Below are 57,671 nucleotides of genomic sequence, written 5' to 3' on the forward strand. Positions count from 1 at the left end.
TATGCAAAATCTGCTGCAAATTTTTTAACATCAAAAATATCTGCTCCACGCCCCACTTCTTCATCCGGTGTAAATCCAATACGAATTTTTCCATGTAGGAACTTAGGATTTTCCATTATATACTCTACAGCAGCCATTATTTCAGAAATCCCTGCTTTATCATCAGCTCCCAGTAAGGTAGTTCCATCTGTAGTTATAAGAGTTTTTCCTATGTAATCCTTGAGCTCTGGAAAATCCTTTGGAGATAGTATTATTTTGTTTTCCTCATTTAAAATTATGTCTTCTCCATCATAGTTGTAAACAAATTTAGGATTAACATTATTTCCAGACATATCTGGAGCAGTATCCATATGGGCTATAAATCCTATTGTTGGTACTTCTTTTTCTACATTTGAAGGAATCGTTGCCATTATATATCCATTTTCATCTATACTTGCATCTTGTATACCCATTTCCTTTAATTCTTTAACTAATTCCATGCCCAGTATTCTCTGACCTTTTGTACTTGGAACAGTAGTTGATTCCTCATCAGATTTAGTATCGTAGCTTACATATTTCAATAATTTTTCTACAACTTTTGACATTTGCCCATCTCCTTATTTTTTATGCATCTATTAAAATTTCTTTGTTGTACCGTTTACATTATACTACAATAAGTTAAAATCTTAAACATTGGTTACAATACATTTTCACATTCCATCGATGAAACTCAATTAATGAAATGTTGAAAAATGTACTATTTCTTATTCAAAAAGTTATCAATTAATTTTTCTGCCATTCTCTTTTGCAAATTGGCCTTATTAATAAGTTGTAATACCATTAATACTAATTCTATTAACTCTCCATCTTTTTTTCCCATTTCTTTGATTCTACCTTTTATAAATTCAGAGTCCTTTTCTATATCACTTACAAAATTCTGATTTTGAACTTCTTTGATGTCTAAAAAATTATTGTACAAATTTTCTAATGAAAGACTTGTGCCCTTTGGGGCTTTTATATCAATAATAGAATCAAATATTATATTAATATCACTAATTGATATAGTCTGCTTTAAATTATAAATAAGCATCAGTAGTATCATATGCTCATTAGTATATTTTTTATTTTTTGCTGGCATCAATACTTTGCCTTTAGTATAGTTATTAATCATAGTTTTTGTAAGAATCTTATCATCTTCATTTCTTTTAAGACCTTCAAGCTTTTCATTAAAGAAAGTTGTAACTTGATCCATATATAAATCTACGCAAGGTATTTCCATTAAAGTAATATCTTTTGTTCCTATAATCTCTTCTACTAATTTATCTAAACTTTCCTTGTTATAATCCATTTATTTCACCTCTCCTTCATTATATAGTATTAATTACTAGTAATCCACACTAAAAATTATGAGTAATCTATAAGTTGTAGTAGTTGTGGATTATTCAAATTATCCAATTGTATTTGTAGCATTCTTAAGCTATCGGTTGCAATTTAATTATAATTTAAATTATTGACCAAATTCAGTATAAATATGAATAATACCATTATTGATATTTGCCACTTTGTATAGTAGTATTAATATATATCGAACATAGTTATAAAAACTACGTATACAATTCTCATAACTGGATATCCTATGTTTAGTCAGTTCATATCACAAAGAATATTATCTTTGTTTTTCATATTATAAACTATTAAAGAAAAATCATAAATTTGAAGGAGTGATCAATTTGTTATCAAGATTTAGAGAGCCTGTAAGTAGCCTTACGCATCTAGTTGGTGCCTTTTTATCCGTAATAGGATTAATACTATTAATTAAATATTCTATGAACACAACAAACGCATATAATACTATTATCCTTTCAGTGTTTGGAATAAGCTCAATACTACTTTACTGCGCAAGTTCAATCTACCATAAATCCACATCTTCAAAAAAGGTCATAAAAGTACTTAGAAGAGTAGACCATTCTATGATATACGTTCTAATTGCAGGGACTTATACTCCTATATGTCTAATTGCTTTGAAGGGCACCATAGGAACCTTACTTTTCTTAGCTATTTGGATACTGGCCATTATAGGAATTGTCTTGAAAATAGTTTGGTTTGATGCCCCTAGATGGTTATCCACTGGATTTTATATTCTAATGGGTTGGATTTCTATTTTCGTTGTCGTACCCCTCATAAAAGCTGTATCCTTAGGTGGCTTTATATGGCTACTAGCAGGTGGCCTTTTTTACACTATAGGTGGTGTTATATATGCCACTAAATGGCCTAAAATAAACCTTAAGTTTTTTGGATTTCACGAAATATTTCATATTTTTATAATGCTGGGCAGTCTTTGTCTTTATGTACTTATGTTTAAGTACATAATGTACATCAAATAGTTTTGTACTATGTAGGCACGTGAAAATAAATACGAAGTCAGTAGAAAGTATTTGACTTGTTATTTGCTTTCATGTGCCTTATTATTAAATTATAGAACTAAAACTAATAATTTCAGTGAAAGTAGGGATGTTAATTATGATAAACTTATCAAAAGGTATAACTTTTGAAGAGTATTTGGAAAAATCAAAACTAGAATATGGTGACATACAGCTTACAACTTATAATTCTACTAATTTGTCTTCGAGCGCTAAGCAGTCTCTGCAGAACTTAACTTCCATTGTTAATGTAGCAGTTTTTTCTGAGGGGTATTGCCCTGATTGCATTGTTACGCTCCCCTTCCTTAAAAGAATGGCACAGGAAAATAAAAACATAAACTTATATTGCTTTCCCAAAACTGGTTACGAAAACTTTTTAGAAGAATACACAGGTGCTAATCGTATTCCAACTATTATAACTTTTGATGGTGAAATGAATCCAAAGGGTGCTTATGTAGAGTTTCCAAAAGAACTATTGGAAAAAATGATTCCATTAAAAATTGAAGAAAAGAAAAATCTAGTTAATGATTATAGGCTAGGAAAATATAATTCTATTATTGAACAAGAACTTTTAGATATAATTTTATAAATCCTATAAAATTAAACTCCCCCTGCCATTAGGGGGAGTTTAATTTTTAACTCTCATTTCTTAGTTAAACTCTATTTATTCCCATTTTCTTTGCTACCCTCATAACTTCGCTTGCTACTGATTCACAAACTCGAAGATCAAAAGCATCTGGAATTATATAATCTGCAGATAATTCCTCATCGCTAATTAAATTAGCAATTCCCCTAGCTGCTCCAAGTTTCATTTCATCATTAATTTCCTTTGATCTAACAGTTAAAGCACCCTTGAATATTCCCGGAAAAACCAGAACATTATTTATTTGATTAGGAAAGTCTGATCTTCCCGTAGCCACTACAATGGCCCCTGCTTCTTTAGCAAGACCCGGCATAATTTCTGGGGTTGGATTGGCCATAGCGAAGACTATACTATCACTATTCATAGTTGAAACCATTTCACCAGTTAAGACTCCTGGTGCAGATACTCCTATAAAAACATCTTTACCTATAAGTACTTGTTTTAAGGTTCCTCTTTCAAAATCACGGTTTGTATTTTTAGCAATTTCAGCTTGAGCTGGATTTAAAATAGCATCGCCTTCCACTAACGCTCCATGTTTATCACAGAGTAATATATTTACAGCACCAGCACTTAGTAATAACTTGCATACTGCAATCCCAGCTGAACCCGCTCCATTAATTACTATATTTGCAGTTTCTAGTTTCTTGTTAACTAGTTTTAAAGCATTATAAAGCCCCGCTAAAACCACTATTGCAGTGCCATGTTGATCATCATGGAATACAGGTATATCCAATTCCTCTTTTAATCTTTTTTCTATGTAAAAACACTCTGGCGCTTTTATATCTTCAAGATTTATCCCCCCAAATACAGGCGAAATCAACTTAACAGTTCTTATAATTTCTTCTGGATCTTCAGTATCCAAACATATAGGGAAAGCATCTATACCTCCAAATTTTTTGAATAATAATGCTTTACCTTCCATTACAGGTAGTCCTGCCTCTGGTCCAATATTACCAAGTCCAAGAACTGCTGTACCGTTAGTAACTATAGCTACTGTATTTCCCTTTATAGTATAATCATAAACTTTATTTTTGTCTTTTGCGATTTCTAAACAAGGCTCCGCTACCCCCGGGGTATAAGCTATAGCCAAATCATGTTTATTTTCAAGTTTTACTTTTCCTATTATTTCTAATACTCCTCTATTCTCTTTATGCATTTTTAATGATTCTTCTTGTATTGACATTTATAAGCCTCCTTGCTTTCTCGGGTATCTATATTGATTGCTAATTTAATATTTATACTTTTATAAAATAAGCATATAAATATCTACTTTCCATTTAAAAATTCACAATAGGGTGCTATAGGACACATCTCACAATTAGGCTTCCTTGCTTTACATATTTTTCGGCCATGCCATATAATATAATGATGGGCATCACTCCACATTTTTCTAGGAATATTTTTCATAAGTTGCTGCTCTACCTCTTCTACGTTTTTTCCTGAGGCAAGCCCTATTCTTTTTGAAACTCTAAAAACATGGGTATCAACAGCAATTGCCGGAATACCAAAAGCATTGGATAATACCACATTAGCAGTTTTCCTACCTACACCACTCAGTTCTATTAGTTCTTCCATAGTGCTTGGCACCTCACCATCATGTTTTTCTAATATAAGCTTTGTAGCACCTAAAATATTTTTACTCTTATTATTATAAAACCCACAGCTTTTAATTTTCTCTCCTAGTTCTTCTTGTGATAGTGTAATCATAGCGACCGGTGTATTATATTCCTTATATAGCTCTTTTGTAACAATATTTACTCGCTGGTCAGTACATTGCGCTGATAATATAGTTGAAACTAAAAGTTCATAATGATTAGTGAAATCAAGGCCACACTTTGCTCCTGCATATGTTTCATTAAGAATTTCAAGCACTGCTTTAATTGTTTTCTTATTCATATAAATCACCCACTTTTTACTATCTAACTATTTCCTTAGGATTATTTTATCACACTCTATGCCAAAATAATTTAATTCTAAATTTTTTAATTATAAATTGATTAATAAAAATACGCTGTTTACCCCTACATGAGGAAAACAGCGTATAAATTATAACTATTACTTTGCGCCAATTCCTTTAGCACGTAGCTTTTGAAGCATATCAGTAGTCATTTTTGCTAAATCATATTCAGCTACAAATCCCCACTCATTTTTAGCACAAGTTGAATCCATTGAATTTGGCCATGAATCAGCGATTCCTTGTCTTATTGGATCTACATTATAATCCATAATAAAACCAGGCATATGTTTTTTGATTTCAGCCGCTATTTCTTCTGGCTCAAAACTCATAGCTGCAATATTAAATGCATTTCTATGTATTAATTTTGATGCATCAGCTTCCAATAAATTAATTATTGCATTTATTGCATCTGGCATATACATCATATCCATCTTTGTACCACTCGCAATGAATGAGGTGTACTTGCCTGATTTTAATGCTTCATAGTATATGTCAACTGCATAATCAGTTGTACCGCCTCCTGGAAGAACTTCATAAGAAATTAGTCCTGGGAACCGAACTCCTCTTGTATCAACACCAAATTTTTTATAGTAATAATCACATAATAATTCTCCTGCAACTTTATTTACACCATACATAGTTGTTGGTCTTTGAATTGTATCTTGTGGAGTATTATCTTTAGGCGTAGATGGTCCAAATGCACCTATAGAACTTGGTGTAAAGAACTTGCACTTTACTTCTCTTGCAACTTCTAAAGCGTTTACAAGTCCACCCATGTTTATATTCCAAGCCAGCAGTGGTTTTGCTTCTGCTGTTGCTGATAATAAAGCTGCTAAATGAACTAATGTATCTATTTCATATTTTTTAGCAAGTTCCAGCATAGCTTTATGATCAGTTACATCCAATAGTTCAAAAGGACCGGTCGTAACTACAGGGCTACCCTCTAGCTTTCTTAAATCTGTTGCGATTACATTTTCACTACCATAAATTTCTCTCATTTTCATTACAAGTTCTGAACCTATTTGTCCTAAGGCTCCTGTTACTAATATTTTTTTCATTATATTCCCTCCATATTTAGCTAATTAATGCATAATATTGTAAACGTTTAAATTCATAGATATAACACCTATTTATTAGGCGTTATATCTAATTGTTATTTATTTTATTATCTTCATTTCTTTACCAACTTTTTCATAAATAGCTAATGCATTATCTAACATTTCTTTTGTATGTGCTGCTGTAGGCATATTTCTTACCCTTCCAGTTCCTTTTCTAACAGTTGGGAAAACTATTGATTTTGCGTAAACGCCCTCTTCAAATAGTTTCTTACTGAATTCTTGAGTTTTAAGTTCATCTCCTATTATACATGGAGTAATTGGAGTTTCACTATTTCCAATATCAAATCCAAGGTCTTTTAACCCCTTCTTTAAATAATTTGCATTCTCCCAAAGTTTATCATGAAGCTCAGTACTTTCTGTAAGAATGTTAATAGCTTCAATTGCAGCACCTGCTGCTCCTGGTGTTAGTGATGTTGAGAAAAGGAATGGTCTAGCGCGAACCATAAGCCAATCAATTAAGTCCCTTGTTCCAGCTACATATCCACCTACAACGCCAATAGCCTTAGATAATGTACCAATTTGAAAGTCTATCTTATCTGACAACCCAAAATGATGTACAGTACCTGCACCTTTTCCCATTACTCCTGAACCGTGAGCATCATCTACGTACGTTATTAAATCAAACTCTTCTGCTATTTTTACAATTTCAGGAAGTTTGGCAACATCACCATCCATAGAGAATACACCATCAGTGATAACCATAATTTTCTCATATAAGCCTGACTCTACTGCTTCTTTTGCCTTATTTCTTAAATCTACCATATCTGAATGTTCTACTCTTATGATTTTGGCTCCAGATAATCTACACCCATCTATTATTGATGCATGATTTAGTGAATCTGAAAGAATAGCATCTTTTTTATTCATTACTGCTGAAATTGCTCCCATATTACAATTGAATCCTGATTGGAAAGCAATAGATGCCTCTGTATGTTTAAATTCAGCAAGTTTTTGTTCCAATTTAGTATGAATCTCTAAAGTACCATTTATTGTTCTAACTGCACCTGCTCCTGTACCATATTCCTTAGTTGCTTCAATAGTAGCTTCAATCATTCTAGGATTTGTTGCAAGACCTAAGTAGTTATTTGAAGATAAGTTAATTAACTCCTTATCCCCTATTGTAATAACAGGTCCATTTGAACTTTTTAATATATTAATTACGTTATACAAACCTTTACTTTTCAAATCATCTAAATTCTCTTTTAAAAATTTTCCTAATACTTTACTTCCCATGATAACATGCCTCCAAACTTTTTTTTTGTATATTCCTATAAAAATATATAAGAATTTCATATTTAATCACAAGTCCATTATATATCTTTTATCTCGAAATGCCAAATCAAATTATAAATTCTCTATCCTAAAAGCAATATTTCTTTTATTTTTTTAAATTTATGATTTTTTTTCACCATTAATACTCATTATACCACTAATAAGCTCGTTTATATAAGATATATTTAAAAAAACAAGATTTCAGTTCTTAAACAGAATTTCTTGTTTTTATTACTTATTATTAATTATTACCTAATTGGAATCGGAATATACTCCTCTATATTGCTCTGGAAGTAACACTGCTATACTCACCATAATTTCATGCATGGCCCTATCATGATACTGATTTTTATCTTCCTCGACATTTTTGCTTGGAAGCATAATAGGTTCACCAATATTAATATTTACATCTGCATAATTAAATTTTTCCGATGCCATGTTTGTTTCATTAATTGGTAATAACTTTTCTGTGCCCCATATGCCCATGGGAATAATTGTTGCCTTTGATAATTTAGCCATTAATAAAAGACCCTTCTTAGCTTCTGCCATTTTCCCATTTCTACTTCTGGTCCCTTCTGGAAAAATCATAATATTATTTCCTTGTTTTAACGTATTAACAATTTTAGATATAGCTTCCTTATCTGCAGAATTAGGTTTTATATTTATAGTCTTAGCCACGTGGAATCCTAGTTTAGTAAGCTTATTATCTGTTAGCTTTATACCAGCAACAAAAGTTACATTTTGATCCTTTAATAGCCTGTTCATAATTATACCATCAGCATTACTTAGATGATTACATATAAAAATCATTGGAGACTTTATATCCGCAATTTTTTCCATTCCATGGGTTTTTATATTTGCATATTTATTAATATATGTATCCAGCAATTTATTTGCTATAAATGATACCACTTTATCTGGTAAAATATCTATTATTCGGAGCATTATTGGAGAAATCATTAAAATTCCACCTTTCATAAAAAAGTATTTATATAATTATTATAAATTGAAAAACTTTAAAAGTCTATAATAATAATCCCTTATATAAGGTGATGTTTCCTTCCCTATATTTATAATCTTAATTTTTTCAGTTAAAACCGCATTAATAATCGCATTCCTTTTAAGTATATTTTTCCCTCTCCACCCACAAGAAGTTATCTTATACTTGTCTTTAAATAAGTCATTGTCCATATTCATTAAAGCTTTTAAGTCCATATTTTCCATATATTCATAGGGTTTGAATTCACTAATAGTGCTAAACTGGATTTCACTGTTGTATGGGCAAGCCCTCTGACAGGTATCACAACCAAATAGTCTCCCATCTAATTTTTCAAACCAAGAATCCTCTATATGTTTTTTCTGAGTTATGTAGGAAAGGCATATATTGGCATCATTGTTTATTCCTGAGACTCCCTTCACTATAGAATTTGTAGGGCATGCTTGTAAACACATCTCACACTTACCACATTTTTGTACAAGTGGTTTATCAGGTAAGATTATCAAATCTGTTATAATTTCTCCTAAAAAAACATATGATCCGTATTTTTCCGTTATAAGTGTATTATTTTTTCCTATGAATCCCACTCCACTATTGCAGGCAATATATCTCTCTGGTAGCGCATTGCTATCAACAAAAGACATAGCTTTTCCTCCCACACCCTCAATGAATTTACAAACCTTCTCCATATACTCAGTCGTAACTGCATGATAATCTCGTCCCAGGGTATATTTAGAAAAATATGCGCTTTGGCTAAAATCTAAATCATATATATATGGAAATGCAATAGAAATTATAGTTTTTCCCTCTGGCATATACAAAAATGGATTTATTCTCTTATCTACACTATGCTCCTCAAACTCATTTTCTAGTCCACGCTTTTTTCTTGCGTCAAAATAAGGATTTAGCTCATGAAAAATCCTACATTCGCTAAATCCTATTGTGTCTATTCCTTGTTTTTTACAAAACCCTATTATTTCTTCCTTAATATTCATATTGTCAGTCCTTCTTTATATCACCATATCATTATACATTCTTTTAGTTTTCCCTAAATAATCCTTAATCTCTATTATAGGGATAGCTTTCATAAAAATTACTCTAGCTGGAATCCCAACAGCAGTGGCCTTAGCTAATACATCTTTTAAAACCACAGCATTGGCACCGATCTTACTGCCAGACCCTATTTTAATTGGCCCCAAAATTTTTGCGCCAGCACCCACCACCACATCATCCCCTAAAGTAGGATGTCTTTTACCTTTATCCTTACCCGTTCCGCCAAGTGTAACTCCTTGGTACAAGGTTACATTATCTCCTATTTCCGTGGTTTCTCCTATTACTACTCCCATTCCATGATCTATAAATAATCCTTTACCTATTTGAGCTCCTGGATGAATTTCTATCCCAGTAAAAAATCTTGCAATCTGAGATATAGCTCTAGATATAAAATAGACTTTATGATTATATAGAAAATGAGCTATTCTATATAATATTATAGCATGGGTAGAAGGATATAGAAATATTACTTCCACCCAATTCTTAGCTGCTGGATCCTTTTCTAATACATTCTTAATTTCATATTTTAACATTTTAAGCATATAATTCTTCACCCCTATAAAACTTCAATATAAATTTAGTCATAAATGCCCATGGAAATATATTTTTCTCCTCCATCAGGTGCAACCGTAACAATTTTTTTACCCTTGCCTATCTTTTTGGCAATTTTTATAGCTGCTGCAATATTAGCACCTGTTGAAATTCCTACTAATATGCCTTCTTCACTGGCCATTAGTTTTGTTATCTTGAAGGCTTCTTCATCAGATATTTTTATTATTTCATCAACAACATTAGCATCATAAATATCTGGTGTGAAACCTGCTCCTATTCCTTGTATTTTATGTGGTCCAGGTTCTCCCCCTGATAATACAGGAGATTTTTCTGGTTCAACCGCAACTACTTTAATACCTTGTTTAATTTCTTTTAATCTTTTTCCTACTCCAGCAATTGTTCCGCCGGTGCCTACTCCCGCTACAAAAATATCTATATCCACCACGTCTTCCATTATTTCTTCTGCGGTTGTGGCATAATGCTTTTCTGGATTTGCTAAATTAGTAAATTGCTGAGGTATAAAGAAACTAGGTTTCCCCTCCGCTATCTCCTTAGCCTTATTTATAGCACCCTTCATACCTTTGGTACCATCAGTAAGCACAAGTTGTGCTCCATATGCCTTAATTAAATTCCGTCTTTCAACGCTCATAGTATCTGGCATAACAATAATTACCTCATAACCTTTAATTCTTCCGATCATTGCTAGTGCTATTCCCATATTTCCACTAGATGGCTCAACTATGGTGAATCCTTCTTTTAATAGTCCTAATTTCTCAGCTTTTTCTATCATTCCAAGAGCTGCTCTATCTTTTATGCTTCCAGCTGGATTAAACTTTTCCAGTTTCACATAAATATCAGCCATATCACCCTCCACTAATTTATTTAATTTTAAAACCGGTGTTGCTCCTATCATATCTAAAACGTTGTTATACATCATAATAATATCCCTCCAAATTTAAAATAATTAATTTTTCATCAACAACTATCTATATTTCTTCATTCATATATTTCTACATTCATATAATTCGCTAAAAACAACAATTATATTTTTATCAGTGTATTTTCTAGGAAGTTTTTAAATACAAAAAAAACTCCCTCTAAATCTAGAGACGAAGTTTTGCTTCGTGGTCCCACTCTAAGTTATAATCACCATAGTAATTATAAAGCCACTTTTTCAAGCACAGCGCTATGCTCTATCCCTATAACGGGGGAATCCCGATGCAGCCTACCAAAGGTATATTAAAATACCTAATTCGGTGCACAACTCCAAAGGGCACTTCATATAAGCTTCCCATAAGAATCTTCTCAGCTTTAGACTCTCTCTCTGTACATTCTTCTTATATTACTTTCCTTTTTCTCAGTATTTCCTAGTATTTTAGTATGAATTACTTTTCTTTATTATATTATATTCTTAACATTTAAATATGTCAATACTATTTCATTTTTTATTCATATATTTTTTCATTGTAAATATTCTTTATAATAAAAAAACTGTTAGAATAAACTAACAGTTTTTGCCTAAATCTTATTATTCTTTAAGTATTGAGTCGTAGCAATACCTATCTTCCGGCTTTGCTTTATAATACTTTCTGAAAAATCATACCCGAGAGTTACATTTCCGCAAGCAAAAATACCAGCTATATTAGTTTGTGATTTTTCATTTAATTGAATTTGCCCCGTTGATGAATCAATTTCTATTTTTGCTTGTTTTGCGAGTTCATTGTCTGGATATAACTTTACAGATAAAAGTAATGCATCACAAGAAATATATTCATCGCTACCTTTAATAACCTCATTATTATTATCTAACTTTACTAAAGTAACGCCTTCAATTCTACTTTTGCCTGCAATGGCAATGACCTTTTGCTTTGTTCTCAATGGTATATTAAAATCATTAAGGAAAGTACCTAGTTTTTTATCAACTGCATCAATATAATCTTTACTTTCAACTACAGCTTTAACATTAGCTCCCTCAATGGAGAGTCTACTTGCCATTTTTAATGCAATATCTCCTGTACCTAATATGATTATTTGTTTTCCTGGCATATATCCCTCTATATTTACAAATTTCTGCGCGGCCCCAACAGTGTATATGCCTGCACAGGTACTACCCGCAAGATTAGAAAAGCCCCTTGGTCTCTCTCTGCACCCGGTGGCAATTATTATAACTTTAGCTCTTATTTTAAAGACTCCATCATAAGTATTCACTGCATTAATTTCTTTAGTATCACTTAAATTTAACACCGTAGTGTCTACTTTGTATGAAATACCCAGTTTATTAACTTTATCTATAAATTTCTGCACATATTCTGGTCCAGTCAAATCTTCGCCAAAGGTGCTTAGTCCAAATCCATTATGGATACACTGATTTATTGTTCCGCCCAATTGATTTTCCCTTTCCAAAATTAAAATTTTCCCTTCATAGTTTTCTTTAGCTGAAATAGCAGCTGCAAGACCTGCCGGACCTCCTCCGATTACTACTATGTCATATTGCTGCATTACATACCCTCCTATTTCAATGCATCCCAAAAAATAACTAGTCAATATGCTAGTCTATTTTTGGAATGTCTAATATTAAAATTTGATAATCCATTATAAATAAACGCAAAAACCCGTGAAAATAATTTCACAGGTTTTATTTGGCAGGGGTAGTAGGACTCGAACCTACAACCAATGGTTTTGGAGACCACTACTCTACCAATTGAGCCATACCCCTTTATTGCGTATAAAATTTTTAAAAATGGCAGGGGTAGTAGGGCTCGAACCTACAACCAATGGTTTTGGAGACCACTACTCTACCAACTGAGCTATACCCCTAAAATACATTCAAATTGTATCATGTATTTTTAATAAATGCAAGCATTTTATATTTTAATGACATTTTAAGAAACACAGAAAACTATCGCATATACACTCTGTGCTTCTTAATGCTTACTTTAGTACTAACGAATTATTCTACTTTAAAACCAGCGGCCTTTACTTTTGAAACGATGTCATCGAAATTTTCAGTTTCAAGTCTTACAACAATTTCTTTAACCTCAGTAAGACTTTTTGGATCAATAACTACAAAGCTAATTATATCGCCTTTGTTTTCAGTTATTATTTTTGAAAGCTTAGAAATCTGCCCTTGAATATCATAAGCTATAACTGCTAAACGTTTTCCTTTGTTAAGCCCAAATAGCTCAGTAAATTGATGAAATATAGCATGATGTGTAACTATGCCCTTAAAATCACCATTGTTATCTACTACTGCAACAAATGAAACACTTCTTGTCTCTAAAAAATGTGCCGCTTCTTCTGCTTGTTGCATTGGATTAATAACAGGTACATCAGTCCTCATAACGTTTTCAACTACAAAATCAGATAACAAGCATTTCTTATCAAGACAATTTTCATAATAATAAGTATATATTCTTTCTTTTGAAATTGATCCAATGAATTTATTACCCTCAGTTACAGGAATTGATAAAAAATTGTTTTCATCCATAATTTCTAAAGCTTTACCTATTGTCACCTTTGGTGTTACCGTAATTAATTTTTCTTTTAATAGCATCAAATTATTAACAAACATTATTTTCCCCTCCTTAATAAGGTATATAAGCTATTATACATTATTTTATAATTTAAGTATAAACAATTGTTTTTTATTTTAGAAATATATTTAGTAGAAATAAAAGTATATATTATGGTCAATCTCCTATATTACCTTTTCTTTTTTTATATTTTAGGATAAAATATCTAGTGAGGTGAAACTTATGGAATTTGTAGTAACTACAGTAGAAGAAACTTATAAAATAGGAGAACTAATAGGTTCGCTTGTTAATCCAGGTGATATAATATGTTTAATTGGTGATCTCGGCACTGGCAAAACTCATTTAACAAAGGGAATTGCAAAAGGTTTAGGTATTGAAGATCATGTTACAAGCCCTACTTTTACGATTGTAAATGAATATTCAGGTCGTTTAAAATTATTTCATTTTGATGTATACAGGGTAAATGATCCGGATGAAATAGAAGCTATAGGCTTTGATGAATATATATTTAGTGATGCCGTTAGTATTATTGAATGGGCTAATTATATTGAGGAATTGATTCCGCCAAATAACTTAACCATTAACATAGAAAAGCTCCCTGAATTTGGAGATAATTACAGAAAAATTAATATGAAATATTTAGATAGAAGATACGATTATATAAAGGAGCTGAAAATATGAAGATTCTAAGTATAGATTCTGCAACTGCATCCGCAACTTGTGCCATCCTTGAGGATGACAATGTGCTTTCTGAGATAACTTTTAACTATAAAAAGCAACATTCACTAATACTTATGCCTATAATTGATGAATTACTTAATAATACAGGAATGTGTATAAGTGATATAGATGCCTTTGTAGCCTCAAAGGGACCAGGTTCCTTTACAGGGCTTAGAATAGGCCTGTCTACCATTAAAGGTCTTAGCCAGGGTACAGGAAAGCCCTTTGTAACTGTATCTACTTTAGATTCTTTAGCATATAACTTAGCATATACGGATGGCATTGTCTGCCCCATACTAGATGCACTACGGGATAATGTTTATACAGCCTTATATACTTTTAACAATTGCCAGCTTAACCGCATTACTGACTATATAAATATTTCTATAGATGAATTAATTAATATGCTTAAAGAGAAAAACTGCAATATTTCTTTTGTAGGCGATGGAGTTCCTAAATTCAAAGATAAGCTTATAGCACATTTGCCTAATATAAGCTTTGCGCCAGCGCATTTAAATTTGGCTAAGGCCTCATCTCTGGGAGAATTAGGTCTTAAGCTATTATCTAAGGGAACCTTCGATGATTTATACGCATCGGTACCTATTTACCTTAGAAAACCCCAAGCAGAGCGGGAGTACGAAGAAAAAATGAGGCAAAATAAAAATGAATAGCGATTTTAAAATTTGCCCAATGGATAGTTCTTCTATAAAACCTATCCTCAATATTAGTGAACTAAGCTTCCCTATTTCCTGGAGTTTTGAATCCCTCCAAAGTGAATTAGATAATAAATTTGCTAAATATGTAATATTAAAGAAGGGCGATTCTATAGTAGGCTATGGCGGCATGTGGATAATTATAGATGAAGCACATATTACTAATGTTGCAATTCACCCTAATGCCCGTGGCTATGGTGGTGGAGATCTAATTGTAGAAGCCTTATTCAGAATTTGTAGAAAACAAAAGGTTACGGCTATAACCTTAGAAGTTAGAAGTTCTAATTTTCAGGCTATAAACTTATATGAAAAACATGGTTTTGAAAAGGTAAGCATTAGACCTCATTATTATGAAGACAATAATGAGGATGCTGTAATTATGTGGAATCGCAACCTATAGATTAAAATAAAAAAACTAACGTAAAGGGGTACCTATAGAATAGGTACCCCTTTACGTTATGCAATTGTTTTATATTTTTGACTAATAATTACCTTGTCGGTTTTTGTATTTGCTCTCCATATTTTCTTTATGAAGTATAGGAGACACACTTTTATATAGTGCTAGTGTTACTGAGGATACTAATATTCCTTTAATAAAATTGAAAGGAATAATTGACCAAATAATAAAGGAATTTAAATTTACAATTTTAGGATTTATTTTTGTTCCCATTCCTACAACAGCAGCTACTGGAAATCCTAATACACTTTCATATAGCGGTAGAATAACAAAATAGTTTAATATTCCTGCAAAAATAGACATACAAACTACTCCAATTAGTAATGCAACAATAGCTCCGCCTTTACTTTTACGAGCCTTATATATATATCCAGATACTAATACTAAACTTGAGCCTACCAGAAAATTTGCAAATTCTCCCACAAAGGCCGTTTTTCCTGCTAGCATTCCATGCAATATATTTTTAAAGAGTTCAATAACAACTCCTGCTATTGGCCCTAATGCAAAGGCACCTAGAAGAGCTGGCAGGTCGCTGATATCAAATTTTAAGAATTCTGGAAATATAGGTACTGGTAATTCAATGTACATCAAAAGAAAAGCCATAACAGATAAAAGTGAAATTTTAATAAGTTTAACAAGTTTTTCGTCTCTCATTTTTATACCCCCTAATTAATATGTCTTCTAGGGATGGATATAATAAAAACCCTGACATAGAACTATGTCAGGGCGAATTCGCATATATCTCATCTTCTTTTATCCAGACTTTACTGTCGGCTTCGGAGTTAAACCGAATCTGCCTTTCGGCTCGCGGGCTTTACCGCCGGTGGGGAAATTCGCCCCGCCCTGAAGATTATCAAATTTTATTTTATAACTTAATTATATATACATTAAATAGAAAAAGCAATATATAAATTATATATTTTTCATAGATAATGATATCCTTTTCCTTTTCTCATCAACTTCTAGCACACTAACCTCCACTATATCTCCAACCGTAACTACGTCCAATGGATGCTTTACAAATTTATCTGACAACTGGCTTATATGCACTAACCCATCTTGATGAACTCCAATATCAACAAAAGCTCCAAAATCAGATACGTTTCTAACTGTTCCCATAAGTTTCATGCCTGGTTTAAGATGGGACATTTGAACTACTCCTGTTTTTAATAGTGGCTTAGGTAATTCCTCTCTTGGATCCCTACCTGGCTTTTTAATCTCTTTAATGATATCTCTAAGAGTTGGAACACCTATTTCTAATTTTTCAGCCAGTTCATTTAGATTAATAGTTTTAACTCGCTCATCCATATCTTTAAAATTTAGTGATTTAAGATCTTCTTTTGAATACTCTAATAAATCCAATAACTGTTTTGTAGCATTATATGACTCAGGATGAACTGAAGTATTATCTAAAAACTCTTTGCTCTCCATAACCCTTAAAAATCCTGCACATTGCTCATATGCCTTTGCACCTAATCTTTTAACTTTTAATAATTGTTTTCTAGCTACAAATTTACCATTCTCTTCTCTATATGCAACAATATTTTGAGCTATAGCAGCATTTATCCCTGATATATAAGAGAGTAAAGATGGTGTTGCAATATTAAGATCTACCCCAACAGCATTAACACAGTCTTCAACTACTCCTTTTAAGGATTCATCAAGTTTTTTAGGAGTTACATCATGTTGGTATTGTCCAACGCCAATAGCTTTAGGATCAATTTTTACAAGCTCCACCAAGGGATCTTGAAGTCTTCGTCCTATTGAGATAGCTCCTCTAATAGATACATCTATATCTGGATATTCTTTTGATGCAAGCTCGGAAGCTGAATACACTGAAGCACCTGCTTCTGAAACTATAACGTAGTAAAGGTCTTTTGAGCATTCCTCTTTAAGTTCTTTAATTATCTGCGCTAAAATTTCTTCTGACTCACGACTAGCGGTTCCATTACCCAAGGATATTACTTCTACGTTATGCTTATTTACTAATCCTTTAATAATAGCTATGGATTTTTGAACACCGTCTTTACTCCCCGCGGTAGCATATACTGTAGCTATATCTAGAACTTTACCAGTATCATCAAGCACCGCTATTTTGCACCCCGTTCTAAATCCAGGATCAAACCCAAGTACTACCTTCCCTTTTATAGGGGATTGCATTAAAAGAGCCTTTAAATTAGCTTTAAATATCTCAATAGCGCCTATTTCACCTTTTTCTGTGAGCTCCGACCTTATTTCTCTTTCAATTGAAGGGAATATAAGCCTTTTTACAGAATCAACTATACTTAGCTCTATATATTTATCAGTTTCATTATTCCCCTTTAAGCATCTAGATCTTAAGTATTCAATAATTTTATCATTATCAGCTTTAATTTTCACAGAAAGTATCTTGCTATTTTCGCCTCTATTTATGGCAAGAATTCTATGTGGTGGAATAGATCTAACGCCTTCTTTATACTCATAATACATTTCAAATGGTGTAGTGTCTTCGCTTCCACCCTTAGTTTCTACCATTCCTTGATTGTGCACCAGCGCCCTAATCCACTTTCGGAAATCAGCTTCGTCTGAAATCATCTCACTGATAATATCACCCGCACCTTGAAGTGCTTCCATCGATGTATTAACTCCCTTTTCTTCGCTTATGAATTTTTCAGCATACTGATTTATGTCCTCTTTAAAATCACCTTGAAAAATAATTTCAGCAAGAGGCTTTAGACCCTTTTCTATTGCAATGATTGCTCTGGTTCTTTTCTTAGGTTTAAACGGTCTATAAATATCCTCTATTTCTGTCAAGGTTTCACATTTTTTTATTGAATTTTCAATTTCCTCTGTTAGGTTTTCTTGTTCTCCAATAAGACGTAGTACATCTGTTTTTCTTTCTTCTAAATTTCTAAGATATATTAGTCTCTCGGTGAAATTTCTGAGTACTATATCATCAAGACCCCCAGTTCTCTCTTTTCGATATCTAGCTATAAAAGGAACCGTATTCCCTTCATCCAATAACTGGATTACACTTTCCGACTGCTCTTTGCTTATTCCAAATTCACTAATTAATCTACTTTCTATATTTCCCATATTTTCCTAACTATTTTTGTAAGAAACAATCAAATAAATAACAATTCAATACAATATATAATTTATTTAAATGTACCTAAATAGTCAGTCCTCCTCTTGTAATTTATTTTTTAAATCTAATGGACCAAAATTAACTTATTTAATCATACCCTAAGTTCTATCTTCATATCTATATAAAGATAAAATTTTTTAGGAGAAATATATGAAAAAATTAATATGTTCTTGTTTTTTAACCCTTTGTCTTTTATTATTATTTTATAGTTCACATACATATTATACCCTATATAGATTCAATCCTACAAATGTGTACCAAAATATAAAATATATCTCTTCAAACCATTTTAAAGGTAGACTGCCTGGCACTTTGGAAAACGCAGAAATCGCTACATATATTAACTCTGAATTTAAAAATAACGGGTTGAAGCCTTATAGAGGTATCGAAATTCAAAACTTTAAAGTGCTATATCCTAAGAGGATTAATGGTAGTCCATATTTAAAAGTATTAGACAGCCATGGCAAGGTAGTAAAAGACTTCGTTTATAGTGTGGATTTTAAAGAAGATATGATAAACTTCAAAAGCAATAATTTAACCTTCTGTAAAAGTAATTTAAGTATAATAAAAGAAGACTATCTCAGAGTTAATACTACTAATGGAACCTTCATATTTTTTGTTCCGCGCGCTAATGACTTATCATTTAGAAGTTCTTTTATGTATAATTCAAATTATAACATGTATATTATGATTACTAAAGAAACCCTTGCATCACTTAAAGATTTATTAGATAGGGATTGCAAGGTTGATTGTTTTATCCCCTATGAGGTATCACAAACCAATGTTAATAACGTTATGGGGTATTTAGAAGGCAAAGATTCATCTGCAGCACCAATAATCGTTTCGGCACACTTTGATCATCTAGGCACGGATTTAAATGGCACTATATATAACGGTGCTCTAGATAATGCATCAGGTCTTTCCTTTATGCTCGAAATGAGTAAGTATTTAACTTCGCTTGGCAAACCAGATAGGAGCATTCTTTTCTTAGGCTTTAACGCAGAAGAGTTCGGTTGCTTAGGTTCAAACGCTTTTATTTCAGAATATAAGGATGATATACAAGATAGTAAAGTATTTAATTTTGACATGATTGGAAGTAATAATGCTGTTCCCCTATGCATCATGGGCGGAAGAAAAGACACGGATAAAACGCCTTTCATAAAATCAGTTTCGGCTACTTTCAAAACCGAAAAAATATTTTTTAATTACCTTTTTGAAGATGCTAGTGACCATGAAGGCTTTAGGAAAGAAAATATTGATGCTATAACCTTTTGTGACAATGATACGACGCGAATACACACTCCAAAAGACACCTTCGAAAATATAAGTTTAGATTCTATAGAAAGATGCTATAACGTAGCCGCGAAAGAGATTGTTAAATATACTTTTAAGGACAATTTCATCATTATCTATTATAAAGAATGCACTATATTTTCTATAATTGGAATTCTAATATTTGGATACTTTATAAGAAGAAATCAAATTAAAAGCAAAAAAAAGAATTAGACAATATTTGATCTCCTATATTACAATTAATATAAAAAAGATGATTCCTGTAATAATACAGAAATCATCTTTATTTTTTATAATATTTACATATTTAGTTATATTTTATGCTTTTTGTTCAACTGGCTTTAAATAAGATTTAAACATCATAGCTGATGTATAAAAAATAACTACTACAACAAGCCATTTCAATATGTCAAGTGGTAAGGATTTAACAATAAATGCTGCAATAATTACTCCTATTACTCCACCTACAGTTATTGCCATAGAAGCTTTTCTATCATAAGCGCCCTCTTTAACAAATTTAACTGAGGCTGCTGGCATTAAGAATGCACAAGAACCCATCATAATCGGAAAAGAAATTGCTGGGCTTAATCCAAGTGCAAATACAAGTGCCATACATGGAGCATAAAGTCCTATTCCAAGTGTCATTAATGCACCAAGTACAAAGTTAGCTATAATTGCGAATATTAGTTTTCCTCCAGTAAGACCAAGTGCATCTCCCCCAGAAGGAAATATTTTTAATTGTTGCAATATCATAATACCTGCAACAACAAGTAATGCTACTCCCATTGCCAATTGAATTTTCTTTACATCCAGCTTAGCAACAAATCCTGCTCCAAGAATTGCTCCTACTGTTGCTGCTGCAAGCATAGTAACAAGTGTCAATGTATCAACTTTTATAACTGTAATAAAAATAAATGCTTCTAATACTACTGGAATTGTGCAAGATACATTTAATGTTCCTGGCATTGTTCTGTCATTTGTAAGCTTAAATTGTTTTAGAAGTGCAGTTGTAGGTGCAAAACTTCCAATACCTAGTGTGTCAAAGAAATTAGTAGCAAATCCTACAGCTCCTGTAGATAAAAAGCTTGGTTTTTCAAGTCTACCTTCCTTTGAAGCTAGCATGTAATCCTTAATAAAAACTATTGTAAAATAAAGGGTTAAAAGACCTAATACTGATAATACGGCAGTTAACATTTTAAATTCCCCCTTGTTTAATTAATATATTATTAGCATGCACTATTATAATAGTGCATGTTAATTGATACCATAAAATATACATTACTTGTTAAATTTTTAATGATTTAGTTAAAAAAATCACATATTTGACCTTATATATAGAATAATATTGTACTACATTATACTATAGCTGTCTACAAATTATTCATTTATCAGATTATTCAGTTTATTCCACTATTGGGTTATACTAGCAACTAATGCTACCTGTTATTTATAACCTAAACCCATATTTTAAAGGGTCTTCTTCATCAATGACAAATTGATTGAATCCAGTGATATACGCACTGCCTGTTATTTCAGGAATGACACCTTTGAACTCGCCTACTTGCACTTCTGAAAGTACTTTCCCTTTAAACATAGTTCCAACAATACTTTCATATACAAACTCTTCATCTTTTTTCAAATGTCCCTTTGCATACAAATATGCAAGTTTAGCACTTGTTCCAGTTCCACAAGGGGATCTATCTACTTGACCTTCTCCGAATATTACTACATTTTGAAGAGTAGCCTTTGGATTTTTAGCAGGTCCATATATTTCAACCAAATCCACTGTGTTTATATGAGGAAGCAATGGATGCTGTACAGAAATAGATGCATTAATTGCATGTAAAATTTTCATACCTACTTCGCATAATTTTTGTGCATTTTCAGGACAAATATCAATATCTAAGTCGGTAGATTTAACAAGTGCAAAAAAACTTCCTCCAAAAGAAATATCAAAAGTTATTTTTCCAAGTTCTGGAACATCCACTTGTACATTTTCTTTATAAAGAAAAGAAGGAACATTCTGGATAGAAACTTCTTTTACCTTTTGATTTTCTACTTTTACTTTTGCTTTAACTAGTCCCGCTGGTGCTTCTAAAGTTAGGTAAGTGTAAGGTTCTACCATAGGAATAATCCCAGTTTCTACAACTACTGTTGCAGCTCCAATTGAACCATGACCACACATGTTTAAATATCCGCCACCATCCATAAAAATAATACCTAAATCAGCTTCTGGCATTGTTGGAGCAGTTATAATAGATCCAAACATGTCATTATGACCTCTTGGTTCAAGCATAATTGCTGTTCTCAAATAATCTAAATGTTTTTCCAAGTATTCTTTCTTTTCAGGCATAGTATTTCCTGGAATTACCGGGACCCCGCCAGTTATAATTCTTGTTGGTTCTCCCATTGTATGTGAATCTACTGCATTAATCATTCTCATTGCTTTCATAATTTATCCCCTCATCTTCCTATTCATTTTAAGTTTTAATAGCGCTACTGCTTTTTTTGCATCTATTTCGCAGACTGTATTTTCTCCTACTACTTCTGTTTCAATACCCTCTACTGATTTGTTGAAATCAACAATTGTATCCATATATTTGTTGGTAACCACAAACTGTGCTTGTGTTCCCACAAAGCTAAGCCCTACTACTGGAATATTTCTCTTTCCGATTTCTTCAATAGTATTGGCATAGTCTACATGGCTATTACCCCAGCCGTCTACAGATATAATAACACCATCAGCTCTCATAGCTTCCGTCCATGCCGCTGCCCTTTGCCCAACAAATAATTTATCTTCATTAGATTGAGGGGTACCAACAATGATTATACCTAATAAATCAATATCTGAATCTTTAGATATAACATCCAGCAGTGGGTCTCTAAAATGATGTAATGTTGTTTCCTTTGTAGATGGACCAACTCCCATAGTAATCCTCCTCGTCTGGATTATGAAGTTTAACGACACCAAAGGTGACGATTACGACACTAAAGGTGACAATTAATGGCACTGGAAGTGACAATTAATGCATAGCTCTTAAAGCACCATCTCTATACTCATTCGGGCTTAATATTATTGGTACATTCCCTAAATCTATAATGGATCTACCACTTTCAAACCCACCTGGTTCTTTTCCTAGTAATTGTGTATCATACATAGCGCCTTGACCAGCAACTTGTTTTATAACAACTACTTTCTTTTTACCTAGTTTAATTTTATCGAAATATTCAAACTTTTCATCACATGTTTTTCCATTTATTTTCTTTAGTGATTCTCTTATTTCCTGAACTAATCTATCACAAGCCTTATGCGCTGCTGTAGGTCCTATCCTTACAGCACCCATACCATCTTTGAGCATTACATCTACATGGATTATAATATCTGTTGCATTCGGAGTACCTGCACGACCAAACACTACTTGCTGCGCTAGTATACCTTCTGAAGATCCAAATTCAGCTACTTGAATTCCCATTTCATCTACACCTGTGAGCATAACATAGACGCCTGTAAGAGTATGTGTTATCCCATCACCAATTTTGCCTAAAACCTTTGTCGCTATTGGTGAAAAATCCATAATGCTATTTACAAAAAAATCATGTTGTTTTGCATTTATTATTTTTACATCAATACACTTTATAATATCCACATCTTCTTGTATTAAATCCATTTTTAAATTTTCTCTTAAATACAATGTTTTATCTTGTATGAAAGTTCTTTTAGCAAATTCTACATTTTGAATATGGAATGTTTTAATCAATAATTTTCTAATTTCAATCTCATTTTCCATACACTCACCACAATCCATTTTTTTATATAGGAGTGTCTCAAAATTTAAATTGAGACACTCCTAATTCTTAATTAAACTTTTGCTGCGTACTCAAAAGGTAATGAAACAATTTTTCCAGCTGATGGAATAGCTATAAGCTGTTCCAAAGTAGCTTTTAATATGCCTGTTTGCATTTCTTTATCATTTGGTGCTCCAGCATTTGCTCCCATTGGAACAAGTGGTGCAACCGCTCTTGGTGTTCCGGATTGTCTAACTACTGGTGGTAATGCTGCAATAACTATCGTAGGAATCCCTGATTCCTCTATCGCTCTCTGTACAAGTACAGCAGAACGATGACAAGTTCCTCAGCCAGCGGTTAAGACTACTGCGTCTACGCCTTCATCTTTTAGTAGCTTTGCAATAGCAGGACCAGTTTCATTTTTAAACTTATCTTGGTTTCCGCCGCCGCCCATAAATCCATAATGCATTGGAGCAACTTCTTTTATAAAGCCTTCAGCTGCAAGTTCTCTTAATCTATCAATAGGGAACATACAATTTATATCTTTATTAACGTCTCCATTGTCATATCCACCATGAGATACCATTAAATCATTAGAATTTACATCTCCTGGAACTGCTCTAAATGTAAAGTCTCCTGCTAAATTAAATCTCTTATCTGTTTTTAAGTGAACTCCTGCAGCAGTTGCAAAAGCAATTCTCATTTCATTTAATGGTTTTGTTACCGGTGTCCAAACTGGTGGTGGTGTAATTGGTACAAATATTTCTGATTGTAAGCCTTTAACGGTTGTTAAACTCATTATACTTTCCCTTCCTTTCTACTTCTTGTCTCTATGTTACTAACATATTTTTCATTAGGTTCCTCAAAAAGAACCTCAATAAAACTCATTCTAAAACCAACTTCTTGACCTACCTGCAAAGGATAATCTGTAATTAGCATCCTCATTGGTATCTTCATAAAGCCTAATCTTCCTTTTAGATCTATTGAAACACTTCCATCATGCACTTCTACTATAACTCCGTACATTTCTATTATCTTATCTCCGTATTTCATTGTATCTCCTTACTTGGTTGAATATTTTTCTAATCTTTTTTTACTTTCTGGAATTGAAGTTTCATTTTCTACTCTTTCAATAGAAACTGCATAGGATTTTTCAACAGCTTCAAGATTGTTTTCCTTAACATTTGGATTCCATTTTCTTTCTGCTGCCACTACTTCTTCTCCTGCAATTGCAGTTTTAAGCATTGCAAGTGCTCTTATTGCATCTTCTTTGCAAAGAGTATTACACCCTAAAACTTCATTTTCAATTCCTGCTTCTGATTTATTGTTGTCAACCATGTACTTAGTGTACTTATTTCCAACAACTAGAGCACCTTGTACTCCACAGAATGACATTCCTACAACACCAATTCCACGCATACCTATTTGTTCAATGTGACTTGCAAAGTCGATATGGTTATTTCCAAATCCTTCTGTTGTAACAATTGCACCTGCAACATCCATTGTCTCAATAGTCATTCCAAGTCTTTCAGATACGTAAAACTTTTCACTATTAATTTGTGGACTTCCTACAAATACAACTCCACAAAGGTCAACTTCAGGATCATTCATTGCTGCTATAACAAGTGGTTCTCTCCAGTAATGTCTTGAACACTCTTTAGATGCTGGTCCTATACAAGTTAATGCATGAATTCCGCCATCTAATACTTCTAGTGGTGAAAGTACAACTGGTAAATTTCCAAGATCAACGTTTGGTTTTCCACCAAGTATTCCAACTGGCTCTACAGGAAGAATTAAGTTATCATGCATTGCGCCTTGACCCATGATTTCTTTTACTACTACTATTTTCTTTCTACCAGTTCTTCTATATTGAACAAATTCTTCACTATTTACAACTAAGTCCTCTTCTAGTTTCTTTAGTGCTTCTCTAATTTCTTGTGTTATAACATCTGATGCTTTATGAGCAGCAAAAGGACCTGGTCTTTCCATGTTTGTTCCTGCGAGTATTGTAACTTGAGTTTTAATGAAAATCTCACCTTTATCTGGTGCCCCTGGTCTTCCCCACATAATATTTTCTTCTAAAATACCTTCTGAAGAACCAAATTCTCCAATTTGAACGCCATTTTCATCTGTTCCAGTAACCATAACGATAACACCATCTAGTACTCTTGTTACCCCTTGACCTAATTTATGATCTCCTTCTTTTGTAGCAATTGGCTGTACATCCATAATTGTTTCACTATATGTGTTGTACTTATCAGGTGTAATTATATCAATTTTAATATCTGTAACAAGTTCGCTTATTTTTACAGCGTCTGTGCAGATATTTTCTCTAATATAAAGTGTAGTTCCCTCAATTTTAGTTTCAGGACCAAATTTAACTTCTTCTATTTTGAAGTGTTTTTTAGTGAGTGTTCTTACAATTTTGTCCTCAAGCTTTACTTCTGGAGTCTTATTTTCTTTAATAACTTCTTTAGCTACAGCCATTCCAGCAGTTGCTGTTTTTACTGTTTGTAATCCTTGAACTGCATTTTGATTAAATGAATTAAGAGGAATTTCTATATCAATGCCCTTTCCCTCTGCAATTTTAATCTTTAATATTCCACCATTTATAACTGATGACATTACTGGTGTTTCAGCTTTCATAGAAACTTCCTCCTCAAATCCTTCTAGCATGTTTGAAGTTATAGGAGTTAATGCTACGGCATCTACTTTTAAAGTTGCCCCTATTACTTCACTTCTACTTAAAACACTTTCATTCAATTTAATAAGTAGAGAGTCTTGTAATTTATCAAAATGCATTGGATTTTCTAAATCCGCAGCTGTAATAACATCTCCTGCACTTTTATTATCTTTTAATACTGCCTTTTCATTACCATCAGTTAATTCTACTTCCTTCTTTTCCTGCGTAGATGCAATAGCACCCTCTACTATTTCTGGTGTTAGCGGTGATAAAGAATCAATTGTCTTAGTAAGTTTTGCCCCTATAACCTGACCTATTTTCAAACAGTTTCCAGGTATTGTTAAAAGTCCTGAATCCACTAAATCTGGAAATATTGATGGATCTTCTAAATTAGCTGCAGTAAGAATTGTTCCTGCTTCTGTTCTACAACATACAACTGCGACTTCATTTTTAAACTCCTCTGCGTGCTCATCAGTCATTGACATAAAAATAACCTCCTTATTTTTTACTTTTTCTCCATTGGTAATCTTCTTGTAAGTGGATAATCTATTGTTCTAAATACATGATCTGTGTGGTGGTATACTGGAATTCCCATTTTAGGGGCTATACACATTACTGTATTTGAGCAGTCACTGCAATTAGCTATTAATACTCTTTTAGCACCTTGTTTTTTAAGGTAAAGGATAGCTTCTGCTTGACCTGGACAATGTCCTGGGGTTAAGCATTTGTTTAAAGATCTTACTTGAACTACATTTTTGCAGGTTGCTACTCCAACTACTTTTGAATGCATTTTTTCTGCTACATCTCTTAGTCTCGCTTCATCCGCAGCACAAGCGCATACTAATAGTCCTATTGGTCCTTCATATTTCGGAAGTGGCATGGTAACAATTGCACCACCTGAAGTCTTTGTAACAACTGCACTTTCTATATCTTCAGATTTACCAGTATAGGGTCCACCAATTATGATTTCGCCATATGCGCCATCAATACCGCCAGCTTTTTCAATTAAATCTTTAACTGAAGTTCCTACAGGTACCTGTAAGAAAACATGACTTTCATTTCCGCCCTTTAGTTTTCCAACTATTGTAACATCTTTATCTATTACTGGTTTTCCTTCTTCAACTGCTCTTGTTAAATTAGCCAAAGTTTCTCCATTTAAAACTACACATTTTGCTTCAAAAGGTAATTGGTCAGGGTTAAGCCATACTTCGAATATTTCATGAATCATCGCTCTTTCCTCGCCCATTGGATACATGTCTCTTAACGCTTTCACTTCAATATCTGATGCTGTAGAGAGTGCTTTTTCAAGTGCTGCAATGGCTTTTTTGTTTTTTGCTTTAACCGCAATATAGCCCTTTGGAGCTCCTATTGCACTCATAGCATATCTTAGTCCACTAATGACAATTTCCGGGTTATTTTCTAAAACTTTTATATTATGATGTAATGCAGGTTCGCATTCAACACAATTTGCAATTACATATCCGTCTGTCATTTGAGTTTTTAATTTAATATGAGTAGGAAATCCAGCTCCACCGGCACCAACAATACCTGCTTCATAGGCAGTATCTTCTATTTTTCCACATTTTTTAATTTTTATGTATTCCGTACTTTGAATGTCGTCCGCTAAAATAAAAATTTCATTTTTTGTAATTTTAGTTACTTTTCCAGTGACACTAGAATGAATTTTAGCACCACAGCCCTCTGGGTTTGCAATACATTCCCCTCTTTTAACAATCTGTCCTTCTTTTACAATTGTAGTAGAAGGTGCACCTACATGCATTTTAAGAGGAAATTTATAGGTTATTGGCATAAAACCACCTCCATATTCTTTCACTTAAATATATACGCAATTAGTGTGCCAACTTTCGAAGGATTTTATCCTCTACCTATAGCTGTTGCAAATACTCATTTGTCAGTCTATAGAGTTTTCCAATACACATTCTTACTTTTAAAGCAAAAAAAATAATGTCTATTTTCTGACACTATTTTCTCACTTTATTCCTCTAAATCATGTTTGTAATGATTTGTAGCGGTTTTTCCGTGTCAGAAAACAGACACACTGTTCAATTTTCTGACACCTTGCCTTTTATTTTTCTAAAAGACCATATTGATTTAATTTGTAATATAATGTACTTCTCTTCAAATTCAATATCTTTGCAGCCTTCTGTTTGTTTCCTCCCACCAATAGCAGTACTTCTACTATTGTATTTTTTTCTATACACTCCACAATTTTCACCAAATCATATTTGTTTTGCTCCTGATCCAAATTTTCACTTTCATTAGTATATGGGATAAACTTTTTTTCATCTTCTCCATTGTCTAAAATGTATTCCGGAAGGGTATCCAAGGTTATTTTTCCTTCAGTAGAAAGTACGATCATTCTTTGTATTACATTTTTCAGTTCTCTAATATTTCCTTCCCATTTACAATGAACAAGCAGTGGGTATATCCTTTCATCTATGATATTTATATCTATATTTTCTTTATTAGCTATTTGATTTATAAATAAATCTACCAATTCTTTTATATCTTCTTTTCGCTCTCTAAGTGGTGGCAATTCAATTTGAACAACTGCAAACCTATAATATAAATCATCTCTAAATTTTTTTTCTTTCATTAAATCATTCAAGTTCCTATTTGTGGCTGCTATAATCCTCGTATCTGTAACAATTCCCTTTTCACTCCCCAATCGATATACTATACCATCTTGCAGCACCCTTAAAAATTTCACCTGCATTTCCATTGGCATATCACCAATTTCATCTAAAAACAAAGTCCCGTTACTGGCAAATTCAAATTTACCTATTTTTCCTTTTCGAATGGCGCCAGTAAAGGCCCCTTCTACATATCCAAAAACTTCACTTTCAATTAAGTGCTCAGGAATTGCACTACAATTCACCGCTACAAAATTCCCCACTCTACCGCTAGCCTCATGAATTGATCTTGCAAACACTTCTTTTCCTGTGCCGCTTTCTCCAGTAATTAGTATACTTGCAGAACTTTGTGCTACTTTTTGTGAGATTGCTATAGCTTCAATTATTTTTTTGTTTTTCCCTACAATTGAAGAAAAGTTATAGTTTGCTGCAATTTCTTTCTTATAAGCAATCTGTAATAACTCAACTTTCCTTTTTTCTTTTTCTAACTGCTTTGATAATGTTACGACTTCCGTCACATCTCGATCTGTAGATACTACCGCCACCAATTCCCCCTTATTATTGTAGATAGGGACTGTACTTAAAACAACAAATTTACCTTTAACAGGCTCATTCCCCTCATTATCTCTTCGCTTTCCATCTTTTAAGGTTTTCATAATCAATGCATTAGGAAAAAAAGAGCCAATATATTGACCAACTATATTTTCAGCCTTTACACCATATAGTTGTTCCGAACTTTTATTCCAGTAGTTTACTATTCCTTTATCAGTACAAATGCATACCGCTTCGTGTAAATTGTCAATAATATTATTTTGAAGATCAAACATTTCATCAATCTTAAGGTAAAACGTGTCTCTTATATTGTTGCTGGTAATTACACCTTTAATTATTTCATTTTCAATTACTGGTAATCTTCCTATTCCACTCTCTATCATTAAATTTCTTGCAACTCTAGCAGACGCGTTCATATCTATGGTGACCACATTTTTATTCGTATATTCTACAACCTTTTCATCAAAGGATATATGTTTATTTTTTTTTATTTTAGCTATATCTTTTCTTGTAAAAACTCCAATGAGTAGCCCCAATTGGTCTACTACTAAGACTTCATCTTTATTGGCCTCAATCATTTTATTTAAAGCCTCTTTTATGCTTTCATCCGCCTTTACTTTTATGAATTTTTTATTCATAATTTCCTTTACAGTATAAAACATCTCTGCAATTACCAATTTCTCACCTTCTTTATTATTTCCCTATTCATTTCATTATACTAACTTTATTTAAAATAACAAAGTAAACCCTTGAATAATGTAAAAAATATTTTAATTTCTACACTTTCTAAATACTTTGCTCTATTATTAAATATGCATACCTCTCATTAAGCATATTTAATAAAATTACATGTAAAATGTTAAAACCACTAATTTAAGGCAAAATAGTCTTGACATATTATTATTTTTATTCTATGATAGATTTTAAAGTACAATGTCATTAAAAGTGAATATACCCAATACAAAGAAAAGGATTAGTAAAAATGGAGTCTTTTTACAGCGAGAAAATCATTGGTGTAAGATTTTTAAAAGATCATTTTGAACCCACCTTGGAGTTCTGTACGAAATGCTTTTTTTGCAATAAGCTACAGCGGATTTCTACCGTTATCTAGAATCTGAGTGGATATTTTATATATCAACTAGGGTGGTACCACCGATAATTCTCGGTCCCTTTTTGGGATGGAGTTTTTTTTGTATTCATTTTTATATATTTTATAAAATGAGAGGAGATTAATTATGGAAAAAAATAAGAAATTAGTAGAATCTATTACCGCTATGGATGAGGATTTTGCGAAGTGGTATACAGATATCGTAAAAAAAGCAGAGCTTGCTGATTATGCAAGCGTAAGAGGTTGTATGGTAATTCGCCCTTACGGTTATGCGATTTGGGAAAATATCCAAAAAATACTAGATCAGATGTTTAAAGATACAGACCACGAAAACGTATATATGCCAATGTTCATTCCTGAAAGTCTATTACAGAAGGAAGCAGATCACGTTAAAGGCTTTGCACCAGAAGTTGCCTGGGTAACACATGGTGGTAACGAAAAATTAGAAGAACGACTTTGCGTGAGACCTACATCTGAAACATTATTTTGTGATCACTACGCAAAAATAATTCAATCTTACAACGATCTCCCAAAATTATATAATCAATGGTGCTCTGTAGTAAGATGGGAAAAAACCACAAGGCCTTTCCTTAGAAGCTCAGAGTTCTTATGGCAAGAAGGCCATACTGCTCATGCAACAGCAGAAGGGTCACAAGAAGAAACTATTAAGATGCTGAATGTATACGCAACATTTTGTGAAGAAGCTCTTGCCATTCCAGTTATAAAAGGCCAAAAGACAGAAAAAGAAAAATTTGCAGGAGCAAAGGATACCTACACAATTGAAAGCTTAATGCATGATGGTAAAGCACTACAATGTGGTACTTCCCATAACTTTGGAGATGGTTTTGCCAAGGCTTTTAACATTCAGTATACAGATAAAACAGGTAAACTTGCTTATGTTCACCAAACCTCTTGGGGAATGTCTACAAGACTTATAGGTGCAATAATTATGGTTCATGGTGATGATAGCGGTTTAGTACTACCACCAGCAGTAGCTCCTATTCAACTTATTATAATTCCAGTTGCGCAGCATAAAGAAGGCGTAATTGAAAAAGCTACAGAGCTTAAAAACACATTGTCAAAAGTAGCTAGAGTAAAAATGGATACCAGCGACAAAATGGCTGGCTGGAAATTTAGTCAATACGAAATGAAAGGTGTTCCACTAAGGCTTGAAGTTGGACCAAAAGATATAGAAAAGAATCAGGTAGTATTAGTTAGGCGAGATACCAGAGAAAAAATCATTGTTCCAATTCCTGAACTAGAAACAAAAGTACCAGAAATTTTAAAGGATATTCAAAAATCACTACTTGAGAAAGCTAGAAATATTCAAAATAAAAGAAGCTTTAGTGTAAACACCGTAGAAGAATTAAAAGAGCTTCTTGATAAAACATTAGGATTTGTTGACGCTCCATGGTGTGGAGAACTCACTTGTGAAGAAAAAGTAAAAGAAGTAGCCGGTGCTTCTTCTAGATGCATGCCACTCGATCAACCAAAGGAAAAAGGTGTTTGCTTATGCTGTGGAAAACCAGCTAAATCTATGGTTACTTGGGGAAGAGCTTATTAAAACTTGTTAAAGGAGCCGCTCCGATGCTATTTATAAAAAGGCAAGAATCTTTGGAATTGGTTCAAAAATTAAGTTTTAAATATAAAAAAATCGTCTCACTTTTTTATAAAGTGAGACGATTTTTATTTGCATTTTTGTATTAATCCCCTATACAAATATCAGCCATGACAACTCCATTTATATTACCATCATGTCCTTTAAAAGGCACAGAAATAGCAATGCAATAATTATAAGAAACATTAGATATATATGGCTCGCTACTAAATTCTTTTCCTGATACTGCCTCCCTAAAATAAGGTCTAAAGGCGTAATTATCACTGCCTTTAATTATAGTTTCTGTTGCAAATTTCATATTTCCGTCTAAATCTATAACTCCAATATATTCAAATTGCATATGTGCGGTTTTTCTGTGTTTTAATTGCTCAGACGTGCGCTCCATTGAATATCCCTTTGAACTTAATTCTATTGCAATTGACTTCAATATTTCTAGTCCTTCTTTTATAATATTCTTCTCTTTTTCTCCTAAATTTATTTTATTTGTAAAATTCTTTAATTGACCATCTATTTCATCTGCAGTCTTGTTCATCTTCTCTACAATAATGGACATATTGTGCATTGTTTCTGTTTGTTCTTGTGCTGCTGCTGAAACCTCCTCAGTAATAGCCAATGACTGTTGTGTTATTGAACTTATTTTATCCATAAGTTCATTTACATATTCTGCTTCACTCGCAGTTTCCACTGCTAGTGAAGAAATTTCATCTACAGCATCATAAGTTAATTTCGTTGAATCGATTACTTTATTAAAAGATTCCTTTGCTCCTTCTACAAATCCAACATTTTCCTCGATTTTTTTTACTTCCTCTTTTGCTTCTATACTTATTACAGAAATTTTTTCTATAATAGTTGTGGTTATTTTGCCTATGTCCCCTACTGAACTTGAGGATTGCTCAGCAAGTTTTCTCACTTCATCAGCTACCACCGCAAACCCTCTACCTTGTTCTCCCGCTCTTGCCGCTTCTATTGCAGCATTTAGTGCAAGTAAGTTTGTTCTTTCACTAATATCTGTAACAACTTGAATAATAGTATTAATCTTATGAACCTCATCTTGCAATGATTGAATTGTATGAGCTAGTTTGGAATTAGATAAGGCTGTGTCTTCCATTTTACTAGTAAATTTAGCGAACATTTCAGTATTGATCTGGATTGCCAAAATCATATTTTTCGCAATATCTTTTGCATTCTCTGCAGACTTAGCAATCTTATCTGCATTTTTCCACATCTGCTGCGTATTTTCTTTTGTTGAAATCGAAGCTTCTGATTGAGTGGTGGCACCCACTGCTACTTCCGCAATAGCATTGGATATTTCACTGGCTGTTATTACTGTTTGTTCTGAACTATTGTGAAGTGTGTCCGCCAGGTCTCTATTTATCTGTGAGACTTCCATAACTTCACACAATACCTTTCTTATATTTTTCACTATTTCATTAATATTTGTAGAAATGGCTTCACCCACTCCATCTGCCTTTACTCTAACGGTAAATTGCCCTTCTGCTAATTTTTTCGTTTGCTTATTTATGGTTTTCATTGAATGAGCCATATTTCTAATAAATATTAAAATAATGCAAAATAGCACAATACCAAAAATCAGACTAAGCCCAATATTATATTTTGCATAAATGTTGTTTATGCCCAATGAAATAATTTCCAATTCCTTAGTTGGTAAATTTGCCTGAGAAAGAACTCTTTTAAAGGCTCTGGATGCTAAACTTAAAAATAGCATATTAAAAATTGTTGCAGAAACCATAAAAAATAGTAAGCTTATTCCTACTGTTTTTCTTTTCATTATTAATCCCCCCATTGTATATTTTGCTTTTTAAATTACTATTGTACAAATCTAATATCATAATAAAAAAAACAACTTTCTTCCTTTCTCTTTCTTCTACATAATAGTATATAATTCCTCTTTAACATAACTAATTTTCTAATAATACCGCTAAATAGACATACCTAAATAAATATTAGCAATTAAAACAAAAATCCATAAACTCCTTAATAAAAGCTTCTTCATATAAATAAACAAAATTAAATTCTCTGTTTATAGGTAACCCTTTAATGGCAACTTCTTTTATAGTTCCAATTTCAAGTTCTTTCCTTATGGTCTCTCTTGAGATAATTGTGTAACCAAGATTTAACTCAACTAAAGATTTAATTGCACTAATACTTCCTATTTCCATATAACCCTTTAAATTATTTAAATCATAACCAAGTCCAATAAGACTATTTTCAAATATATCCCTGGTTCCTGATCCCTTTTCTCTCAATATAAGATTACCACTAATTACATCTTCTATATTCACTTCCTTTGCTTTTGCAAAGGCATGCTCTTTAGAAACAGCTAAAACAACCTCATCATCTTTAAATTTTTTAAACCTAAATTTATTTTTATCGAATATTCCTTCAATCATCACAAAATCAAGCTTTCCGCTTACTAGCTTTCCTAATATTTCTTCTGTATTATTTACTTGAAGTAGAATATCTACGTTTTCATATAATTTCTTATGTTTCCCTAATAAATAGGGTAAAACATAGCCACCAATGGTCATACTTGCACCTATGTTATATGTTTTCGCAATTGAAGCACTGTTCTTTAGGTTCATTTCTAAAGTTCTATATAAAGCGTCTATTTCTTCAGCGTATTTTAATAAGATTAAACCCTCCTCCGTTAAATGGAGGCTATTGCACTGCTTTGCAATAAGATTAACTTCATATTTTTCCTCTAAAAATTTTATATGTTGTGATACAGCTGGTTGAGTAATATTTAATAATGCTGCTGACTTTGTGAAACTTTTAGTGCTCGCAAGGGTTATGAATGTTTTAAGCCTAGTATCTAACAAATTTATCACTCCCATCATAATAAATGTTTATACCTCATTATAATATATAATTATTGCTTATACTTTCATAAGTATTTATAATTTGATTTTATTTTAAACAGGTATTATTATTAGTAAGTGACAATGATAAAAGATGAGGAGACGTTATTATGGATTGGTTTAAACAAAATATTCAAGGAATACTATTTGCATTTATTATAGCCCTTATTGCAACTTGGCTGGGAAGCGTTTTACCAATAGTTGGTGGTCCTGTATTTGGTATTATTATAGGAATTAGTATAAACAACGTATTTGGAAAACCAGAAAACACTTTAAAAGGAATAGCCTTTACTTCTAAAAAAATACTTCAATGGGCTATAATTGTGCTGGGTGCAGGATTAAGTTTTACTAAGGTATTGCAAACAGGTATGGATTCATTATCTGTTACGATTTTCACCTTACTCGCAGCCTTTATATCAGCTTATGGCTTTGGGAAGTTACTAGGTATTCCTTCTAAGCTAAAAACCTTAATCGGCGTGGGTACCGCCATCTGCGGAGGATCAGCCATTGCTGCAATTGCTCCTATAATAGAGGCTGATGAAATGGAAATCGCCTACTCAATTTCTACTATATTTTTATTTAATATTATTGCTGTTCTTATTTTTCCACCTCTTGGCCATTTACTCCATTTTTCCGATAAAGCCTTTGGACTGTGGGCCGGTACTGCTATCAATGACACTTCATCAGTGGTGGCTGCTGGTTATGCTTATAGTAATGTGGCTGGAAGCTATGCTACTATAGTTAAACTTACAAGAGCTACATTGATCATACCCATTTCAATTATATTTAGTATTGTGGTCGCACTAAAAAAGAAGAAAGAAGCAAAAACTGATAATACTGTTAACTTTAGCATGAGTAAAATATTCCCTTGGTTTATATTATGGTTTTTAGTAGCCTCTGTATTAAATACTCTGGGACTATTTAAAGGAAATAGCATATCTTACATAAATACTTTGGGCAAATTTATGATAGTAATGGCTCTCTCAGCTATTGGCCTCTGTTCAGATTTTAAAAAAATGATGAAAAATGGCGTTAAACCTATCTTGCTTGGTCTTATAGTGTGGTTTACCGTTGCGATTGTTAGCATAGCTGTGCAAGTTATAACAAAACAAATATAAGATAATCAAAGTGGCTATAATATTTTATAACCACTTTGATTCTAATTGCTTCCATAATCTCATCCATAGATATTTTAGATTTATTTACATTTTTCATGTTGATTTCACCATTATAAATTAAAAGTAAGGGCTCTCCTTGTATTAACTTATTTAATTTAGGAAAGCGATACATTATGCGCTTAAACAAGTAATTTACAACAAATAATGAAGTTGCTGCTACCAGCCCCCCTCCTAATGAAGAATCAGTACCCACCATTGCATTCTGAACAGCATTACTTATAAGCAAAATAAAAACTAAATCAATTACAGACAATTGAGCTAATTCATTTTTACCAAAAAATCTTATAGCAACAACAATAAAAATATATACAGCTACAGAACTTAAAACAATTTGACCATATGCAAATATTAGTGCTATCATAATTCACCTCAACTTAATAGATTGTTATTATTCCAACCATTATATAATAATATCTATTAAATTACATTATTAGTTTTAATAATCACACCTATCTTTAATAAAAAAATCCAATAGAATAATTAAATATTCTATTGGATTTTTTATTTAGAGTTATTTATTCATTCTAAGATACTCCTCAATGAAAATATCAATATCTCCATCCATAACCGCATCTACATTTCCCATTTCTGTATTAGTCCTATGGTCCTTAACCAAATTATATGGATGAAATACATAAGACCTAATTTGACTTCCCCAGCCATTATCTTTTAGATCTCCAGTTAAGTCTTCAATTCTATCCTTATGGGCTCTTTCCTTTAAATCTAAAAGTTTTGCCATAAGCATCTTCATTGCAGTTTGTTTATTACTATGCTGGCTTCTTTCATTTTGACACTGAACTACTATACCAGTAGGTATATGGGTAATCCTTATCGCTGACTCAGTTTTATTTACATGTTGACCTCCAGCACCTCCTGATCTAAAAGTGTCTATCCTAAGGTCATCTGGTCTTATATCGATATCTTGACTTTCAGTTAGCTCTGGAAGCACTTCGCAAGAAGCAAAGGAAGTTTGCCTTTTACCATTTGCATTAAAGGGTGAAATTCTTACAAGTCTATGCACTCCTTTTTCAGCTTTTAAATATCCATAGGCGAACTCACCAGTTATTTTTAACGTAACTGCTTTAATGCCTGCTTCATCAGAAGGCTGATAATCTAAAACTTCTACTTTATAGCCCTTCTTTTCACACCATCTTGAGTACATCCTATAAAGCATTTCAGTCCAATCTTGAGCATCATTTCCGCCTGCACCGTTGTGGAGGGTTAAAATAGCATTATTTATATCATATTTTCCAGATAATAAAATTTCTATCCTAAACCTATCAGTATCATGGGTTAACTCTCTTAATTCACTTTTTATTTCTCCCATAGAGGAATCATCATCTTCCTCCGTGCTAAGCTCAATAAGAACATCTAAATCCTCTATTTTACTAATCAATAGGTTAAATCTATCAATTCCATCTTTTATCCCCTTAGCTTTCTGAGCAATTTCTTGTGCTAGGTCAGTATCATTCCAAAAACTAGTTTCTTGCATTTTAAATTCAAATTCTCTTAACTCTTTTTCTAGTGTTGTTATGTCAAAGAGACACCCTGATCTCTTCTACGTTAACTTTTACTACATTTAATTCACTTATAAATTCTTCCATTTGTATTATCAATTATTGCACCCCTTTTTTAGTTAAATCAAAAATTGACAGTAACAGTTTAGTTTTCATTTTTCCACTGGGAAAAATTTAATTAACTGTCAACTGCCATCTGTCAATTTTCAACTATTATTAATTGTTGACCACTTTGCTATTCTCTGAGGGAGATAACAATTATTAATTGTTATCCCCTACCGCAGCAGTTTTTGTATTTCCTTCCAGATCCACAAGAACAGTCATCATTTCTTCCTGGTTTAACTTCTTTTTTAGTTGGCTCCTTTTTAACGGAATCATCATGATTTGTTGATGTAATTTTGGCAACCATTTCTCTTTCAGGTGCTTTTTCTATTTGCACATGGAATAAGTACTTAACTGTTTCTGTTTTTATGTTATCAATCATCTCAGCAAACATATCACTACCTTCCATTTGGTAGGCTTGTGATGGATCTTGTTGTTTATATGCTCTAAGTCCAATACCTTGCTTTAAATGTTCCATATCATCAATATGGTCCATCCATTTGCTATCTACAACTCTTAAAAGAATAACTCTTTCAACTTCTCTCATTTGTTCTTCACCAAAATGTTCTTCTTTCTGAGCATACATTTTCTCAGCTATATCTAAAAGGGTAGTCTTAATTTCTTCATTAGATGTTTTTGAAAGTTCTTCTATTGAAACAATCCCCTTGGGAAGATATATTGTTTCAAGGAAATTAACTAATTTTACTACTTCCTCATCAAAACTTTCCTCTATGCCACTAATATGAGATGCAACTGCTGAGAAAATAACATCTTTTATCATTTCTTCAACTTGATCTTTTATATTTTCGCCTTGAAGAACCTCTGTTCTTTGTCTATAAATAATTTCTCTTTGTTGGTTCATTACATCATCATACTGAACAACATTTTTTCTTATATCAAAATTATTTCCTTCAACTTTCTTTTGAGCACTTTCTATAGCTCCACTTACCATTTTGCTTTCAATAGCATCCTCATCAGTTAAGCCTAATTTTTCTACCACTCCTTGAAGCCTTTCTGAACCAAATATTCTCATTAAATCATCTTCTAGTGATATGTAAAATCTTGAACTTCCTACATCTCCTTGACGACCAGAACGCCCTCTAAGTTGATTATCAATACGCCTAGATTCATGTCTTTCAGTTCCAATTATCTTAAGTCCTCCAGCTTCAACAACGCCTTCTTCAAGTTTAATATCCGTACCACGACCAGCCATATTAGTTGCTATGGTAACCATTCCAAGTGCTCCTGCATGAGATATTATATCCGCTTCTTTTTCGTGATATTTAGCATTAAGTACTTGATGAGGAATTCCGCGTCTTTTAAGCATTTCAGATATTAATTCTGATTTTTCTATACTAACAGTACCTACAAGAACAGGTTGCTTAGCCTTATAAGTTTCAACTATTTCATCTACTATAGCTTTATATTTCCCCTTGATAGTTTTATAAACTAAATCCGCATTATCAAGTCTTGTTAGTGGCATATTAGTAGGGATCACTAATACGTCTAATCCGTATATTTCTCTAAATTCATTTTCTTCTGTAAGTGCTGTACCAGTCATACCTGATAACTTATTATACATTCTAAAATAGTTTTGGAATGTAATTGTAGCAAGGGTTTTTGACTCTTTTTCAATTTTCAAGCCCTCTTTTGCTTCAATAGCTTGGTGAAGTCCATCACTATATCTTCTGCCTTCCATAAGTCTTCCAGTAAACTCATCTACAATTATAACTTCTCCATCTTTATCCATGTAATCTTTGTCTTTTCTCATAATATAGTTTGCTTTTAAAGCTTGAACCACATGGTGCTGTACAGTCATATTTTCTGCATCAGCATAATTATCTAAGTGGAAATATTTTTCTGCTTTATCAATACCTGCATCAGACATTATAACAGCACTAGCTTTTTCATCTATAGTATAGTCTTCTTCTTTCACAAGGCTCTTAACAAAATTATCTGCTACTTTATAAAAATCTGTAGATTTTTCTCCTTCGCCAGATATTATAAGTGGTGTCCTAGCTTCATCTATTAGTATGGAGTCAACCTCATCCACTACTACAAAGTTTAATTTTCTTTGAACTCTCTCTTCTTTATAAACAACCATATTATCTCTTAAATAATCGAATCCAAATTCATTATTTGTTCCATAGGTTATATCTGAATTATAGGCTTCTTGTCTTTGAGTTTGGTCTAAATCATGAATAATTACTCCTACAGAAAGACCTAAAAATTCATGTATTAGTCCTATCTCATCTCTATCTCTTTTTGCAAGATAGTCATTAACTGTAACTATATGAACACCCTTTCCTGTTAGCGCATTCAAATATGATGGAAGTGCAGCCACTAAGGTCTTTCCTTCACCAGTTTTCATTTCAGTTATTCTTCCTTGATGTAGTATTATACCACCAATTAATTGTACCCTAAAATGCTTCTTGGTAAGAACTCTCCACGAAGCTTCTCTAACTGCTGCAAAGGCTTCAGGTAATATGTCATCCAAAGTCTCCCCATTATTAAGTCTAGTCTTAAATTCTTCTGTTTTGGCTTTAAGCTCTTCATCAGTTAAGCCAATCATTTTTGAATCTAATTCCTCTATTTTATCTACAGTTGAAATTATTCTTTTTATTTCTCTATCACTATAACTACCAAATAACTTATCAAAAATTTTCATAATTTCCATCCTCACTATTCATTTTAATAATTCCCATTAATAATCCCCATTAACAATTCCTAAATATACTAAATATACAACTTAAATTATACCACTTAATTTGTTGGTATTCAACTTATATGATTTCTTAAATACAGAGTTAATTATGAATGATCTTCTATTGTCATATTGTGTAGAATACAAGTTTTATGTATAATAATATCAAACTATTATTGTAATATAATTTATCTGATAATAATTTCTTTTAAAATATAGAGTGATATAATTACCAGTCGCCCAAATGATGCCGACCTTGTAATAAGTGATTTTGAAAAGCTATCATATTTTTTTAAGTTAAAAAAGGACTAAAGTAAAGATAATCTTACTTTAATCCTTTTGTTATTTCTTAAAATTCTGGCTCTATTAATCCATAATTTCCATCTTTTCTTTTATACACTACGTGCACTTCTGATGTTTCATCACTCATATATACGAAAAAACTATGCCCAACGAGCTCCATCTGGAGAACTGCTTCCTCTGCTGACATAGGCTTAAATGCAAATTTCTTCATCTTTACTATTTTAGGATCCATATCTCCTTCTTCACTATTGCTATATAGTGGTATACCTTGAAATTTAAGAGATGTTCCATGATTTCTTTTCTCTAATTTTGTTTTATGTTTTCTTATTTGTCCTTCTAATTTATCAATAACGCTATCCAAAGAAATATACATATCTTCATTCTGCTCTTCTGCTCTTAAAACAACACCATTAAAGGGAATTGTAACTTCTATAGTGTGTCTATTTTTTTGAACACCTAAAGTTGTCTGAGCTACTACATCCGGACTAAAATATTTATCAAATCTCGATATTTTCTTTTCTATAATATTTTTTAAGGCCTCTGTTATCTCTATGTTTTTTCCTATTATTTTAACTTTCATACCGTCCAGCCCCTTTCTAATATCTATACACTACTAGATTACGAATCTAGTTATATAGTTGTATTTCTATACTATTACTTTTAATACTAAATAGCAACCATTAAAATCAGAATTTACATAATATTAATTCAATTTAAAGTGTGTTATCACAATATTGCTTATTATTACTCCGTTTATTTGCGTACATTGTGCATTGTTTACAGGTGGACCTTATGCTATAGTTAAATTACACGAGTTTTTTAAAGAATATTAACAAGTAAATACATATATCCAATATTAATATATGATAAAAAATAAAAACTCCTAATACTATATGAGGAGTTTTTTAGGTTGTTTACAAGCCCAGTATAATTTTTTATTATATTGGGTTTTTTACGTGCAATTACGCGATCGCATTTTTAGATATGTGCAAATTAGAAATAACCACTAAGTTTTTAGTTGGAAAATCAAAAAACATGGAAGATATGAAATTCTACATCCTTTATGGCCATATTATACTTGTCTTTTTAATGTTAGTGTCATTTTCAATTAATTAACATATTATATACTGACTTAATATAAGGGAGTGAACTTATGTCAAAGTGTGAAAACAAACATAATAATAATAATAATAATAATGCCAGTTGTGAAGATAGTCATGATTCTATTAATCTTTGGTGCGATCTTTGGTGCGATACTTGGTTTGATGGATGTTGTAAAAGTGAAACCCTGAATGATGAATTCTTAGGTAGCGCTAAATTAGCTGAATTAGAGGCATATCCTTCTAGTCATATATTTGTTGAAGAATCCGAACCGGTAACAAGAATTACATGTGACCATATTAATAAAGCGAAACCAAGAACAGATTTTTCTGATTACATTCATGAACTTGAATCAGCTTTAGCTCCACAAATAGCTGTTATCAAATTCAATCATAAAAATTTTGAAGAGGATAATACCATTGTAGATGTAGTCATTTCCATGAATTAATATTATTTATTATTCAATATTAGAAGAAGAAGCTTCGTATTAATATAGTTGGATTAAGGCATTGCTGTAAAAGCAGTGCCTATTATTAAATGTATTTCAAAAAGTAAAAAGCAGTCTAATAAAAGACTGCTAAACCGCACTATTAGTGCTGTAGTAAATCATTTGACCTGGTCTTTGACCCCACACTCGCCTGCTGGAGCTTTTGCTACCCAGAATTACCTTCTCACTACTCACACTCTCGCCAACTAAGGCGGCAGGACTAACCTCTAAGCCGCACCATGCTCGCTAAACTTTGTTTAACTTACGTGGATCGTTTCGCCTGCGACTGGCATCGACTTTCAACCACAAACCTAACTTACTACAATAAGTATTATACCTTACTTTTGGCTATAGTCAATATGCAAACGTTATTTACTGCACTTTTTTTTAATATGCTTGCACAATAAAAGGCTGTAGCCCCAGTGGTTATAACATCATCAACAATTAAAATATTTTTATTTTTTATAAATATATTTTTTTTAGTATCAAAACATTTTTCCATATTACTCCACCGTTGCTCACCACTTAACCCTATTTGATCCTTAGTATCCATAGTTTTAATCAAATTACAAATTACCGGAATGTTTAAAAACCTCGATAAGTAATTTGCCAAAAACTCACTTTGATTATATCCCCTGATTTTTTGCGCCTTCTTAGTCATAGGTACATAAGCTATTAAATCAAACTGTAAATCATTGTTCTTTACAAGTTCTACCATGTACCTAGCTAAAATTTCTCCACATATAAAATCGCTTTTATATTTAAGCCTTATAATTAACTCTTTTACTATATTTGAATAATAAAAAACTGACCAAACAAGGTATTTTTCTTCATTACGGCATAGATAAAAACTATCTCCACATCGCCTCAATTTTCGCCTGCAATCAGTACATAAGGCATCGCTTTCCTCCGTATATTCACTGCAGATTACACAATGTTCATCCCCCGAATATATGAGCTGGACTAAACAATAAATTATGGTTTTTATATATTTAATAATCCTTTTTCCCACGCTTTCTTATTGAATTTTGTAGCTATATTTTTAGCCTTATCCATTTGCGTAGTTTCAACATTAGCTAAAAATATTGCCTCACCCCTTTGTATATTTTCATATCTCCCAACCTTACTTGATAGATATAACAATTGCTTATGTGTAAATTTAAGATTATCAGCAAAATAGACTATAACATCCACTGCATGGAATTCTAGGTAACTTTCTTCAAAGTCATCAGTTACTATTATTCCCCTATCTTTATTCATAAAGGCTATGGGAATATCAGCATCACTTTTTTCACTAATATATAAAAATATATCCTCACTCAACTTTTCTTTAAAATTACTTAGATACTGGAATACAGCCACAGCTTTTTCGGCATCTGGTGTAAATATTATTACCTTTCTGTTAGATATAATTGACCAATTTAAATATTCATATACTACCAATGGTATATCGATATTAAGATTTATTCTTGTAGTTATAATTCTAGGCTCTATAATTGGAATTTTATTATTTGTTAGCGGAAACATAATAGTGGTGCCTTCGCTCAAAACATTCTCTACAGAGTAAGCTATAGCTGTGCCCTCTGCACCGCAAATTTTTAATAATATTTTTTTTATTTGTTGTCTACTATATTTAGGGAAACTTCTAATCTCATTATAAATAACCAAATCAAATTTTTCTTGGAGTCTTAATGCACTTTCATGATTGCATATATGTAAATACTCATTGACACTACTATAATTTGTTCCGACGGTACATACATATTTACCTAAATTACTAAAATTATCTATAAAGTAAATAATATCAATTTTGCGCACATCTTCGTTAGTTATATACAATATATTTTTCTTTTCATTAGCATATGCAATTATAGTTTCAAGCAATATATCAGAGGAATTGTAAAACATAGATACAACATCAATTCTTTTTTTGCCATTTAATGAACATCTTAAAATTTCTTTGCTAATTTCATCTTTTTCCTTATTAAGGTTTAAATTTGCGTAGAAATACATGTCAAATCTCCTTTACAGTTAAATATTTGTTTTAATTTAATTGTGCTGATTTTCATCATGGCTTAGATCTAAATCTACTATTTGTCTTATTCTCCAGCCTAGTGCAGAATATCTTTCGAAACTTCTATTATTATCTTTCATGAAGTTAATAGCTTTTGTTTTTCCCACTAAAACAACCATATTTTTCGCTCTAGTTATTCCTGTATAAAGCAAATTTCTATTCATTAAAAGTGGTGGTCCCATAAACATAGGCATAATTACAACTTCAAACTCACTACCTTGACTTTTATGTATAGTGATAGCATACGCTAAAGTTAGTTCATCTAAAAATACACCTTCATATTCTACCCGCTTATCATCATCAAAAACTACAATGACATTTTCATTATCTTCATCAATGTCATCAACATACCCTACATCTCCATTAAAAACCCCAACGCCATCTTCATCATGTTTTTCTCCCATTTTATTCCATTTCATAGAATAATTATTTTTAATTTGCATAACCTTGTCTCCTACTCTAAATATAGTATTCCTATATTCTTTTTCTTTCTTATATTTAGACTTAGGATTCAATATTTCTTGAAGCTTTTCGTTTAAATTTTCTATGCCTAGTATCCCTTTTCTCATAGGTGAGAGTATTTGAATATGCTTCATTTTGTCCCATTCTTTGTTGAATTTTGGTAGTCTCGTATTAATTAAAGTAATTATACTATCCAAAATTTTGTCAGGCTCATCATTTTCAATAAAATAAAAATCTTTACCTCTTTTATTTAAAATAGGCATTTCACCATTGTTAATTTTATGAGCATTGACAATAATCATGCTCTCTTGTGCTTGCCTAAAAATCTCCTTAAGTTTAACTACTTTAACACAATTACTATCAATAATATCTCTTAGGACATTCCCAGGACCAACAGATGGCAATTGATCCACATCACCCACAATAATAAGTCTAGTGCCTATGCTAATAGCTTTTAATAAACTGTTCATAAGCATTATATCTATCATAGAAGCTTCATCAATAATTAGCACATCACAATCTAAAGGAGCCTCCTCGCCTCTAAAAAACTGCGACCCATCGTCCCCGCCCATCCCAAGCTCGAGTAACCTATGTATAGTTTTAGCTTCCCTACCAGTAGCCTCAGTCATTCTTTTAGCAGCTCTTCCAGTAGGCGCAGCCATAAATACTTTCATTCCCGCTTTTTCAAATACCTCTATAATACAATTTATTATAGTAGTTTTACCTGTACCAGGACCTCCAGTTATAACCTCCATACCATTTTCGGCGGCACCACAAATAGCCACCTTTTGAGAGCTTGCGAATTTAATATTTTTTTCATTTTCAAATTTTTCAATTTCCTCTTCGATATCTAAATCTAATTTTTCATACTGTGCTATAGATAAATTTATAACTTTTTTAGTAATACTTAATTCACAATAGTAGAAAGGCATGGTGAACACACATTTTTCTTCATCAATATTTTCTATTTTCAACTTTCCCTGCACTACATTATCAAAAATATTCTTCTCAATTTCTTCCTCAGAAACCCCAAGAATATTTTTTGCTTCCCTATGCAACCTTTCTAATGGCATATAAGTGTTCCCCATTGCGCAAAATTCATTAACCACATAATTAATTCCACTTTGTATTCTAAATGGCGACTCCTTGTCAATACCTAAACTTCGGGCTATCTTATCAGCAATTTTAAATCCTACGCCAGCAATAGTTTCAGTTAACACATAAGGATTATCTTGTACTACCTTTATAGAATCTCCTCCATATTTTTTATAAATCTTCACACATTGGTTAGGTGTTACCCCATAGGTTTGAAGAAATATCATTATATTTTTAACTTCTCGTTGCTTAGAATAAGATTCCAAAATTAATTTAATCTTCTTTTCTCCTACCCCATCAATCTCATTTAGTCTATGGATTTCATTATCTAGTATATTCATGGTATTTTCTCCAAACCGCTTTACAATTTTTTTAGCAGTTATTGGACCAATTCCTTGAATAACTCCTGAAGCTAAATATTTTTCTATGCCTGCAATAGAACTAGGTATTACTTCCTCGCAATAAGTTATTTTAAATTGTTTTCCAAATTGAGGATGATTAACCCATTCTCCCGTTAATTTTAAGTTTTGCCCTTCACTTATGTATGGCACAATGCCTACAACAGTTATTTGCTCTTTAATAGCATTCAAATGAGCAATTATATACCCATTCTCTTCATTGTGAAATACTATATCTTCAATAGTTCCTTGTATTTCCGGCATAAAATCTCTCCTATTTATAAATTTATATAGTAACAATACTAGTAATATTATTATTAGTATTGTTGTTATTATATCATATGTACTTTAGCTTTTTTACCTTTAGTATACCCCTATCTTAAGTTTTATCAAAATTCAAATTAATAATCCACATAATAGATTAAAATTCAATATTTCTAAGATTTATTGAATTCACTTGGCATAAACTCTTTAATTAACTAATCGAAAGAGGGATAACAATTATGAATTGTCATCCCTCTTTTTATTGCCCATATTTTTCATTTCATCTATAAATATTTTTTTATTTGTTCAACTTTGTTTAGTCTTTCCCATGATAAGTCTAAATCAGTTCTACCAAAATGTCCATAAGCTGCTACCTGTTTGTAAATAGGTCTTCGAAGATCTAATTCTCTTATAATAACAGCTGGCCTTAAATCAAATACTTTTTCGATTATTTCAACAATTTTATCATCTGCAATTTTTCCTGTTCCAAACGTGTCAACCTCTATAGATACCGGCTTTGCTACACCTATAGCATAAGCGAGTTCTATTTCTAATTTATCTGAAACTCCTGCAGCTACTAGGTTTTTAGCAACCCATCTTGCAGCATATGCAGCAGATCTATCAACTTTTGTTGGGTCTTTACCAGAAAATGCTCCACCGCCATGTCTTCCGTATCCACCGTAAGTATCTACTATTATTTTTCTTCCCGTTAAACCAGAGTCTCCTTGCGGTCCTCCAATTACAAATCTACCTGTAGGATTTATATAATATTTAGTGTTTTCATCTAATAACCCACTTGGAACTATAGGTTTTATAACATGTTCTATCAAATCATTTTCAATTTGATCGTGAGATGCCTCTTCTCCATGTTGAGTTGAAATAACAATAGTATCTATTCTTATTGGCTTATTATCCTCATACTCTACAGTAACTTGTGTCTTTCCGTCTGGTCTTAAATAATCTAGTGTGCCATCTTTTCTTACTTCACTTAATCTTCTTGCAAGTCTATGAGCCATAGCAATTGGAAGTGGCATGTATTCTGGTGTCTCATTAGTTGCAAATCCAAACATCATACCTTGGTCTCCAGCACCTATTGCATCTATCTTATCTTGCGAGCCTTTCTTAGACTCTAATCCCTCATTAACTCCCATAGCTATATCTGCTGATTGTTCACCAATAGATGTAATTACTGCGCAGGTACTGGCATCAAATCCATATTTCGCTCTAGTATATCCTATTCCCTCAATAGTGCTTCTAACAACTTTAGGAACATCTACATAACAAGAAGTTGTTATCTCTCCCATAACTAAAACCATACCTGTAGTAACTGCTGTTTCACAAGCAACTCTAGCATGTGGGTCTTGCTCTAAAATAGCATCAAGTATAGCATCTGAAATTTGGTCGCAAATTTTATCTGGATGTCCTTCTGTAACTGATTCTGATGTAAATAGTCTTTTCATTATAATTCTCCTTTCTAATGCCTAAAAATTCTTTTTTAAAAAAATAAAACCCCTTCATAAGAAGAGGTGTTTTAACCATCTTTCTTATCTCGCAGGATAAACCTGCAGGATTTGGCACCATGGTACATTATACCGGTTGCCGGGTTTCATAGGGCCTTCTTCCCTCCACCTCTCTTGATAAGAGTTATCAATATTAAATTTACATTATAATACCACATAAGTTTTTCAGTGTCAACAAATCCGACTTTGTTTTAAAATCAAATCAATAAAAAAGACATCTACAGATGTCTTTTGGTGGAGGAAGATGGATTCGAACCATCGAAACATTACGTAACAGATTTACAGTCTGCCCCCTTTGGCCACTCGGGAACTCCTCCATATATGGAGCTAGCAATAGGAATCGAACCTACAACCTGCTGATTACAAGTCAGCTGCTCTACCGTTGAGCCATGCTAGCATTCATTCTATTCTTTAAAAAATTATTATGGTGGGAACAACAGGGTTCGAACCTGTGACCCTCTGCTTGTAAGGCAGATGCTCTCCCAGCTGAGCTATGCTCCCATAATTTAAGATATGATAATAAAAATGGTGGAGGAGGACGGATTCGAACCATCGAAACATTACGTAACAGATTTACAGTCTGCCCCCTTTGGCCACTCGGGAACTCCTCCACTTTTGGAGCTGGCAATAGGAATTGAACCTACAACCTGCTGATTACAAGTCAGCTGCTCTACCGTTGAGCCATGCCAGCATATTATATTTTTTGTCTCTTTATCCTGTCGACAAGAATTATTATACAACTTTAAACAATTAATTTCAAGCTCATTTTCATCTAATTAACGACTTCTTCTCTACATTACTATAGTATCCGCATATTTACTCTATTTTAAGCATTAATACAAATTATTATTATTCATTAAAAAAGATGATTATTTTAACATTTCCGCAGCGTCCATATCTATAAACTTTCCAGCTATCTTTCTCACTTTTTCATATTCTTTTTTTGATAAATCTTCCTTTAATAACTTCAGTGCTTTAAGAACACCTTCTTCGGCATCCACTGCATTTAAATATTCTTCCACTTTTTTGTAATTCTCTTTGCCTATCTGGAAGCTTATATATAGTAATTTTATTTTATCAGAGGTAGTTAGACTTTCTTCTATTTTCCCAGTTGATACCTTAAATACTGATTGTTCTTGCTGCTTAGTATTGTAATTAAAGTTTTCTAGGCTATCCGACGTTTCAATAGAATCTATGTCATTTGCGATATCTTTGTTCCAACTATTTTTTTTACTATCTCCAATTGATGAATTTACATTTAAATTATCACTATTTTTTTCTTCTTGCACTAACTCTTTTTTAGCTAAATCTTCTTTTTCTAAATACTCTTTTGTGTTAGAATTTTCTCCCTCAACTTTTTCCACCATTTTGTCCTGATTATCAATAATTATATTTTCTTTTGGAATGAATGCTTTATTATAACCAACTACCGCCTGTTTTCCTGATTCATCTTCTTCATAATACTTTGGCTTATTTACATAGTAACTGCAATACCCCATAGTAAATATGCTCACAACAGTAGAAAATATAATAATAAATATCAAATTTATTTTCTTCATGTTAATACCACCTCAAATAATTAATGTATATATAGATTATTTTCCAATTTATCGTATTTTTATTCTTTTATCATAATAATACTCAGAATTTATTCATATAAATTATTGATAGGAAAATAATTTATTCACAGCGCAATACAAGGAGGTACATTTCTTGAGTAAAGCTAGATCCCATTATAAAGACCCTTTAGCGTACTATACAATCTCTAATTTTTTGAAAGACTATATTGACAAAAACACTTTAGTTGTTTGCATAGGAACTGATAGATGTATAGGTGATTGTCTAGGCCCACTCGTGGGTACATTTTTAAAAGATAGTTCCTTTCCACTACCCGTATATGGCACTATAGATAATCCAATCCATGCCTTGAACATCGATAGTAAATTATCCAAAATAAATGCACTGCACCCAAATTGCACTATAATAGGTGTAGATGCCTGTTTAGGAGACATCTCAAATATTGGTGAAATCCAAGCTAGGAATTATCCGATTCATCCTGGAAAAGGTGTAGGAAAAACACTTCCTAAAGTTGGCAATGTTTCATTAATAGGCATAGTAGATTCAAGTGATGATAGTGAATTGTTCACTAATAGAAACATAAGATTAAGTTTAGTAATGGAAATTGCTAGCGTTTTAAGTCGTTCCCTTTTGCATTCATATTATTTGTATTCACTTAGCAATGAAGAAAAAAATTCAAATCAAGTTTAATATGCTCAAGCTATTTTATTTTAAATAATTTTCCACTGTTTTAAATTTAGTGCATTATGTAATAAAAAAATAAGCAATACAATTATTAGTTTAATTGTATTGCTTATTCATATAGCTTGTTTACACTTTTTAATCTGTTAAATATCTGTCTCCTCCATTAAATGAATTATCTAGCTTATCCATATAATCCAATACTTTACCTGTTCCCAATGCTACGCATGAAACAGGACCCTCAGCAAGGTATACTGGGACCTTAGTGATCTCTTGTATAAGTTTATCTAGTCCTTTTAACAGTGAACCCCCACCAGTCATAACTATACCTTTGTCAGCAATATCCGCTGACAGCTCTGGTGGCGTTTTTTCTAACACAGAATGTGTGCATTCTGCTATTAAATTTACAGCATCGCTTAAAGCTTCTCGCATTTCTTCCGATGTTACTTCTAAATTTTTAGGAAGGCCTGTAATTAAATCCCTTCCTCTTATTTCCATCGTACTCTCTTCATCTTGTTTATAAGCACACCCAATATTGATTTTTAAATTTTCTGCAGTTCTCTCCCCAATCATTAACTTGTGCTTACGTCTTATATACTTTATAATATCGTCATCAAACCTATCTCCAGCTACTTTAATTGATTCATGTACAACCATGCCGCCTAAAGAAATAACTGCAACATCTGTAGTGCCTCCACCAATATCAATAACCATATTACCGCTTGCACGAGTAATATCAAGCCCTGCTCCGATTGCCGCCGCTAGTGGCTCTTCTATAAGATAAACTTTCTTAGCTCCGGCATTTCTAGCTGCATCTTCTACCGCTCTTCGTTCTACCTCCGTTGCTTCGCAAGGGACGCATATGACAACTCTTGGAGCTGATAACCTTCTTTTCCCACAAGCCTTACTAATAAAATGCTTTAACATTTTTTCTGTTATATCATAATCTGAAATAACTCCGTCACGCATTGGACGTATTGCCACAATATTGCCTGGTGTTCTTCCTATCATTTGCCTAGCTTCTTCTCCTACTGCCAATACCCTATTATTATTTCTATCTATGGCAACAACAGATGGCTCTTTTAAGATAACACCTTTACCCTTGATATATACAAGCACTGTGGCTGTACCTAAATCTATTCCCATATCTGTACCCATTCTAAAAAAAAACATCTCAAAACTCACTCCTGCTCTTTAGTATATTCATTATTTAAATTATACTAAACTCTATTCTATAAAGCTATAAAAAAACCCTCTTTTTTTAGCTTTAATATTTTTTTTGTTTTTAATTGAAATGTTTTTATCCTTCTACTGCCTTATATTTAAGTTTTGTTGCTCTTCCTCCCCTAATATGCCGCTCAGATTTATTTAAATCCAAAATTGTCTTTGCTTCGCTGGCAATTAAAGGGTTTATTGTAGGCAATCTTTCCGTCATATCCTTGTGTATAGTACTTTTGCTAACTCCAAACACTTTGGCGGTTCTTCTTATTGTAGCTTTTGACTCAATAATATACTTAGCAACTTCCAGTACTCGATCTTCAATATAGTCTTTCAAAGTGTTACCTCCTTGACCCTTCTCTATTTATAAATATGCATTAACTCCATTTTAAATTCCATTCCAATTAGTCATTTTGCCATATATTTCGGGAAAATGACTAATTGATATGGTTATTGGTTATTGTTTTGTTGCTACAGGTTGATATTTCTCATATTTTACATATCTAGCAGGATCAACGTTCTTACTACTTTGCAAAACTTCAAAATGTAAATGAGAACCAAATTCTTCTTTATATGAGTTTAAACTCGTGTTTCCTACAGAACCAATTTTCTGTTTTTGGGTGACTTTATCATTTGCTTTTACTAATATATTTTCATCTAAATTAGAATATTTAGTAATAAAGCCATTTCCATGATCTATTATAACCATCTTACCCTTTTGATCATCTACGTCATTTCCAACTTCTTTAACAGTTCCAGCCATAGCTGCCATTACTGGCTCACCTAACTTCGCTTGAATATCAATGCCCAAGTTAGTTCTATAACTTCCATCTGTTTTCCACTGTGCTGGATCAATATCTTTTGAATATGCTCTTGCCAGTAGTCCACTTGCTACAGGTTTTGTGAATGTAGCATTAACTGATTTAGAAACTGGCGCTGTTAAATTTCCAGTTGTAGCCTTTTGAATTTTAGGTACTGGTTGAATCACCTTACTCTTAGCTAAGTTTTCTTTTTTTACTTGAAGAGCGTCTTGATATTGTTTTTCTTGCTCTTTTAGCACATCACCTGCATTTGCTTGCTCATTTTGTATTGCTTGCTTATTGCTTGATATTTTTTTATTATTACTTGCCGTTATAGATGCAACCGTCGCTACTATACATAAACAAATAAATAAAACTACATAGAAGCCCTCTTTCCTTAAAAAATTTAATGTCTTATTGTTTGCTTTTTTATCCATACAAACACCTCCATTTGTATTTTTGTCCATATTGTATTAAAACATACATATTTTATAAATTTTTTTCCACTTATTTCACATTTTTATTATATTTCTTTAAATTTACGTTTTATAGATTAAAATATAGTTAAAATTTAACATTTTTTTACTTTCATTAATTTATAAGTTGCGCCTATAAAAAATTTAAGCTAGTTATCATTGTAAAAAGGATAACTAGCTTATTGATATAATCTTTTATTTTGATATAACCGTTCCAATGTAATAATGACTTAATATTTGGGTGTAGTTATTACCTTCCTTCGCCATGGCATTTGCACCCCACTGACTCATTCCTACCCCATGACCATATCCAGTACAATCTATTTCTACACTTTTTAAATTAAACACTATTTTAAAATTTGATGATTTAAGTCCGAGCATTGTTCTAAATTTACTGCCGGTCATGGTTATACTCCCTATTTTAATATTCTTAACACTTCCTGCCTCAGTCCTATCAATTATTGTTATTTGCTTTTTAAGGCTGGATGAGGTTACCTTAGCATTATTATAATTGTTATTTATAATCTGACTTAGCTCATTGTATCCAAAAATTTTAATACTCTTAAAATTTTTTGTTTCTTCTTCACCTGGACTTTCTACACTCCTTAAATAAGGTATGCTATTGCTAAATACATCCTCAGAATTTTCCGTTTTGCCACTGCTAGTTGCAAAATAATAAGGCTCCATTACTAAGCTGTTGTTATAGGTTAAAACTTGTCCTTGTGTACCTTCTACCGCGGCCTTAATCTTATCCCAATACTTTTCTCCATCCTTAACCCATAGTTTTATGCGTTCTTCTTTGCTTGTATATACTTGGCAGTGAACTGTATCGCATAAATTTGCTCCATTACCATTTTTACATGGTATTCCACCTAATTCAGTAAAATGAGCTAATGCATAAGTCCTAGCAGCCACTGCTTGAGACTTTAAAGCTTCTACCTCAAACTCAGCAGGCATTTCCGCTGCAACAACTCCAGTAATGTATTCTTCTAAACTAAGTTCCTTTATTTTGTTTTCCTTTGATATAAATACCTTAACTTTAGAAATTTGGGGAAGTGAGACACTTTTAGTAATACCTTTATATTCTTCTGGTGATTTAATTATAGAGCTTTTACTATTATTCAAGCTTTTATTGTCCCCTATCCCTACTATTAGTACAGATGTTATAACTATAAATGAAATAAATGCAATAATTAATAGAAGTAAGTTTTTCAAATGTGCTGTAATAAAACCTCTTCTCATTTTTTTCTCCTCTCGTTATAAAATAAGTATCACTTTATACATATTAAAAAAACATAAATAATATTACTTTTTTTAAAGTACTAATTATCTAATAAATAAAAGAATTGAGATATATTTTAAATTATATATCTCAATTATCTGAATTTCATATTAAATTATTAACAACGCATCTCATCATAATTAAATTTCTCCACTATTTTTAAGAACTCACTCTTTCTATCTCTGCACCCAACCCCTTTAATTTCTGCTCAATTGAAACATAACCTCTATCGATATGATATATATCGCTTATTGTAGTTGACCCTTCTGCAGTAAGCCCTGCCAGGATTAGCGCTGCTCCCGCTCTTAAATCTGTAGCTGTTACTTCTGACCCTGTAAATGCGTCTATACCTTCTATTACAGCACTCCTACCATCTATTTTTATATTCGCTCCCATTCTCTTGAGTTCTACGGCTTGCATAAATCTATTTTCAAATATAGTTTCTGTAATTATACTTGTGCCTTTTACAGTACATAATAAACTCATCATCTGAGCTTGCATATCTGTAGGAAATCCTGGGTATGGCATAGTCTTTATATCTACAGGTTTTAGTTTTTTCCTTCCGTCTACTATTATGCTGTTCTTATTAATTTCCATTGAGACTCCCATTTCTGTAAGCTTTGCTATTATTGGTTTTAAGTGAAGCTCATCAACACCATTAATTTTAATTAGGCTCTTTGTCATTGCAGCAGTTATCATAAATGTACCCGCTTCGATTCTGTCGTATATAGGCCTATAAACAACTTCTTTAAAATCTTTAACTCCTATAATCCTTATAGTGTCTGTTCCTTCACCACTTATTTGCGCTCCCATAGCTCTTAGAAACCTTGCTAAATCTACTATTTCTGGCTCTTCAGCTGCATTTCCTATTACCGTTTCCCCATCTGCAAGCGTCGCAGCCATCATTATATTTTCTGTAGCGCCTACCGAGGGATAATCTAAGTAAATGTTGCTGCCTCTTAGTTTCTTTGCTTTTGCTTCCACATATCCATGACCTACTGATATTTCTGCGCCTAAGGCCGCAAGTCCCTTTAAATGAAGATCAATTGGCCTAGTTCCAATATTGCATCCCCCGGGTAGTGAAATCTTGAAAGTACCAAATCTGCCAAGCATCGGTCCCATTATTAAAAAAGATGCTCTCATTCTTCTTACTAATTCGTCGTTAGCATCATTATCAAATAAGTTAGCAGTATTAATTTTAACCTTATTATTTATTCTATCTATACTAACACTTGCTTTAAGAGATTTTAGTACTTCACAAATTACAAATACATCTTCAAGCATAGGTGCATTTTCAATGGTACAATTATTACCGTTTAATATGGTTGCTACAAGTATAGGAAGCACTGAATTTTTAGCTGAACTAATATTCACTTCACCTTGTAATTTTTTCCCACCTTTTATAACTAATTTATCCATTTTTTTCCTCCATTATATTGTTAGTTTCTAATAAGTTGTAATTATTTCAGGCGTGCCAATTATAATGTACCTTCCAGATGAATAATTACATACAGCATAATTAAAATCAATTAGCTTGTTATTATTTACCTTGCTACCGTACTTTTTTGTATATGCTATAGTGCTTAGTCCATTATTTATACTTACAGTCTCAATATTGTCAGTTCCATGATACTTTAAAATTTTTATTATTCTTTCATTAACGCCATAAATATCCTCATTTACTACATTCGTGCTGATCTCTGGCATTTTTGCCTTTAAATATTGAAAATATTTAATATTCTCCCCTCTATTACCAATGCTCTTAGTAACTATATCTTTAAGAGATTCTAACCCATTTTCATTATCTATCTCGCTTATGTTTATTGTTATAACATCCTCGTTATTGTGTTTTAAAGCTTCTATATATCCCTTTAGATTTTCACTTGAAAAATCTATACAATATGAATCTTCACTTTCAGAATTCGTTAATTTTATTTCTTTAATATCAAATCCTAAATTTTGAATTAAATAATTACAAACTTGTTTTGGGTCTTCCCCCGTCATAAAAGATGTTTTCAATCCATATTCTATAGTTTTACTTTTAGTTTGTATTAATATTTCGTCAAATAAATTAACTTTCTCCTGCGCATTAGACAATACAACATTAATTTGTAAAATAATCAGACATAATACTATACACAAAAGTGCACTGCTTTTTCTTTTCATTTTCATCCCCCTACCTTTAATTAAATTGTTGACCATAATTTATTTTTTTATTCTATAAATAATGGTTTTTAAAAATTATTGCTATTAATAAAATCATCCCTCAGCACAAATGTGAAGAGGGTTATTCCATTTATTATATAGGTGGGGACATTTTAACTATTTATTTTACTATAAATCTATTCCTTATATTATTAATATATAAAATATTAATAAAAATGTGCTTAAAAGAATATAAGCACATTTCAGTTGATTTTTAAGCATAAAAAAATAGAGATAAATAAATACCCCTATCTTTTTATCTCTAGCTGTTTAACTTGATTCTCATGAGTGATCTTAAAAGGGCATTTTCTGCTCTTTTAACATCAATTCCATCCTTATGAAGCAATCTTTCTTCTGCTCTTTCCTTAGCCTCTTTTGTTCTTAAAGCGTCTATCTCTTCCGGCCATTCGCATGCACTGCATAACATTTCTACATTCCCTGTGTATACTCTTAAAATCCCTGTTGATGTAAATGCTTTAAATTCCTTGCCAGATAAATCTATAAATGTTGTAATTGTTGGTTTTAATGGTGATATCATAGGAACATGCTCGGCAAGGATACCAAATCTCCCATCCTCACCTTCTGTGTTCAGACTCAGAATTTCGCCACTATAAAACTCCTTTTCAGGAGTAATTATAGTTAGCTTTATATTATTTGCCATATAAAACACTGACCTTTCTAGGTAAATATTCTTAAAAATACCTTATTATTTAGCCATGGTTTTTGCTTTTTCTATCGCCTCTTCTATAGTTCCAACAAACATGAATGCAGCTTCTGGTAATTTATCATGCTTGCCTTCAAGTATTTCTTTAAAACCCCTTACTGTTTCTTTTACAGGCACAAACTTACCCTTCATTCCCGTAAATTGCTCAGCTACAGTAAATGGTTGAGATAAAAATCTTTGAACTTTTCTTGCCCTTAGTACTACTATTTTATCTTCTTCAGATAATTCATCAAGGCCAAGTATTGCAATAATATCTTGAAGTTCTTTATATCTTTCAAGAATATGTCTAACTTTTATTGTAACATCATAATGCTCTCTGCCAATTATCCTAGGGTCAAGCATTGTTGATGTAGATTCTAGCGGGTCTACTGCTGGATAAATCCCAAGC

General features: G+C 32.3%; 52 protein-coding genes, 7 tRNA genes, 2 riboswitches and 2 other annotated features (2 of these 63 cut by a window edge). Of the genes, 10 read left to right on the forward strand and 49 right to left on the reverse strand.

Annotated features, from left to right (window positions below):
• A protein-coding gene (pepT, locus tag KPL50_RS05920) for a peptidase T (RefSeq protein WP_216297539.1) crosses the window boundary here: on the reverse strand, positions 1–584 show its 5' portion. It extends 643 nt beyond the left edge of the window; the window shows 584 of its 1,227 coding nt (coding positions 1–584); the start codon lies at positions 582–584; its stop codon lies off the left edge, out of view.
• Between the two features lie 152 nt (positions 585–736).
• Positions 737–1,327, reverse strand: coding sequence for a DUF1836 domain-containing protein (locus KPL50_RS05925; protein WP_216297540.1), 591 nt, complete (start codon positions 1,325–1,327; stop codon positions 737–739).
• A gap of 382 nt (positions 1,328–1,709) precedes the next feature.
• Between KPL50_RS05925 and KPL50_RS05930 the strand changes: the two genes are divergently transcribed.
• On the forward strand, positions 1,710–2,363 hold the full coding sequence (locus KPL50_RS05930; RefSeq protein WP_216297541.1) for a hemolysin III family protein: 654 nt from the start codon (positions 1,710–1,712) through the stop codon (positions 2,361–2,363).
• Positions 2,364–2,499: 136 nt separating this feature from the next.
• Positions 2,500–2,988, forward strand: coding sequence for a thioredoxin family protein (locus tag KPL50_RS05935; RefSeq protein ID WP_216297542.1), 489 nt, complete (start codon positions 2,500–2,502; stop codon positions 2,986–2,988).
• Positions 2,989–3,052: 64 nt separating this feature from the next.
• Here the strand turns inward: KPL50_RS05935 and KPL50_RS05940 are convergent, their stop codons facing one another.
• From KPL50_RS05940 to KPL50_RS05995, 12 genes are all read right to left on the reverse strand, one after another.
• On the reverse strand, positions 3,053–4,225 hold the full coding sequence (locus KPL50_RS05940; RefSeq protein WP_216297543.1) for an NADP-dependent malic enzyme: 1,173 nt from the start codon (positions 4,223–4,225) through the stop codon (positions 3,053–3,055).
• Between the two features lie 83 nt (positions 4,226–4,308).
• Positions 4,309–4,938: an endonuclease III gene (gene nth, locus KPL50_RS05945; RefSeq protein WP_216297544.1), complete on the reverse strand. Its 630-nt coding sequence runs from the start codon at positions 4,936–4,938 to the stop codon at positions 4,309–4,311.
• A 159-nt stretch (positions 4,939–5,097) separates the two neighbouring features.
• A complete protein-coding gene (locus tag KPL50_RS05950) occupies positions 5,098–6,057 on the reverse strand; it encodes an L-threonine 3-dehydrogenase (protein WP_216297545.1) in 960 nt (319 codons plus the stop codon).
• Between the two features lie 99 nt (positions 6,058–6,156).
• Positions 6,157–7,350, reverse strand: a complete 1,194-nt coding sequence (locus tag KPL50_RS05955) for a glycine C-acetyltransferase (protein ID WP_216297546.1) — start codon at positions 7,348–7,350, stop codon at positions 6,157–6,159.
• 291 nt (positions 7,351–7,641) lie between these two features.
• Positions 7,642–8,349, reverse strand: a complete 708-nt coding sequence (locus KPL50_RS05960) for a 1-acyl-sn-glycerol-3-phosphate acyltransferase (protein WP_216297547.1) — start codon at positions 8,347–8,349, stop codon at positions 7,642–7,644.
• Between the two features lie 39 nt (positions 8,350–8,388).
• A complete protein-coding gene (queG, locus tag KPL50_RS05965; RefSeq protein ID WP_216297548.1) occupies positions 8,389–9,381 on the reverse strand; it encodes a tRNA epoxyqueuosine(34) reductase QueG in 993 nt (330 codons plus the stop codon).
• A 15-nt stretch (positions 9,382–9,396) separates the two neighbouring features.
• Positions 9,397–9,981 (reverse strand): serine O-acetyltransferase EpsC, encoded by a 585-nt coding sequence (gene epsC, locus KPL50_RS05970; RefSeq protein WP_253200475.1) that lies wholly within the window; start codon positions 9,979–9,981, stop codon positions 9,397–9,399.
• A gap of 35 nt (positions 9,982–10,016) precedes the next feature.
• Positions 10,017–10,928, reverse strand: coding sequence for a cysteine synthase A (gene cysK, locus KPL50_RS05975; protein WP_216297550.1), 912 nt, complete (start codon positions 10,926–10,928; stop codon positions 10,017–10,019).
• Positions 10,929–11,093: 165 nt separating this feature from the next.
• Positions 11,094–11,359: a binding site (T-box leader), on the reverse strand.
• A gap of 150 nt (positions 11,360–11,509) precedes the next feature.
• A complete protein-coding gene (locus tag KPL50_RS05980) occupies positions 11,510–12,490 on the reverse strand; it encodes an NAD(P)/FAD-dependent oxidoreductase (protein ID WP_216297551.1) in 981 nt (326 codons plus the stop codon).
• A 141-nt stretch (positions 12,491–12,631) separates the two neighbouring features.
• Positions 12,632–12,707: transfer RNA gene (locus KPL50_RS05985), tRNA-Trp, on the reverse strand.
• Positions 12,708–12,732: 25 nt separating this feature from the next.
• Positions 12,733–12,808 (reverse strand) — tRNA-Trp (locus KPL50_RS05990).
• Between the two features lie 133 nt (positions 12,809–12,941).
• Positions 12,942–13,562, reverse strand: coding sequence for a CBS domain-containing protein (locus KPL50_RS05995; RefSeq protein ID WP_216297552.1), 621 nt, complete (start codon positions 13,560–13,562; stop codon positions 12,942–12,944).
• 184 nt (positions 13,563–13,746) lie between these two features.
• Here KPL50_RS05995 and tsaE point away from each other — a divergent pair, with 184 nt between their 5' ends.
• Genes tsaE through rimI form a run of 3 tightly spaced genes read left to right on the forward strand, consistent with a single transcriptional unit; the run spans position 13,747 to position 15,357 of the window.
• On the forward strand, positions 13,747–14,205 hold the full coding sequence (tsaE, locus tag KPL50_RS06000) for a tRNA (adenosine(37)-N6)-threonylcarbamoyltransferase complex ATPase subunit type 1 TsaE (protein WP_216297553.1): 459 nt from the start codon (positions 13,747–13,749) through the stop codon (positions 14,203–14,205).
• Entirely contained in the window at positions 14,202–14,915 is a 714-nt protein-coding gene (gene tsaB, locus KPL50_RS06005) for a tRNA (adenosine(37)-N6)-threonylcarbamoyltransferase complex dimerization subunit type 1 TsaB (protein ID WP_216297554.1), read from the forward strand. Before tsaE ends, tsaB begins: the two co-directional genes overlap by 4 nt.
• Entirely contained in the window at positions 14,908–15,357 is a 450-nt protein-coding gene (gene rimI / locus KPL50_RS06010; RefSeq protein ID WP_216297555.1) for a ribosomal protein S18-alanine N-acetyltransferase, read from the forward strand. Before tsaB ends, rimI begins: the two co-directional genes overlap by 8 nt.
• An 81-nt stretch (positions 15,358–15,438) precedes the next feature.
• On the opposite strand, the gene KPL50_RS06015 is transcribed toward rimI, so the two are convergent.
• Both KPL50_RS06015 and KPL50_RS06020 read right to left on the reverse strand, forming a co-directional pair.
• Complete coding sequence (locus KPL50_RS06015) at positions 15,439–16,068, reverse strand: ECF transporter S component (protein ID WP_216297556.1); 630 nt, start codon at positions 16,066–16,068, stop codon at positions 15,439–15,441.
• A gap of 87 nt (positions 16,069–16,155) precedes the next feature.
• A riboswitch (FMN riboswitch) is annotated at positions 16,156–16,269 on the reverse strand.
• Between the two features lie 57 nt (positions 16,270–16,326).
• Positions 16,327–18,489 carry a Tex family protein gene (locus KPL50_RS06020; RefSeq protein ID WP_216297557.1) on the reverse strand — a complete coding sequence of 721 codons (2,163 nt, stop codon included), beginning with the start codon at positions 18,487–18,489 and terminating at the stop codon, positions 16,327–16,329.
• Positions 18,490–18,691: 202 nt separating this feature from the next.
• Between KPL50_RS06020 and KPL50_RS06025 the strand changes: the two genes are divergently transcribed.
• The gene (locus tag KPL50_RS06025; protein WP_216297558.1) at positions 18,692–20,047 is read left to right on the forward strand and encodes a M28 family metallopeptidase; all 1,356 of its coding nucleotides are present in this window, start codon (positions 18,692–18,694) and stop codon (positions 20,045–20,047) included.
• 105 nt (positions 20,048–20,152) lie between these two features.
• On the opposite strand, the gene KPL50_RS06030 is transcribed toward KPL50_RS06025, so the two are convergent.
• The 9 genes from KPL50_RS06030 to KPL50_RS06070 form a co-directional block, all read right to left on the reverse strand.
• Positions 20,153–21,028: a sulfite exporter TauE/SafE family protein gene (locus KPL50_RS06030; RefSeq protein ID WP_216297559.1), complete on the reverse strand. Its 876-nt coding sequence runs from the start codon at positions 21,026–21,028 to the stop codon at positions 20,153–20,155.
• Positions 21,029–21,281: 253 nt separating this feature from the next.
• On the reverse strand, positions 21,282–22,286 hold the full coding sequence (locus KPL50_RS06035) for a proline racemase (RefSeq protein WP_216297560.1): 1,005 nt from the start codon (positions 22,284–22,286) through the stop codon (positions 21,282–21,284).
• Positions 22,287–22,289: 3 nt separating this feature from the next.
• A complete protein-coding gene (locus tag KPL50_RS06040; protein ID WP_216297561.1) occupies positions 22,290–22,763 on the reverse strand; it encodes a glycine/sarcosine/betaine reductase component B subunit in 474 nt (157 codons plus the stop codon).
• A gap of 94 nt (positions 22,764–22,857) precedes the next feature.
• Positions 22,858–23,622, reverse strand: coding sequence for a proline reductase cluster protein PrdD (prdD, locus tag KPL50_RS06045; RefSeq protein WP_216297562.1), 765 nt, complete (start codon positions 23,620–23,622; stop codon positions 22,858–22,860).
• A gap of 71 nt (positions 23,623–23,693) precedes the next feature.
• Entirely contained in the window at positions 23,694–24,419 is a 726-nt protein-coding gene (prdB, locus tag KPL50_RS06050) for a D-proline reductase (dithiol) protein PrdB (protein WP_216297563.1), read from the reverse strand.
• Complete coding sequence (locus tag KPL50_RS06055) at positions 24,419–24,673, reverse strand: CBO2463/CBO2479 domain-containing protein (protein ID WP_216297564.1); 255 nt, start codon at positions 24,671–24,673, stop codon at positions 24,419–24,421. Before KPL50_RS06055 ends, prdB begins: the two co-directional genes overlap by 1 nt.
• A 9-nt stretch (positions 24,674–24,682) precedes the next feature.
• A complete protein-coding gene (gene prdA, locus KPL50_RS06060) occupies positions 24,683–26,788 on the reverse strand; it encodes a D-proline reductase (dithiol) proprotein PrdA (RefSeq protein WP_216297565.1) in 2,106 nt (701 codons plus the stop codon).
• Positions 26,789–26,808: 20 nt separating this feature from the next.
• Complete coding sequence (gene prdC / locus KPL50_RS06065) at positions 26,809–28,113, reverse strand: proline reductase-associated electron transfer protein PrdC (RefSeq protein WP_216297566.1); 1,305 nt, start codon at positions 28,111–28,113, stop codon at positions 26,809–26,811.
• Positions 28,114–28,389: 276 nt separating this feature from the next.
• Entirely contained in the window at positions 28,390–30,186 is a 1,797-nt protein-coding gene (locus KPL50_RS06070) for a sigma-54-dependent Fis family transcriptional regulator (RefSeq protein WP_253200476.1), read from the reverse strand.
• Between the two features lie 277 nt (positions 30,187–30,463).
• Positions 30,464–30,683, forward strand: a binding site (T-box leader).
• 61 nt (positions 30,684–30,744) lie between these two features.
• On the opposite strand from KPL50_RS06070, the gene proS reads away from it, so the two are divergent.
• Complete coding sequence (gene proS, locus KPL50_RS06075; RefSeq protein ID WP_216297567.1) at positions 30,745–32,181, forward strand: proline--tRNA ligase; 1,437 nt, start codon at positions 30,745–30,747, stop codon at positions 32,179–32,181.
• 139 nt (positions 32,182–32,320) lie between these two features.
• Here the strand turns inward: proS and KPL50_RS06080 are convergent, their stop codons facing one another.
• Together KPL50_RS06080 and KPL50_RS06085 are read right to left on the reverse strand one after the other, a co-directional pair.
• Positions 32,321–34,024: a methyl-accepting chemotaxis protein gene (locus tag KPL50_RS06080; RefSeq protein ID WP_216297568.1), complete on the reverse strand. Its 1,704-nt coding sequence runs from the start codon at positions 34,022–34,024 to the stop codon at positions 32,321–32,323.
• 175 nt (positions 34,025–34,199) lie between these two features.
• Complete coding sequence (locus KPL50_RS06085) at positions 34,200–35,093, reverse strand: LysR family transcriptional regulator (RefSeq protein ID WP_253200477.1); 894 nt, start codon at positions 35,091–35,093, stop codon at positions 34,200–34,202.
• A gap of 131 nt (positions 35,094–35,224) precedes the next feature.
• On the opposite strand from KPL50_RS06085, the gene KPL50_RS06090 reads away from it, so the two are divergent.
• Positions 35,225–36,232, forward strand: a complete 1,008-nt coding sequence (locus KPL50_RS06090) for a YeiH family protein (RefSeq protein ID WP_216297569.1) — start codon at positions 35,225–35,227, stop codon at positions 36,230–36,232.
• Here the strand turns inward: KPL50_RS06090 and KPL50_RS06095 are convergent.
• The 4 genes from KPL50_RS06095 to hpf all read right to left on the reverse strand — a co-directional run bounded on the left by KPL50_RS06095 (position 36,213) and on the right by hpf (position 41,498).
• Positions 36,213–36,653, reverse strand: a complete 441-nt coding sequence (locus KPL50_RS06095; RefSeq protein WP_216297570.1) for a DUF421 domain-containing protein — start codon at positions 36,651–36,653, stop codon at positions 36,213–36,215. The two genes, KPL50_RS06090 and KPL50_RS06095, sit on opposite strands and share 20 nt — an antisense overlap.
• 150 nt (positions 36,654–36,803) lie before the next feature.
• A protein-coding gene (prfB, locus tag KPL50_RS06100) for a peptide chain release factor 2 (protein ID WP_216297571.1) occupies positions 36,804–37,908 on the reverse strand; the annotation gives its coding sequence in 2 pieces (ribosomal slippage) (positions 36,804–37,829 and positions 37,831–37,908; 1,104 coding nt in all).
• A 169-nt stretch (positions 37,909–38,077) separates the two neighbouring features.
• Entirely contained in the window at positions 38,078–40,579 is a 2,502-nt protein-coding gene (gene secA, locus KPL50_RS06105; RefSeq protein WP_216297572.1) for a preprotein translocase subunit SecA, read from the reverse strand.
• A gap of 385 nt (positions 40,580–40,964) precedes the next feature.
• Positions 40,965–41,498: a ribosome hibernation-promoting factor, HPF/YfiA family gene (hpf, locus tag KPL50_RS06110; protein ID WP_216297573.1), complete on the reverse strand. Its 534-nt coding sequence runs from the start codon at positions 41,496–41,498 to the stop codon at positions 40,965–40,967.
• Positions 41,499–42,071: 573 nt separating this feature from the next.
• On the opposite strand from hpf, the gene KPL50_RS06115 reads away from it, so the two are divergent.
• Positions 42,072–42,467 carry a YmaF family protein gene (locus KPL50_RS06115; RefSeq protein ID WP_216297574.1) on the forward strand — a complete coding sequence of 132 codons (396 nt, stop codon included), beginning with the start codon at positions 42,072–42,074 and terminating at the stop codon, positions 42,465–42,467.
• A gap of 370 nt (positions 42,468–42,837) precedes the next feature.
• On the opposite strand, the gene KPL50_RS06120 is transcribed toward KPL50_RS06115, so the two are convergent.
• From KPL50_RS06120 to KPL50_RS06165, 10 genes are all read right to left on the reverse strand, one after another.
• Positions 42,838–43,518, reverse strand: a complete 681-nt coding sequence (locus KPL50_RS06120; protein WP_216297575.1) for a ComF family protein — start codon at positions 43,516–43,518, stop codon at positions 42,838–42,840.
• Entirely contained in the window at positions 43,491–44,519 is a 1,029-nt protein-coding gene (locus tag KPL50_RS06125) for a hypothetical protein (protein ID WP_216297576.1), read from the reverse strand. Before KPL50_RS06125 ends, KPL50_RS06120 begins: the two co-directional genes overlap by 28 nt.
• Positions 44,520–44,555: 36 nt before the next feature.
• On the reverse strand, positions 44,556–46,799 hold the full coding sequence (locus KPL50_RS06130) for an ATP-dependent RecD-like DNA helicase (protein ID WP_216297577.1): 2,244 nt from the start codon (positions 46,797–46,799) through the stop codon (positions 44,556–44,558).
• A 284-nt stretch (positions 46,800–47,083) separates the two neighbouring features.
• Entirely contained in the window at positions 47,084–48,259 is a 1,176-nt protein-coding gene (gene metK, locus KPL50_RS06135; RefSeq protein ID WP_216297578.1) for a methionine adenosyltransferase, read from the reverse strand.
• An 81-nt stretch (positions 48,260–48,340) separates the two neighbouring features.
• A riboswitch (SAM riboswitch) is annotated at positions 48,341–48,443 on the reverse strand.
• A gap of 108 nt (positions 48,444–48,551) precedes the next feature.
• Positions 48,552–48,636 (reverse strand) — tRNA-Tyr (locus tag KPL50_RS06140).
• A 5-nt stretch (positions 48,637–48,641) separates the two neighbouring features.
• Positions 48,642–48,716, reverse strand: a tRNA-Thr gene (locus tag KPL50_RS06145).
• Between the two features lie 28 nt (positions 48,717–48,744).
• Positions 48,745–48,820 (reverse strand) — tRNA-Val (locus KPL50_RS06150).
• Between the two features lie 25 nt (positions 48,821–48,845).
• Positions 48,846–48,930 (reverse strand) — tRNA-Tyr (locus KPL50_RS06155).
• A gap of 5 nt (positions 48,931–48,935) precedes the next feature.
• Positions 48,936–49,010, reverse strand: a tRNA-Thr gene (locus KPL50_RS06160).
• A gap of 178 nt (positions 49,011–49,188) precedes the next feature.
• Positions 49,189–49,878 (reverse strand): hypothetical protein, encoded by a 690-nt coding sequence (locus KPL50_RS06165; RefSeq protein WP_216297579.1) that lies wholly within the window; start codon positions 49,876–49,878, stop codon positions 49,189–49,191.
• A gap of 154 nt (positions 49,879–50,032) precedes the next feature.
• On the opposite strand from KPL50_RS06165, the gene yyaC reads away from it, so the two are divergent.
• The gene (gene yyaC / locus KPL50_RS06170) at positions 50,033–50,587 is read left to right on the forward strand and encodes a spore protease YyaC (RefSeq protein ID WP_216297580.1); all 555 of its coding nucleotides are present in this window, start codon (positions 50,033–50,035) and stop codon (positions 50,585–50,587) included.
• 129 nt (positions 50,588–50,716) lie between these two features.
• Here yyaC and KPL50_RS06175 read toward each other — a convergent pair whose 3' ends face one another.
• From KPL50_RS06175 to atpD, 8 genes are all read right to left on the reverse strand, one after another.
• Entirely contained in the window at positions 50,717–51,751 is a 1,035-nt protein-coding gene (locus KPL50_RS06175) for a rod shape-determining protein (RefSeq protein WP_216297581.1), read from the reverse strand.
• A gap of 127 nt (positions 51,752–51,878) precedes the next feature.
• Positions 51,879–52,133, reverse strand: coding sequence for a sporulation transcriptional regulator SpoIIID (gene spoIIID / locus KPL50_RS06180; RefSeq protein WP_216297582.1), 255 nt, complete (start codon positions 52,131–52,133; stop codon positions 51,879–51,881).
• Positions 52,134–52,253: 120 nt separating this feature from the next.
• Positions 52,254–53,033: a M23 family metallopeptidase gene (locus KPL50_RS06185; protein WP_216297583.1), complete on the reverse strand. Its 780-nt coding sequence runs from the start codon at positions 53,031–53,033 to the stop codon at positions 52,254–52,256.
• Positions 53,034–53,267: 234 nt separating this feature from the next.
• Positions 53,268–54,314: a stage II sporulation protein D gene (spoIID, locus tag KPL50_RS06190; RefSeq protein WP_216297584.1), complete on the reverse strand. Its 1,047-nt coding sequence runs from the start codon at positions 54,312–54,314 to the stop codon at positions 53,268–53,270.
• A gap of 199 nt (positions 54,315–54,513) precedes the next feature.
• Positions 54,514–55,773 (reverse strand): UDP-N-acetylglucosamine 1-carboxyvinyltransferase, encoded by a 1,260-nt coding sequence (murA, locus tag KPL50_RS06195; RefSeq protein ID WP_216297585.1) that lies wholly within the window; start codon positions 55,771–55,773, stop codon positions 54,514–54,516.
• Positions 55,774–55,800: 27 nt separating this feature from the next.
• Positions 55,801–56,520 (reverse strand): YwmB family TATA-box binding protein, encoded by a 720-nt coding sequence (locus tag KPL50_RS06200; RefSeq protein ID WP_216297586.1) that lies wholly within the window; start codon positions 56,518–56,520, stop codon positions 55,801–55,803.
• A 301-nt stretch (positions 56,521–56,821) separates the two neighbouring features.
• A complete protein-coding gene (locus KPL50_RS06205; protein ID WP_216297587.1) occupies positions 56,822–57,220 on the reverse strand; it encodes a F0F1 ATP synthase subunit epsilon in 399 nt (132 codons plus the stop codon).
• Between the two features lie 45 nt (positions 57,221–57,265).
• Positions 57,266–57,671, reverse strand: partial view of a F0F1 ATP synthase subunit beta gene (gene atpD, locus KPL50_RS06210; RefSeq protein ID WP_216297588.1) — the 3' end only. The gene runs 989 nt beyond the window's last position; the window shows 406 of its 1,395 coding nt (coding positions 990–1,395); its start codon lies off the right edge, out of view — the gene reads right to left on this strand; it ends in the stop codon at positions 57,266–57,268.

The sequence above is a fragment of the Clostridium sp. CF012 genome, from assembly GCF_018861755.1.
Classification (GTDB): domain Bacteria; phylum Bacillota; class Clostridia; order Clostridiales; family Clostridiaceae; genus Clostridium_AD.

What these genes read in the sequence shown, in the direction of transcription:
- KPL50_RS05925 (WP_216297540.1), bottom strand. Translation starts at nt 1,327, where the DNA reads ATGGATTATAACAAGGAAAGTTTAGATAAATTAGTAGAAGAGATTATA.
- KPL50_RS05935 (WP_216297542.1), top strand. Translation starts at nt 2,500, where the DNA reads ATGATAAACTTATCAAAAGGTATAACTTTTGAAGAGTATTTGGAAAAA.
- KPL50_RS05940 (WP_216297543.1), bottom strand. Translation starts at nt 4,225, where the DNA reads ATGTCAATACAAGAAGAATCATTAAAAATGCATAAAGAGAATAGAGGA.
- nth (WP_216297544.1), bottom strand. Translation starts at nt 4,938, where the DNA reads ATGAATAAGAAAACAATTAAAGCAGTGCTTGAAATTCTTAATGAAACA.
- KPL50_RS05950 (WP_216297545.1), bottom strand. Translation starts at nt 6,057, where the DNA reads ATGAAAAAAATATTAGTAACAGGAGCCTTAGGACAAATAGGTTCAGAA.
- KPL50_RS05955 (WP_216297546.1), bottom strand. Translation starts at nt 7,350, where the DNA reads ATGGGAAGTAAAGTATTAGGAAAATTTTTAAAAGAGAATTTAGATGAT.
- KPL50_RS05960 (WP_216297547.1), bottom strand. Translation starts at nt 8,349, where the DNA reads ATGATTTCTCCAATAATGCTCCGAATAATAGATATTTTACCAGATAAA.
- queG (WP_216297548.1), bottom strand. Translation starts at nt 9,381, where the DNA reads ATGAATATTAAGGAAGAAATAATAGGGTTTTGTAAAAAACAAGGAATA.
- epsC (WP_253200475.1), bottom strand. Translation starts at nt 9,981, where the DNA reads ATGCTTAAAATGTTAAAATATGAAATTAAGAATGTATTAGAAAAGGAT.
- cysK (WP_216297550.1), bottom strand. Translation starts at nt 10,928, where the DNA reads ATGATGTATAACAACGTTTTAGATATGATAGGAGCAACACCGGTTTTA.
- KPL50_RS05980 (WP_216297551.1), bottom strand. Translation starts at nt 12,490, where the DNA reads ATGCAGCAATATGACATAGTAGTAATCGGAGGAGGTCCGGCAGGTCTT.
- KPL50_RS05995 (WP_216297552.1), bottom strand. Translation starts at nt 13,562, where the DNA reads ATGTTTGTTAATAATTTGATGCTATTAAAAGAAAAATTAATTACGGTA.
- tsaE (WP_216297553.1), top strand. Translation starts at nt 13,747, where the DNA reads ATGGAATTTGTAGTAACTACAGTAGAAGAAACTTATAAAATAGGAGAA.
- tsaB (WP_216297554.1), top strand. Translation starts at nt 14,202, where the DNA reads ATGAAGATTCTAAGTATAGATTCTGCAACTGCATCCGCAACTTGTGCC.
- rimI (WP_216297555.1), top strand. Translation starts at nt 14,908, where the DNA reads ATGAATAGCGATTTTAAAATTTGCCCAATGGATAGTTCTTCTATAAAA.
- KPL50_RS06015 (WP_216297556.1), bottom strand. Translation starts at nt 16,068, where the DNA reads ATGAGAGACGAAAAACTTGTTAAACTTATTAAAATTTCACTTTTATCT.
- KPL50_RS06020 (WP_216297557.1), bottom strand. Translation starts at nt 18,489, where the DNA reads ATGGGAAATATAGAAAGTAGATTAATTAGTGAATTTGGAATAAGCAAA.
- KPL50_RS06025 (WP_216297558.1), top strand. Translation starts at nt 18,692, where the DNA reads ATGAAAAAATTAATATGTTCTTGTTTTTTAACCCTTTGTCTTTTATTA.
- KPL50_RS06030 (WP_216297559.1), bottom strand. Translation starts at nt 21,028, where the DNA reads ATGTTAACTGCCGTATTATCAGTATTAGGTCTTTTAACCCTTTATTTT.
- KPL50_RS06035 (WP_216297560.1), bottom strand. Translation starts at nt 22,286, where the DNA reads ATGAAAGCAATGAGAATGATTAATGCAGTAGATTCACATACAATGGGA.
- KPL50_RS06040 (WP_216297561.1), bottom strand. Translation starts at nt 22,763, where the DNA reads ATGGGAGTTGGTCCATCTACAAAGGAAACAACATTACATCATTTTAGA.
- prdD (WP_216297562.1), bottom strand. Translation starts at nt 23,622, where the DNA reads ATGGAAAATGAGATTGAAATTAGAAAATTATTGATTAAAACATTCCAT.
- KPL50_RS06055 (WP_216297564.1), bottom strand. Translation starts at nt 24,673, where the DNA reads ATGAAATACGGAGATAAGATAATAGAAATGTACGGAGTTATAGTAGAA.
- prdA (WP_216297565.1), bottom strand. Translation starts at nt 26,788, where the DNA reads ATGTCAATGACTGATGAGCACGCAGAGGAGTTTAAAAATGAAGTCGCA.
- prdC (WP_216297566.1), bottom strand. Translation starts at nt 28,113, where the DNA reads ATGCCAATAACCTATAAATTTCCTCTTAAAATGCATGTAGGTGCACCT.
- proS (WP_216297567.1), top strand. Translation starts at nt 30,745, where the DNA reads ATGGAAAAAAATAAGAAATTAGTAGAATCTATTACCGCTATGGATGAG.
- KPL50_RS06080 (WP_216297568.1), bottom strand. Translation starts at nt 34,024, where the DNA reads ATGAAAAGAAAAACAGTAGGAATAAGCTTACTATTTTTTATGGTTTCT.
- KPL50_RS06085 (WP_253200477.1), bottom strand. Translation starts at nt 35,093, where the DNA reads ATGATGGGAGTGATAAATTTGTTAGATACTAGGCTTAAAACATTCATA.
- KPL50_RS06090 (WP_216297569.1), top strand. Translation starts at nt 35,225, where the DNA reads ATGGATTGGTTTAAACAAAATATTCAAGGAATACTATTTGCATTTATT.
- KPL50_RS06095 (WP_216297570.1), bottom strand. Translation starts at nt 36,653, where the DNA reads ATGATAGCACTAATATTTGCATATGGTCAAATTGTTTTAAGTTCTGTA.
- secA (WP_216297572.1), bottom strand. Translation starts at nt 40,579, where the DNA reads ATGAAAATTTTTGATAAGTTATTTGGTAGTTATAGTGATAGAGAAATA.
- hpf (WP_216297573.1), bottom strand. Translation starts at nt 41,498, where the DNA reads ATGAAAGTTAAAATAATAGGAAAAAACATAGAGATAACAGAGGCCTTA.
- KPL50_RS06115 (WP_216297574.1), top strand. Translation starts at nt 42,072, where the DNA reads ATGTCAAAGTGTGAAAACAAACATAATAATAATAATAATAATAATGCC.
- KPL50_RS06125 (WP_216297576.1), bottom strand. Translation starts at nt 44,519, where the DNA reads ATGTATTTCTACGCAAATTTAAACCTTAATAAGGAAAAAGATGAAATT.
- KPL50_RS06130 (WP_216297577.1), bottom strand. Translation starts at nt 46,799, where the DNA reads ATGCCGGAAATACAAGGAACTATTGAAGATATAGTATTTCACAATGAA.
- metK (WP_216297578.1), bottom strand. Translation starts at nt 48,259, where the DNA reads ATGAAAAGACTATTTACATCAGAATCAGTTACAGAAGGACATCCAGAT.
- KPL50_RS06165 (WP_216297579.1), bottom strand. Translation starts at nt 49,878, where the DNA reads ATGAAGAAAATAAATTTGATATTTATTATTATATTTTCTACTGTTGTG.
- KPL50_RS06175 (WP_216297581.1), bottom strand. Translation starts at nt 51,751, where the DNA reads ATGTTTTTTTTTAGAATGGGTACAGATATGGGAATAGATTTAGGTACA.
- KPL50_RS06185 (WP_216297583.1), bottom strand. Translation starts at nt 53,033, where the DNA reads ATGGATAAAAAAGCAAACAATAAGACATTAAATTTTTTAAGGAAAGAG.
- spoIID (WP_216297584.1), bottom strand. Translation starts at nt 54,314, where the DNA reads ATGAGAAGAGGTTTTATTACAGCACATTTGAAAAACTTACTTCTATTA.
- murA (WP_216297585.1), bottom strand. Translation starts at nt 55,773, where the DNA reads ATGGATAAATTAGTTATAAAAGGTGGGAAAAAATTACAAGGTGAAGTG.
- KPL50_RS06200 (WP_216297586.1), bottom strand. Translation starts at nt 56,520, where the DNA reads ATGAAAAGAAAAAGCAGTGCACTTTTGTGTATAGTATTATGTCTGATT.
- KPL50_RS06205 (WP_216297587.1), bottom strand. Translation starts at nt 57,220, where the DNA reads ATGGCAAATAATATAAAGCTAACTATAATTACTCCTGAAAAGGAGTTT.